This is a genomic window from Flavobacterium luteolum (assembly GCF_027111275.1).
GTDB classification, from domain to species: domain Bacteria; phylum Bacteroidota; class Bacteroidia; order Flavobacteriales; family Flavobacteriaceae; genus Flavobacterium; species Flavobacterium luteolum.
Map to the genome: position 1 here is coordinate 5,175,470 of NZ_CP114286.1, position 57,671 is coordinate 5,233,140.

The window sequence follows — 57,671 nt, forward strand, 5'->3', positions numbered from 1 at the left end:
AGAAACCAGTCTTTTTCCATACGTTTCCATTTTTAAAGCTGCTGCTGCATATTGCCATGCACCATATTCAGTATTATCTCCAATACCCAAATCAAAATACTGCCAAGTCGATGCAGCATTAGCTGTATAATCAGGATTGTTTACATAAAACACTCCATAAGGCGCATCAAATTTTAAATTGATTGTTTTAGTAGCTGTATCCAAAGTAGCTATTCCACCAGTAATTGCTGCATCTTTAAACGTAAGTGTAATAACAGCATCGTTTGTTGTATTGTGCGCAGTTGCTTTTCCTGTAAAAGAAAGCACTGTTTTAGTATTGCTTTCAAGAGTTAAAACTGCAGTTAAACCAGCTGGCACACCTGTAATCGTATAGTCAGTTCCTGCTGTAAAAGTGCCACTGCTTTTTGTAAATGTACCATTATTAGTACTTAAAGCAATTGTTGCCGTTGAAGTTATGCTTCCGTCGTTTGTTTCAGCTTCATACAATGTGTCAGCTGATAAAGTTGTAGCTGTTTTATCGGTCATTCCGGTATAAATTGGGGTATTTGGCTTAGTATTATAAGCATATTCCAAAATTGTATAACCGTCACCATCGGCGTTTACTTTTACTTTGAACCATCCATAACAAGTAAGACCATCCATTAAATAATCAAATCCTACATAACCAGTTTTTCCGTCCCATGTTGTATAACTGGCTGTTCTTAAATCCAACTGGTTTGGATATGCGCCGGGAGCAGTCATATTACTTGTCGGACCAACAGCAGTATTCGCATTTAAAAGCGAGATGTTTCTAGTGCCTGTTTCACAAACCAATCTTTTTGCATAGGTTTCAATTTTTAAAGCATTCGCAGCATAGCGCCATCCTCCAAATGCACGATCATCTCCTTTTGCAATCTCAAAATACTTCCAAGTCAATGATGACGAAACAGTTACGTCTGACATGTCTACAAAAAAGATTCCGTACGGATCTGAGAATTTAAAATTGAAGTATAAAGAAGTACAAGATAAATCAGTTGTTCCGCCTGTAAAGGCAGCAGGTAAAAAACTAATTCCACCCGATGCATTGTTACTTAATGCATGATTTGTTGCTTTTCCAGTTAATGTAACTGTGATTTGATTATTAGAGTTTACAGTAAGTACAGGTGTGATTCCTGCTGGAAAAGTATGAGTAAAATGAGTTCCTGCTGTTAAAGTTCCTGAAGAAACAGCAAAAGTTTTAGTTCCGTTTAGTTTGATTATTGATGAAGTATCAAAAGAACCATCATTTATAATTGCTTCTTTGAAAGTTACAGCCGATGCAGTAAGAGTGCTTCCTGTTGCATTAACACCGGTATCGATTAAGTTTTGTGCTTGCCAAAGCGATTTTCTAGCCGGATGTTCTAAAGCAGCCAGCATTCTGTCAATCTGACCTTGTGTGTACATTTTGTAACAGCCTTGTGCGCCATTATAGCCCATGTAGTTTTCAAAATTTACTTTATCTCCGCTACAATTTGTTCCTGGAGTACAACCTAAAGTATGATTTCCGTCTTCTGCAGGAGTATCTGCAACTTCATCAGTTCCGCTGCATCCTCCTTCAAAAGTATGAATCAGATTTAAAAAGTGACCAAATTCGTGAGTCAGTGTTGCAGAGAATTCTTTACTATATGAGTTATCGTATAAATAAGCCCCGTTAAAAACAACACGAGCCGTATTGTTTGCCGTCATGTCTGAACTTGGATACCAAGCCACACCTGAATTATTTGTCGCTCCGTCATTATACAAATCATTTTGAATATAGACATTCATATATTTTGTATTGTCCCAAGCATCAGCAGCGATCTGGTCATCGTAGCCTCCGCCATTTCCGTAGCCATTTTTTGTTGGATGAAAAACAACACCTGTTGTACAACCTCCGTTTGGATCTTTCTTAGCTAGTTTAAATTCTATATTTAAAGTTCCGCGTCGAGATTGAAAAAAAGGTTCAACAGTTTGGTAATCTGCGTTACGACCATTAAAATCATCGTTAAGCTGAGCCAAATGGTTGACGATTTTTTCGTATGTCACGGTTTTTCCTCCTTGCACGTCACCATAAATATGAAATACTACTGGAATTGTATAAGTAGTCACTGCGGCAGCTTTTGCCGTTGAAGTTTTGCGCTGTGCCGCAAAATTTTTACTAAAAACATCAAAGTTCTTTTTCTCTTGAAGTGCATGCGGATTATTCCGATACATTTTTTCATTTTCTTCGCTTGTTCGGCAAGGCAAACCTTGTGCGCTAATTTTCACTGAACTGAAAATCAGAAAGCAGATTAGTAATTTTAATTTCATTTGTTTAGGTTTTTTTAATTAGTAACAATCAAAATTACCGCACAAGCTTCTGTTTTTTTGATAGTATTTTATTCAGAATTAATACATAATTATCATATTTTTAACCATAAAAAAACACATATTAAAAAAATAAACATAATAAATCATTAAAAACAAATCTTACCTTACGGAATTAAAACATCAGTCTTCCCTTGCAAATACTAGACAAACAAAAAGCCAGCACTTAAAAAAGTGCTGGCTCAAAAAACAAATTAAACTAACTCAAAATTAAAATTTGTCCCAAAAAATCTTTGTTGTCATTAAATCTCCGCCAATTGCTGTTGAAGCTGCTTCATAATTAGCTGTATTTAACGTTTTATCAGATGTTGAATAAATATTTCTAACAGGAACTTTTCCGTCAGCTTCTTGTACTGCTGTTGGAGGCGCTACCAAAATTGGATAATCTAGTCTGCGATATTCCGTCCATGCTTCAAAACCACGATTGTAATAGGCGATCCAAAGCTGATAAGCAATTTTTTGCTTATCGGTTCCTGGTGCTGTAGCGAAAGCAACATCAGGGCGCGCTAAGTAAGTTTGAGCATTCGCATCAGAAACTTTCCAAAATTTCATGCTCGCTTCTATTCCTTTTGCATAATATGTAGCTGCATCTGCACCAACGCTAAAACCTCGGCTTGCCGCTTCTGCCAGTAAAAAACAAGTTTCGGTGTAATCGAATATGACTCCTGGATTTGTTTTTTCTCTTAATCTTTCACCCGTACTGCTATAATTGGCGTAAGTAACCTGTTGTGCATAAGGCGCACCTTTATACACCCCATTTATTTTTGATTTTGGATCAAAGAAAAAATCACGTCTTGGATCTTCTTTTCCATTTAATTCATTAACAAAAACTTCTGCAATGTTTATTTGATTCTCGCTTACTAAACTATTATATAGCGGATTCATATCTACATTTGAAGAAAAATACTGAAACAATGCAGTATCAGCTTCTTTGCTCATAACTCCTGAACTAAAAGCACTTTCTACCATTGCTTTTGCTTTTACTGCATCAACATCGGCAAGATGTAATCCCATTTTTAATTTTACGCTGTTGGCTAAAGTTTTCCATTTTGCCACATCTCCGTGAAAAATTAAATCGGCATTTCCAAAACTTTCATTTCCATCATTCAAAGCTGCAATAGCAACATCCAAACGAGCAGCTAAATCAAAATAAATGGTTTTAGCGTCATCATACTTAGGAAGCGGAAATTTTTTAATATCTAAAGCTTCAGAATAAGCTACATTCCCGAATAAATCTACTAGAGTTTGATAAGCCATTATAATTTGAACTTCTAAAATAGCGATCTGATTTTTCTTTACAGCTTCTTCAACAGGACCTAATACTTTTGTTTCCTGAATTTGTTTTTGTGCATTGGTCAAATCCTGCAATACATCTCTGTATAATGTTACAGCATGCGAACTCCCCAAGTTTCTTTTAGCCTGATTATAATTAGCTTCATCGGTATAAGTAGCCGTTGACCAATGTTGTGCATATGCTCTGAAATTATTTGAATTTACTGAAGCATTTGTTAGAAAATAAGCATAATTCACCTGCGCATTAGTCATCAATGCACTTGGCAGAGCAGTTTCATAAGCTTTTTCATTCTTGTTCATGTCATCTAAGTTATCACATGAAGCTACTGCACATAAAACAGCTCCTGCAAAAAATATTGTTTTTATAATTCTCATGTCTTTATTTTTTTAGAATTGAACTTTCATGGTAAAACTGTACTCTTTTGTTGTTGGCAATACTCCAGTTTGAAAGCCTTGTAAATTACCCGAAGACGCTCCTGCTTCAGGATCTGCATAAGGCAGGTTTTTGTGAATAATCCATAAATTGCTTCCGTTTACAGCAAAAACCATATTACTAATAAAGGTGTTTTCTATAAATCTTTTTGGCAGTTTATAGCTCAATCCAACTTCACGTAGTTTTACATATGATGCATCATAAACATATTCCTGCTGAGGCATAGAATTGTAGAAATAGTATCCGTCTGCTCCAGTTACGCTTACCGTTACATCATTTGGCGTACCATCTTGTTTTACACCCCCTAATAATACTCCACCACCGTCAGCAACTGGTTCACGTTGAGGAACTCCATTATGGTTTTTACTTACTGTACTTTCGTAAATTCCTGTTGCATGTCCGTATTGTTGATCTAGCGAATAAACGTCTCCGCCTTTTTTAACATCAATTAAGAAATTGAAAGAAATATTCTTGTACGTTAAAACGTTATTAAAACCACCAATCCAATCTGGAGCTACGTTACCAATTACAGCTCCTGCAGTTTGTAAGTATCTTCCGTTTGAACGAATTACTTTTTCTCCGTTTAAATAAGTGTATCCAGAACCAACTAGCTGTCCTACTGGTTTCCCTACTTCTGCCACATAATTTACCCCTTGGAATGATCCTAATGAAATCTGACTTGCTCCCCCTAAAGAGATTACCTCATTTTTATTTGTTGACCAGTTCACTGTAGCTTGCCATGAAAAATCTTTAGTTTTTATTGGAGTTGCGTTAACAGTTACCTCAAATCCTTTGTTCTGAACATTTCCAGCATTGATCCACGCTCTTGTATATCCTGTCTGTGTTGGAGTTTCTATAGAAAGAATCTGATTTGTTGTATTGGTTTTATAGTAAGAGAAATCGACCCCTAATCTGTTTTTGAAAAACTTAAGCTCAAGACCAGCTTCAACTCCTTTTGTCAACTCACTTTTCAAATCAGAATTACTTTTATCATTATCGGTAGAAAAACGAACTCCACCAGGTCCGAAATTGAAATTTTTAGGATAAAGTGTAGAAGTCACAGCAAATGGTGCATCGTTTCCTGTTTCTGCATAATTCAGACGCAATTTTCCAAATGACAGCCAATCTGCTTTAATATGATTACTGAAAATATAAGTCCCTGTAATCGATGGATACGAATAGGTATTATTGTCTTTTGGCAAAGTAGATGATTGATCTACTCTATAAGTTCCTTCAAGGAAATAGGTATCAAGGAAATTAAAACTTGCCATTCCGTAAACACTATTAGTTCCAAGAGTTATCTGTTGTTCTTCTGGACTTGTGATTCCGTCAATTGAATTGGTCAAGGCATAAATTCCCGGAACAACCAATCCTCCATTTGTTAACGCATAGATAGAATTGCTAACCGAACGTCTAGAGTTTCCTCCTAACATACCATTAAAACTGATTCCATCAGTAATACCTGTTTTGAAATTTAATGCTAAATCTAAATTGATTTCGCGGAAATTTTTATCATATCTAGAATATTGACCAAGACCGTTTGGTGTTCTTTTAGAACCTACAGCAATACGCTCTTCTTGCAATTGATGGTAAAAATCTACGGCACCACGCCCCATAATGTCAAACCAATTTGTAACTTCTGTTTTTACCACTACATTACCAAAGAAACGATCTCTTTTTAATGAGTTGTAATTATTATAACGTTGAAAATATGGGTTATCATGAAACTGAACTCTTAAATCGGTTGGACCGTATACATTCCATGTGGTATTTTTGCCTGTTAATTCGTAAGCCGCTCTAAGATCATTAAAATCTGCATTGGTTGTATACCATTGTCTAACACTGCTTAAATAGTTATTTCCTCCATCTCCATATCCTGTTTCGTTCATTCCAATAGCATCAGATGTCAAATAGTTTGCTGATGTAGAAATTCTCGTTTTTGGTGTAACTTTATAACTTCCAGAAAAATTAAAATTATCTTTTCTGTTATTGCTATTAGGAAGAATAGCTTGCTGCTGATTGTAATTGGTATAACCAAATCTAAAATCTCCTTGATCATTTGCAGCCGAAAAAGATATACTATTAATATACGTTAAGCTATTTTGATAAAAACTGTTTGGATCATTTTTAACAGCTGTATATGGAGTTGCCTTACCGTAAGTTGGTAATTCTGGATAAAACGAATTCCAGTTGTAAACTAGCAATGAAGGATCAAATTTTGGTCCCCAAGCCGCATCGTCGGTTGCTGTATAAGGATGAACCCCACTTCCTAAATCTACTGTACCGTAAAAATCACCATATCCTCCGCCGTATTGTTTTTGATACTCTGGCAAAGTCTTTTTGTCTACTACTCCAATATTAACTCCTGAGCTAAAATCAAATCCTAGTCCGCCTTTAGTTTTGCTTCCTTTTTTAAGCGTCACGATAACAACTCCATTTGACGCTCTTGATCCGTACAATGCTGTAGCTGCCGCGCCTTTTAAAACGTTCATCGTTTCAATATCATCCGGATTAATATCGGAAGCAGCATTTCCGTAATCGTAACCACCTTTGTTTCCTCCAGATTTTTGATCTGCTGTATTGGTATTGTCATTATTCAATATAATTCCATCAACTACCCATAATGCCTGATTATTTCCCGTTAACGAACTAGTACCACGAATTACGACATTGGTAGAACCTCCGATATTATTATTTCGTCTGATTTCTACACCAGCAATTTTACCTGAAATATTATTAGAAACGTTACCTGTATTTATTTTTGTCAGCTGATCTCCGTTTATTTCTTGTGTTGCATAACCAAGAGATTTTTTCTCTCTTTTAAGTCCCAATGCTGTAACTACAATTTCTTGCAATTGTGTAGATCCTGCGGTCATTTTTACGTTTATGCTGTTACCGCGTGCTGGAACTTCTTTAGTCTGCATTCCAATAAAGCTAAACACAAGAACCGCATTTGCATCAGCTTTTATTGAATATTTCCCATCAAAATCAGTCTGAGAACCTGTTTGAGTTCCTTTTACCAGTACTCCAACACCTGGCAATGGAACTCCATTCTCATCTGAAACAATTCCTGACACAACCCGTTCTTGGGCAAAAGTCAGTTTGGTCAACAGTACAAAAAAGAGTACTGCAATTTTTCTAAAATTAATCTTCAATTTCATAAAATGGTTTTATAATTAATGTGGCAAATATTTTGCTTTTTAGATAATTTTTCTGATAATATATTACCGAAAAACCTGCTTATATTACCCTATAAATGCCAATTTCGCAATTACACATTTACTATATTACCATTTAGAAAAAAATTCAAAATCAAATACTTAACTCAAAACCGAAAGAAATAAACACATAAAAAAAGGAGAATTTCAATTTGATGAAATTCTCCTCTCTTTTTATGATATGTAATTTTTTTTATTTTGCTCCCGGCGGGCAATTTTTTTCAATAAATCTGATAAAAGTATCTGTCAGATGTTTTTCTGTTCCTTCTCCTTCATCAATACTATGAGAACGATTTGGATATATCATTAAATCAAACATTTTATCGTATTTGATCAATTCATTAATTAAAACTTCTGCGTTTTTATAATGCACATTATCATCGCCCGTTCCGTGAATATATAGTAAATTTCCTTTCAGATTTTTTGCGTGAGTTACAGGTGAAGCCTGAATATATGCTGCTTGATTTTCGTCTGGCAATCCCATATAACGTTCTGTATAAATATTATCATAAAAATGCTGATCTGTTACTGCAGCAATGGCAACGCCTGTTTTGTAAATTTCTGGATACTGAAACATTAGATTTAAAGTTACAGCACCTCCACCGCTCCAGCCATGAATTGCTACACGATTAGAATCAATAAAGTTCCATTTTAAAACTTCTTTTGCCGCCATCGCCTGATCACGCGTATTGATAATTCCGATATTTTTATAAATTGATTTTCTCCATTGCGTTCCTTTCATCGCTGGAGTTCCTCTATTATCCATCGCAATTCCGATATATCCTTTTGGTATCAACTCGCTTATGAATCCATTAAAATATGGACTATCATTAGCCACTGTAGCCATTGGTTCTCCATAAACATAAAAGAAAACAGGATATTTTTTTGAGGGATCAAAGTCTAACGGTTTTGCCATTACTCCATCAATCTCTACTCCATCTGCTGTTTTCACTTTAAACTTCTCCATCGAATAATCTCGATTTGGAGCCGCAAAAACATCTGCTTCTTTTGGATAAATCTTTTGATGCCCCGACAAAGCAATCAATCTCTGGTTGTAGCCTCTTGAAATGCTAGAATTGGTGTGTCTTGCATAAGCTGCATCTGTAGAAAAAACATATCGGTTTGTACCATCAAAAATTGCTGGAGTTATTCTTTTTGTCTTTTTCGAACTTAAATTCGTTTCATACAAATAACGCTGAGTAGCATCTTCTGGACTTGCTATAAAATATATCGTTTTTGTTTTTTCGTTATAGGCTTTAAAATAAGCATCAAAATTAGTTTTAGTGATTAACTCTTTTGATTTTCCGTCAAGACTTATTTTATAAACATGCATCCATCCATCTGCGTCAGAGCTCCATAAAAAAGCTTTTCCGTTGTCTACAAACTGGCAAGGAAAAACATCATATTCACCAGCAGAAGTATCAAATACATCTATCCATGCTTTTGATTCTTCTTTATAAATCACTCTCGCCGCACCAGATTTTGCATTACAATCGTACATCGTAACCTGATTCTGGTTTCTATTTAGCTGAACGACCATAATAGACTCATTGCTCAGCCATTTCATTCTAACTAAATAATTATTATCTGGTTCACCTGGAATATCTAACCAATTGGTTTGAAGAGAATCAATATTTACTACTCCGATTTTTACAGAAGAAGGTTTATCTCCCGCTTTTGGATATTCTACAGGAATAATTGTCGGATACAACGAATCTGTATTATTAATCATGAAATGGAATTTGGTAGAAGTAGCATCTACTCTCCAAAAAGCAATACTTTTTCCGTCTGGACTCCATCTAAAACCGTCACGCGCTGCTAGTTCTTCTTCATAAACCCAATCAAAAGTTCCGTTAATAATTTTATCTGTGCCATCAGTTGTTACTGGTGTGATTTTTCCAGAATTCAGATTTTCAACATATATATTGTGTTTTGAAACATAGGCAACATTTTCATTATCGCTAGAAAATTTAGCAAACATTAAGGATGATGCGTCTAAGTTTTTGCCCAATTGTTTTCCTTTTCCTGTAGCCAAATCAAAATACCAATAATCTCCTCTGGTATTGTCTCTCCATACTTTCTTAGAATTTGTATAAACTAAAACTTTTGTTTTGGAGTCGTTCCAAACCAACTGCTCAATTTCGCCAGTAAATCCAGCAGCTGCTAATTGCGCTTTCGATAAAATAGTGTTTTGTTTATCTAGTTTATCAACATCATAAATGACTACATTACTGTCTTGATTCACCCAAAAAGAATGAGAATTTGGCAACCAATTTAGATTGTTAATATCAATCTTCTGTGCGAAAACAGAGGTGCATACGAACAGAAGAAACAACAAATACTTTTTCATCTTACTTTTTATTTTTAATTAAATTTTCAATTTCGGCGATTTCTATGGGCATGGCTTCACTCAGATTGATATTTCCATTTTCTGTTATCAGATAATCATTTTCCAAACGGCATCCTATTCCTTCTTCTCTAATATAAATTCCAGGTTCACAAGTAAGCACCATTCCTTTTTCAAAAGGTCTTGAATACAAACCAACATCATGAACATCTAATCCTAAGTGATGCGCAGTTCCATGCATGAAATATTTCTTGTAAGCCGGTTTTTCTGGATCTTGAGATTTAATTTCTTCTTCTGTAATAAGTCCCAGTTTTACCAATTCGGTTTCAATTAATTTTGCCATTTGAAGTTCATAATCTTTAGATAAAACTCCAGGCTTCAATAATTTTGAACCTTCTTTCAAACAATGTAAAACAGATTCGTAAACCTCTTTTTGTCTCGGACCAAAAGTTCCGTTAACCGGAATACATCTTGTGGTATCTGAATTATAGTTGGCATAACAGCTTCCAAAATCAACAAGAACCATTTCATTCTCTCTGCAAATATCATCGTTGGTGTTATAGTGCAATGAACAGGCATTAACGCCAGATGCCACAATTGATCTAAATGCTTGTCTCGTTCCTCCGTTTTTTACGGTGGCGTACAACAATTCGGCCTCTAATTCATATTCGTTTATATTAGGACGAATCGTATTCAAAATTCTATGAAAACCTTCAACGCTAAGTGCTGTAGCTTTTTTTATTAAATCAACTTCCTCGTTCGATTTAATTGGACGTAATTCGCGAGTTATTTTTGCCACACGATCGTATTGATGCAATGGATATTTTTCTTTACACCATTTTATCATTCGATCTTGTCTGGTTTCAATTTCGGCAGTTACTCTTTTGATATGCTCATTATGACCTAAGTAAATAATGTCAGCTTCAAAAGCAAAAAGCTGCAAAGTCTTTTCAAATTCGTGAAGCCATTTGATATTCTGGATTCCGGAAACAGCTGTTGCTTGTTCTTTAGTCAAAAAATTACCATCCCAAAGAAGTGTATGTTCATTTGCTTCTTTTACAAAAAGTATAACTCTGTTTTCTTCTTTAAAAGCATCTGGATAAAGCACCAGAATGGTTTCATCCTGATCAATTCCAGACAGATAAAACAAATCATTATTTTGTGCAAACCCCATAACATCATCAGCGTTATTAGGCATTACGTCGTTTGAAGTCAGAATAGCCAAACTATTTGGCAGCATTTTTTCGGTAAATCTTTTTCGGTTTTCAATAAACAAAGAAACCGGAATCGCATTGTATCTCATATTTTATATTTGGAATCTGTCAATAGCTACAGAAGTCGGTTTGCCAGAAATAATTTCTGTTATAATTTTTCCTGTTGCCGGTGCGAGACTTAATCCCATCATGGCATGTCCTGTTGCTAAGGTCAAATTTACAACTTTTTTGTCTCTGGCAATAATAGGCATTCCTGATGGCGTGCATGGTCTAAAGCCAAACCAAGTATCTTCAGTTTTAGGCATTTCTACTTCCATATCAGGATAGAAATCATTAATGCTGTTTATAATTCCCTGAAGTCGGTTTGCATTTATTTTGTTGTCTTTGGCGTGTGTTATTTCCATAGTTCCTCCAAATCTAATATCATTTGCCATTGGAGTTACAGCCACTTTTCCTTCACATAAAATAGATGGAATACTCGGTTTTTGGGATTTATCTTTTAATGTAAAACTGTATCCTTTACCTGGTAAAATAGAAATTGAGATATTTAGTTTTTTAGCCAAAAAAGGGCTCCAAGATCCTGATGCCAAGACCACTTCATCAGTTCTAAAAAGTCCTTTATCGGTAACAATTTTTTCAATTTTATTTCCTTCTAAAACAAAATCTCTTACGCTGGTTTGAGAATGGATTTCAACTTTTAAACGAGCCAATTCTTCTTTGATGAAAGACATAAATTTCTGCGGATACAAATGGGCATCACTTTTATAATGAACACCTCCAATTACATTGGTATTGGTTCCTTTCTCTAAAAGTGCAACTTCTGCTTTTGACAGATAATCTACTTCAAGTCCCAAACGTTCTGCTTCTTTTCCTTCGTGATGCATTTCTTCTCCTACTTTATCACTTTTGTAAAGCATTAAAAGTCCTTTTTCTTCATAGAAGAAAGAATTATTCTCTTTGGCAAAATCTTGATATAATTCTTTACTTAATAAAGAAAGATCTCGTAAAGCAGGCATTGCATTTTCTACATGGCGCACATTGGCATGTTTATAAAACTGCATTCCCCAGTTTATCAAATCTTTACTTAAACGTGGTTTTACATAAAACGGACTACGGCTGTCAAACATCCATTTTATTCCTTGAGCAATCATACCGGGTTGTGCCAGCGGAATAATGTGAGATGGTACAATCATTCCTGCGTTTCCGTACGAACAGCCATTGTTCATATCAGATTCATCAAATACGCTCACCTCATAACCTTCCTTTGCAAGATAATAGGCAGAACATAAGCCAATAATTCCACCGCCAATAACAGCAACTTTTTTCATAAATTTTATTTCGTTAAGAGTTCTTTGAACTGCTAATTATATTTTAAATCTGTTGGATGAAATTTTTTATTTAATTTAGAATCAATTGCCTCCATCTTATAGATAGAGATAATCAAAATTGTAAAAGATGGTTTTAGCTTAAACAACAACCATGTTAATTTGGCTAAAGCCCATCTTATTTACAATTTCTAAAATCCCTTAGTTAAAACTAGAGACTATTCAAAAAACAATAATTTAATTTAACCAACAGCTTAATTATATTATAAACTGATTTTTAAATAACCTGAAATCCAAATGCATACGGATCGTCGCTTTCATCAATTATAATATTATTGTATCCGTACACTTTTGCCCAGCCTTGAATGCTTGGAACAATAGCTGGAATATCTCCAATAGAAGTTTCTTCTACGACTTTACCAATAAACTTACTTCCAATATAACTTTCATGAATAAACTCTTCTCCTTTTTTCAATTTCCCTTTAGCATGCAATTGTGCCATTCTAGCCGATGTTCCAGTTCCGCATGGCGAACGATCGATTGCTTTGTCTCCATAAAAAACAGCATTTCTGCCAGATGATGTTGGATCTATAGGTGATCCTGTCCACAACATATGGGTTACGTCTCTAATGGTATTGTTTTCAGGATGAATAAAATAATCTGGGTATTTTTCATTAATCTTATTGCGAACTTCTTGACTGTATTGAATAATTTTACTTGCTGTAAAATCTTGAACACCCGAAAAATTCTTTTGCGGATCTACAATGGCGTAATAATTTCCTCCGTAAGCTACATCAAATACAATTTCGCCCAATTCTGGGCAATCAATAGTAAGACCTTCTGCAGCTAGATAGGATTTAACGTTGGTCAGACGTACCCAATCTACTTTTTTGCCTGTTTGCTGGTATTCGATGTGCACTAAACCTGCAGGCGCTTCCATTTTGATAATTCCAGGAACTTTTGGAGTCACCAAACCTTCTTCGACAGCAATTGTAATAGTTCCAATTGTTCCGTGTCCGCACATTGGCAGACATCCAGAAGTTTCTATAAACAGAATTCCAAAATCATTCTCAGGATTGCTTGGCGGATACAAAATACTGCCGCTCATCATATCATGTCCTCTTGGTTCAAACATTAAGCCTTTACGAATCCAGTCATATTCTTTTAAGAAATGCTGCCGTTTTTCGCTCATCGAATTACCTTGTAGATTTGGTCCGCCACCGGCAACAACCCGAACCGGATTCCCGCACGTATGAGCATCTACGCAAAAAAAAGTTTTCTTTACCATTTTATATTTGAGATAGTGTTAGTTTATTATTTACTGTACGAACAATTTGCAACGGATTCTCATTTTGTAATTCAGCTGGCAGTAAATGGTCTGGCCAATTCTGAAAACTTACTGGACGCACCCATCTGTAAACTGCGTCTATTCCAACTGCTGTGTAACGTGAATCTGAAGATGCTGGATAAGGTCCGCCATGAAGCATAGAAGCGCAAACTTCTACTCCAGTAGGCACACCATTATATATTAAGCGACCTACGCGATTCTGTAAAGCGTCAATTATTCCTTTGTGCGCGTCAATTTCATTCTCTTCACTAATGATTGTTCCTGTTAACTGTCCTTCCAACTTAGAAATTACTTCTATTAATTCAGTTTCATTTTCGCATTCAATTAAAATAGAAAATGGTCCAAAAACTTCATTATGCAATGTCGCATTTTTTAAAAATTCTTTTCCATCAACTTTCAAAACAGTTGAAACTCCATGATTTGGTAATGTCTCACCTTTAAATTGAGCTACTTTCGAAACCCCGTTCTGTTCTTCTATTTTTGCAATTCCGTTATTAAAATCAGCATAAATAGAAGGATGAAGCATGCAGCCTGGCGTAATTTTTTCGATTGCCTTATCTAGATTTTCTGTAAACTCATTTAGTTCTTCTCCTTTTAAAGCCAGCAGCAAACCTGGATTTGTGCAAAATTGTCCCGCTCCTAAAGTGATAGAACCTGCATAGGCTGTCGCCCATTTTTGGCTGTTTTTTTTCAATGCGTTAGGTAAAAGCACTACTGGATTTATACTTCCCATTTCGGCAAACACTGGAATTGGCTCTGGACGCTGTGCAGCTAAATCGCACAAAGCACGTCCGCCTTTAATGCTTCCCGTAAAACCTACTCCTTTTACCAATGGATGTTTTACCAAACTTGTTCCAAGCGTTCTTCCGTCACCAATAAGGTTAGAAAAAACACCTTCTGGCATATTGGTTTTCTGAGCTGCTTTAATAATTGCAGAAGCAACCATTTCGCCCGTTCCTATATGCATGGAATGGCTTTTTACAATAACAGGACAACCTGCAGCCAAAGCCGAAGCCGTATCTCCTCCGCTTGTAGAGAATGCAAAAGGAAAATTACTTGATCCAAAAACCACAATTGGTCCTAAAGGTGCTAACATTTTGCGTAAGTCTTCTTTTGGTGCAGGCTGTCTGTCGGTTATTGCAGTATCTATTGTGGCTTGTACCCAGCTTCCTTCTGTAAGCATATCGGCAAAAGCTTTTAACTGTCCGATTGTTCTTCCGCGTTCTCCTTCTGCTCTGCCTCTCGGATAACCCGATTCGGTGCAGTACTGAACTAAAAGATCGTCTCCTAATGCTAAAATTTCATCAGCAATAGCGTTCAAAAATTTAGCTTTTTCAATACCCGAATAATTTTTATAACTCTCAAATGCTTGATTGGCTAACGCAACTGCTTCCTCAATTTCATCTTGAGTTGCCTCAGTAAAAACCCATGGATTTTCTGTATTCAATAGCGGATTAAACGTTTTTAGTATTTTTGTACCACCTGCTTTTAGCTGGCTTCCTATATAATTTTTTCCTGTAATCATGTTTTTTTTCTTATAAATGAATTAAGAGCAATTTTAGTTTTCAGCTACGGTTTTAGTCTCAAGTTTCAGTCGCAGCCCCAGTAAACACAGCTACCGAAAACCCTGACTGTAAATGGAAACTGAAAAACTGAGACTGCGGCTGAAAGCTGAGAACCGAGACTGAAAACTAAAAAGCTAAGCCAATCTTTAATATGCTATTATAAATTTTTATAGTCTGGCAAAGTTGGTCTAGTACGTAGTCCTTCAGCAATAATTGCAAGAACTCTTTCTCTTTCTGCTCCTTGCAATGGTAATCTTGGTGCACGAACATATTCTGAACCAATTCCTGTCGCAACCTCTGCCAATTTGATATTCTGAACCAAGAATGCATTAATATCCAATTCTAATAAAGGCAAGAACCATCTGTAGATTTTCAACGCTTCATCAAATCTTCCTGCTTTTGCTAATTTGTAAATTGCCACTGTTTCTTCAGGAAAAGCACAAACCAATCCAGAAACCCATCCATCAGAACCCATAAATAGACTTTCTAATGCTAGTGTATCAACTCCTGATAATATTTTTAAACGATCTCCAAAACGGTTGATCATTCTAGTAACATTAGAAATATCTCTAGTTGATTCTTTTACTGCTTGAATGTTATCATATTTTAATAACTCTTCAAACATATCTAATGTCACTTCAATTTTATAGTCAATCGGATTGTTGTAAACCATAATAGGAAGTGAAGTATTTTTTGCCACTTCACTATAGAAAGTAACCGTTTCAAAATCAGATGCTTTGTAACGCATTGGAGGAAGCATCATCAATCCTTTTGCTCCATCTTGTTCAGCTTTATTGGCCGCTAAAATTGCATTTTTTGTAGACTGCTCTGCAATGTTCATAATTACGGGCACTTTATTTTCTGTTAGTGCAACAGTATGTTTTACTAATTCTCTTTTTTCTTCTTCTAAAAGTGTGCTGGCTTCACCTAAAGTGCCTCCTAAAATAATTCCTGAAACTCCAGCATTTAATTGTGCCTTCATATTAACTTCAAACATATTGAAGTCTAATTTGTCATCTGCAGTAAATTTTGTAGTTACCGCTGGCATAACGCCATTCCATTGAATACTCATAATTTTAATTTTTTATTAAGGCCAAAATTATCTAGAAACAATAGAGCGCACCCTTTAAAAATTACCACAAAACGATACTATATTACCCTCTATAACACCAAAACTTAAAAAACAGAACATTATAGCATCATTTTTTTATTCAAATGCAATATATTTGATTATAACTAACTAACCACTATATGAAAGTTTTCCCATTCAAAATTCCAAAATCTGGAGAAGATCCCCTTATATATCAAGAAGATATCGAAGTTTCATTTTATGATAAATTGCATCAGCATGAAGAAATTCAAATTAGTTTTATTGAAAAAGGAGAAGGAGCCGTTTTTGCCGGCGATACTATTTCGCAATACCGTGAAGGTGATATATTGGTAATTGGAAGTAATTTGCCACATGTGTTTAGAAGCGATATTCAGGAAAATGTAGTTTCAGTAATGCGTACTTTATTTTTTACCTTCAATTCGTTCGGAAAAGATTTTTTTGAGCTGTCTACTTTTAGAAATATCCATCCGATTTTAGAAAGCAGTAAAAACGGATTTATAATCCATAACGCACCAAAAAAGGTTGTCAAATATTTCAAGAAACTGAAAAAAGCCGATAGCTATACTCGTTTTATATTATTTCTAGATATTATGAAATGGCTTTCTACATCAGAAACTACTCCTCTTTCTAATTATTTGTATCAAAAGAAAATTACGGACAATGAAGGAAAAAGAATGCAGATTGTATTTGAATATGTCATGACCAATTTTCATAAAAACATCACATTAGATGAAATTGCTTCGATTGCGAGTATGACAAAAAATGCCTTTTGCCGGTATTTTAAGGTCCGGACCAACAAGTCATTTTTTCAATTTCTAATTGAAGTACGTATTGAGAGAGCCGCAAAGTTATTATCTAATAATGAAGAACTCTCTGTTTTGGAAATTGCCGAATTATGCGGGTTCAATAATATTTCCAATTTTAACCGAAAGTTTAAGGAATTAAAACAGCTTTCGCCTTTGCAATATAGAAAACTGAACTTGTAATATACTGCAGATATACTTTACGTAGACGCACTGCGGTGCGTCTCTACAGATATACGTGATATTTTAATTAAAACCTCGAAATTTCACCTAACAGATTGTCAATCCTATTCCGTTCCAATATTCCGTAGAGACGTACTGCAGTGCGTCTAACATATTGTGAATATTCGGTACGTAGATGCGTGTGTTTAATGCATTATGGATATACGTTGCGTAGACGCACTGCGGTGCGTCTCTACAAATTTACTTTGGGTTAAAAACAAATCAGCTGTTTAATCTCGTTGTTTTAAACGACATTAAACAGCTGTTTTGCTATATAAAAAATCTTTTTTTTATTTACCAGATACTGCTGTGATTTCAAGCACTACACTCGATTCAACTTTTGAAGAAGAAACTCTTAATCCTACATTCATTAAATAATCTCCTGTAAAAGATGCTCCAGATTCTTGTAGTGTTTGCTTTGCCTCAGGCATTAAATTAATTTCTTCTACTTTATACGTTTTATTGGAGTCTAAACCTTTAAAACGAACCAAATTATATTGCGGATCATAAAGCGGATGAAGCGTATACGAAAATAAAACGGCTTTGTTCTTTGATTCGTCAACATACATTAATACAGCACGACTGTCTTCGTAAGGAGAAACAATTCGGTACATATCGCCATGCCAGATTACAGGGCTTAATCTTTTATAATTGGCAACTGCATCCTGAGTATATTTTATTTCTTTTTCTTTCAGTTCTTTTACATTAATATCAAAACCTAATTTACCCATCATGGCAACGTCTGTTTTGAATTTAATAGACTGATTTCCCCATGATGTTACGTGATTACAAATCGTAAAAGCTGGAAAAAACTGCGAATATCCCCATTGAATAAATACTCTATTGTAAGGATCGGTATTATCACTAGCCCAAAATTCTGTGAAATATTTTAAGAAAGCATAATCTGTTCTTCCTCCGCCTCCTGCGCAAAGCATCATTGGTAAATGCGGATATTTGGTTTTAATTCGCTCCAAAACTTTATACAATCCTCTGGTATATTCGATAAATAAATGAGATTGCTGATTTTTTAAATAAGTAGAATACGCATTGGTCATCATTCGGTTGCAATCCCATTTAAAAAATGCTACACCTCCATTGGTCTGCATAATATCGTCCACCGTTTTAAACACAAAATCCTGCACTTTAGGATTCGATAAATCCAAAACCAATTGTGTTCTGTAATAACTCTCCTCTCTATTTGGCAATTTTAAAACCCAATCTGGATGTTTTTCATACAATTCGCTTTTCGGATTAACCATTTCGGGTTCAATCCAAATTCCGAATTTTACTCCAGTTTTCTCTGCCTGCTGCATTAAAAAGCCAAGACCATTTGGCAATTTTGTTTTTGTTGCCTGCCAATCTCCCAAACCTGATTTATCACCGCTTCTTGGGTATTTATTTCCAAACCATCCGTCGTCTAATAAAAACATATCAACGCCCAATGTTTTCGAATCTTCAAACATATCTGTCAATTTCTTTTCATCGAAATTAAAAAAGGTAGTTTCCCAATTGTTCAGTAAAGTCAAACGAGGTTTGTCGCCATCTTTCACACCATAGTTTTTTGCCCAAGAATGTAAATTCCTGCTCGCCTGCCCTTTTCCTTTATTTGAAAAAGTATAAATAAAAGAAGGAGTCGTAAAAACTTCGCCAGGCTGAAGACTATATTCTGAAGCAAACGGATTAATTCCAGAACTAATTCTTAACGAATTTTTATTATCAAGCTCAAAAGTAAATTTAAAATTTCCCGACCAAGCGATTGTTCCCGCAACAAGCTCGCCACTATCTTCTTTGGCTTTGTCGTTTAATGCTAAAAAGAAAACTGGCGTCTGGTACATATTGGTTCTTACTCCCAATTTAGAATCAATTACTTTGGCTCCACTGGTTAATTCGCTTTCTTGCATTCTAACTTCTTTAGCCCAATCGCCATGAAACTGAGTCAGCCAATATTTATCCGCATCAAAATGCAGCATAGACGAAGCATAGTTGTACAACGTTACCGGTTTCTTTTCGCGGTGTACAATTTCAGTCCATTGCTCAATAACATTCTCTTTATAGAAAGCTTTATAATGTAAAGTCACTTCTACATGATAAACTGGATCTTTCATTTTTATAATAGTTTCAGTAGTATTGCCATCTATTTTTGTTGTCTGATGTCTTACGTACACTAACTCCAAAGCAGGGTTTCCGTCATTATGTGTCATACGGATAGCAGATTCAAATAAATTATCGGTTCCGTACGTTGGATACGCTTGATGTCTTAAATTAAGCAACGGATTTCCGTCGTTTATAACAAATGTTCTCTCTGTCTCTTTAGAAAGTACATTATATGCCGAAACTTCCAGTTTTGCTCCTAAATAAGATTGATAAAGCAATCCGCTTTTTGCCACTTTTAAGATTAATGCGGTATTCTGGGTTTCAATAGCGATGGGATCATTTTGTGCATTAGTCTTCCAAAAGAGAGTGGTCAGAACTAATAGAAATAGTGCTTTTTTCATAAAAATTTTAATTAACAATAGTGAATATTCGTTTTTGAAGATTTCTAAAAAGAAGCCAAAAACAATCTTTTTCAGATTATAATTGAAATTCTATAGAAACTCCGTGCATCACATTTATCAATCAAACCACGAGAAAAAATTCATTTAATTATACCCATAGAGGAACATAGTTGGTATAATTCATAATAAAAATGGTTTTGAGCTCTGGTAGACCATTTTTAAATTATGAAGAAATGAAGTCCAAAAATAGCAAAATATAATTAAATCCAATTATTGCGTCTTACTGCGTTGCTTTTTCAATATTAAAAACAAAATATTTTAAAAATAGACTTTTGATAATTTTTATACATTTTTTTACCGATTATGATATTTTATTACCTAAAAAAGGTTCTTAATCGTAAAACAGGACAAAACATTTACAAGCTTAGTCCTACATATTAGCTTAAAATTACCGACTGGTATGGTTAAAAAAATAAAACTATTTAAAAAATTCAAAATTATTCCAAAAAGAAAATTCTGATACTATATTACCCACTTTTAAAAATTAAAACCATCATTCTATCACACCCATTCATTCCTCTTATTCAAAAAAAAGAATCTCCAAATAAACAAGAGTAAAATAATCTGCAAAAAACAAGAATATATAGCTATTTATTCAAATAACCTTGATTTATATTTTATGCATATATTACCCACTTTACTTTTAATATTATCGTAAATAAATCGTGTTTTTTACAAATATCGCAAAAAACTGGTAGGTACTGGTATGTGTTGACTTAGAAACATTTATACATTTGGATTTCACATTTATCTCTTTTTTCACAAACAATCTGCAGGAGCTCAAGGCATTTTGTTTCTCCAAAATGAAAAATAGATAAAAAACGGACCACGAGAGAATAAAGTACTAACCAACAAAAACCAACAAAACATGATTTTATTAACCAAACAAAAACCAACAAAAGATTGGCTCTCTTCTGAAAAATGGAAGATAACCAAACTAACATCAGGAGCCTTACTAGCACTTACTTTACAAACTTCTTTTGCAGCAGAGTTAAAAGAGAGTAAATTCTCTAATAAACTGACTACTAATTTAGCTCTGACAAACAGCAAAAGCACATCTTTTGCCATAGAAAAACTAATAAAGGGAAAAGTAACTGGCTCACAAGGAGAACCGCTTCCTGGTGTAAACATTCTGGTAAAAGGAACAAAAATTACAGCTGTAACAGACTTTGACGGTAATTTTACTATTGAAGTTCCAGACTCCAACAGCATTCTTGTTTTTTCTTATACAGGATTTTTAACAAAAGAAGTTCGTGCAGACGACGCAGTAAGCATTCAGCTTGTAGAGCAGAATCAAACCTTAAATGAAGTTGTTGTCGTTGGGTATGGAACGCAGAAAAAAGCTTCTACAACGGGAGCAATTGCATCGATTAAAGGAGGTGTTTTAACTCAAAATGCATCTGCAAACGTATCTAACGGAATTGCCGGACGTATGTCTGGAGTAATCGCCAGTAACCGTTCTGGAAGACCTGGTGATGACAGCTCTACTCTTTTAATTAGAGGTTTTAACTCATTTGGAGGAGGGACAAGTCCGCTTGTAGTTGTGGATGGTATTCCTGATCGTGATTTGAACAGGATAAACCCTGATGATATTGAATCTGTAACGGTTCTAAAAGATGCATCGGCAGCTATTTATGGAGTTCGTTCTGCAAATGGAGTTATTCTGGTAACTACCAAAAGAGGAAAAGTTGGTGCTCCAACAATCAAAGTTGACGGATCTTATGGTATTCAGCAGTTAACCAGAATGAGCGAAAGAGTTAATTCTTGGGAATACATGACGTATTACAACGAACTGAATGCTCATAAAGGAACAACACTTCCTTATACTCAGGCAGAAATTGACAAATACAAAGCTGGAAACGATCCAAATTACACCAGTACAGACTGGATGAAGCAGGTTTATAGAAAAGATGCTCCACAAGCTAACCTTTCACTTTCTGTAAATGGTGGTAATGAACAGGTTAAATATTTCTTTTCTGGACAATACTTAAATCAGGAAAGTAACCTTAGATACAGTGACGAGAGATACAGACAATTCAATTTAAGATCAAATATTGATGTTAATATCACTTCGAACTTTAAGGTTAACTTAGACATTGCTACTCGTAAAGAAGATAGAAATTATCCTGCGGTAAGCATTGGAAGTATCATGCACGAGACGGTTAGTATGTATCCTTTTATTCCTGCATATTGGAAAAATGGTTATCCATCATCTGGTATCACAAATGGTAGAAACCCAATTTTAATGTCTTCACCAGCGGCAGGCTATGATCACGTGGTAAACTTAATTGTAAATCCAAAAATTGGATTTGAATTAAAATTGCCAAGAATAACTGAGGGATTATCACTTAGCGGATATGCAGCATTTGACTATAATGTTCGCAGTGAAAAGAAATTCACAAAACCGTGGGATGCTTATTCTTACGACAAAACCAATGACAGTTACAATAACGTAAAAAACAGCACGAGCATAACAAGCGTAATGCAAGAAGAGCGAATTGCGAATCAAAACACGTATTTCGTAAAATTAGCCTACGATCGTAAATTCAACAAACACGCCGTAAATGCTTTTGTCGGATATGAGCAGACTACAATGGACAAAACGCAAACGTATGCTTACAGAAGAGATTTATTGAGCGATCAATTGGATCAGATTTTTACTGGAAGTACTAAAGGACAAAATGCTACAGGCGGCGCATATCAAGACGGACGTGAAAGTTTCCTTGGAAGGGTTGCTTACAATTTTGATGATAAATATTTTGCCGAAGTTTCTGCCCGTTATAACGGATCATTCAACTTCCCTTCTTCTACTCGTTGGGGTATGTTCCCTGCTATTAGTGCTGGTTGGAAAATCTCTGAAGAGCCTTTCTTCAAAAATAACATCAAATTAATTGACCAGCTTAAAATAAGAGCTTCTTGGGGAAGAATGGGTAATGACGATTTAAGAGAGACTATTAATGGAGTGGATTATCTTAACCAATATCTTTTCTTAACAAGATATCAGCTAACAACAGATCAGCAGCTTTATAGCTATTTTGGATCAGATTATACGTTGAACAATAGTATTTATCTTTCTTCTACTCCGAACCCAAATATTACATGGGAAATTCAAGATTCTAAAAACATTGGTTTTGATTTCGGATTCTTTGGAAATAAATTAACGGCAACTTTTGACTATTTCAGCAATAAAAGATCTGACATTTTAGCAGCAAGAAATGCGTCTGTGCCTTTGTACACAGGATTATCTCTTCCAAAAGAAAACATTGGAAAAACGGTAAACAGAGGTACTGACTGGTCTGTGAATTATGCCGATCATATCAATAGTTTTAAATATAGTGTTGGTTTTAACTTTACTTACGCACAAAGTGAAGTATTGTTTCGCGATGAAGCAGAAAATATTCCAGCTTGGCAAAAATCGACTGGAAGAGCTATCGATTCTTGGTTAGTATACCAAACAAACGGAATTTATCGCACTCAGGCAGAAGTAGACAATTCCCCTCATTTTGAAGGAGCAAAACCAGGTGATCTTTGGGTAAAAGATACTGACGGCGATGGAAACATCACTTCTAATGATAAAGTAAGAATTCCAGAATCTGCAACACCAAAAATTGCTTATGGAATTCCTATGAGAGCTGAATACAAAGGTTTTTCTATAGATATGCTTTGGACAGGACAGGCAAAAGCAAAACAAGTAATACTTCCGCAAGCTCAAGGAGCTATTGTAGCGCCTCCAAGATGGTTGTACGACGACAGATACACAGCAGATAATCCAAATTCTAAATACCCTGTTGCATTCAATGATTCTGATCCGAGAAACAATATTGAAGCGGACTTTTGGCTAAAAGACGCGTCATTCTTCAGATTAAAATCTTTAGAAGTTTCCTATACATTACCAGAAAAAGTCTTGTCTAGATTCGGAATATTAAATACGAGGTTTTATGCTGGAGGAACTAATTTGTTTTCTATTGACCACATGAAACAATACAATTTAGACCCTGAAACAAATAATAAAACTGGCGTAATTTATCCACAAACCCGTATCTACAGAATCGGTGTAAGCATTGAATTATAACAAGGTAAAAAGATCAAGACATGAAAAATTATAAAATCAATAAACTATTTAATATAAAAAAGAAAGTAGTAATTGCGGCTGCTCTTTTTATTGCTATTGCTGCGGTAACATCCTGTAGCGAAGATCCATTAGACAAAGCTCCTTTGGATTCTTACACAGATGAAAATGTGTGGAATGACTTAAAACTTACAGAGGCTTTCGTTAATAATCTTTATACAGTATTGCCAAGCACCCAGCACAACTGGAACGACAAAACAAATCGAAGCTGGATCTTGTCTACTGCATGCGATGAAGCCTTTAATAATTTTAACGATTATGATGTGTGGAATCTTAATTCGGGAGCATTAACGCCTGACAACGCAGGAGATTTCAATACTTGGAAACCTACTTATGCTACTATTCAAAATTGCAATATCTTTTTGTCTCGAATTGATAACGTACCTGGAGATGAAGCTTGGAGAAACAGATTAAAAGGCGAAGTGCTTTTCTTAAGAGCTTATGCATACTTCAAATTAACTAGTGATTACGGTGGGGTTCCTCTGGTTACTAAACCTTTTGAGTTAAATAGTGATTTTAAAGTAGACCGCAGTTCTTATGATCAATGCGTTGACTTTATTGTGGGAGAATTGGACAAAGCGGCGGAATTACTTCCTTTAGCAGCTACAGATCTTGGAAGAGTTACAAAAGGGGCTGCACTTGCTATCAAATCAAGAACATTGCTTTATGCAGCAAGTCCGCAATGGAATCCTTCTAATGATCTGGCAAAATGGAAAAAAGCATCAGATGCTGCAAAAGCGGTTATGGATTTAAATATATATTCGCTTTACGATAAAAAGTATGAAGATCTTTTTACTACCAACAATTCAGAAGTTATTTTCTCTCGTTTGTCTAGTAAAGATCCACAATGGAGCGCATTTAATGGTGTAGAAATGTTTAATTCTCCGAGCGGTTTTCACGGATGGGCCAATTTTGCGCCAAGCCAAAGTCATATTGATGCTTACGGAACAGCTGACGGAAAAGATATTACAGATCCAACATCTGGTTACGATCCTCAAAAACCTTATGTAAACAGAGATCCGCGTTTTTATAAAAATATTGTTTATGATGGACGTGCTTACGGAAAACCTGAATTCTTTCAAGATCGTTACGATGCAGGAAGTTCAAATAAAGCCGAATTTTACGAAGGAGGTTTAGATTCTCCTCAAGGTTGGGATACTTGGAATGCTAGTAAAACTCGTTATACTTTCCGTAAATATTGCGATACAACGTACAATTACAATAATGAAACGCAAACTAATAAAGCTTGGATTATTTCTCGTTTAGGAGAAATTTATTTGAACTATGCTGAATCAGAATTTAAATTGGGACATGAAGGAACTGCAATTCAATATCTTAATTTATTAAGACAGCGTGCCGGAATAACAAATCCGTTAACTGGTTTAACAGGAACAGCTTTAGAGAATAAAATTCGTAACGAAAGACAAGTTGAATTATGTCTTGAAGGATTCCGCTATTATGACGTACGTCGTTGGAAAATAGCCGAAGAAACCGAAAACAAACCATTAATGGGAGTAATTATTACTAAAAACAGTGACGGATCTAAAACTTACACCTACTCCAAAGTTCAGGAAAGGATCTTTAAACCACAACATTATCTGCTTCCTATTCCAAGAGATGAAATTAACAGAACAGGTTTACCCCAGAACCCAGGTTATAATTAACTATAACCAATTAAGCAAACCCATCTAAGGGCGATGGGTTTGCTTTTAAAATGTATCAAAGCAAATCATATTACAAAGAGCATTTCTGAGGTCAACAATTTACCAGTGTAACATATATCATTATATGTAAAACACAAAAGCAACACTACAACACTGCACAACAATGGCGAAAATCGTAAAATAATAACTACTTTTCGCTAAAAACAACCCGTCCAAAGTACTACTAATACAATGGATCACAATTTAAAAACAAATGCTATGAAGATATCTTCTAGAAAAAAACTTAAATCTATCTTATTTGTCCTTATTGCATTCTGCTTTATTACAAATACAGGATTTTCACAAAACGACCAACGTTGGCAAATTAATACTGATGGTTCTATTTCTTGGCAAATAAACAACACAATTCCACATGATGATCATATCGAAATGAGCGGTAAGAGAATCTCTTGCGTTCTGAGATATGGCGTCGCAGCGGATGGTTCATTTCATGCTACACGCAGTTTGGTTTGGCCAATGCTGAGAACCATTCCGAATAATACCCATGCAAGTTTAACACGTCAATTTGCGCAGGATGCTTTTGACCTTGTTACCGTAAATTACAAACCAATTCCAGCAGAAAAAACAATCTCGCTGACTCTTAACGGAACATTATTAGTTAAAAGCAAAACCGACAAACTTGAACTTACAAGACAGTTTTTTCCTTCTACGGCTTTATCGGTTTATAATGAAATTTATACCCTTAAAAACAGTTCTGATAAAAACTGTATCGTAGAAATTCCAAAATCGAATGCGGTTTATACCACAGATCCTACAAAAGGAACTGAAGGCAGTTACACTATACATGCTGATCTTATTAATAATGGAAGTTTTAATCTTAAACCAAATGAAACTGTCAGCTTTTTTGTTATCTATTCAGGAGTTAAAACAAACGAAACAGTTCCTGCCGTAAATGCTGAAGATGAAAAAAACAAACGTTTAGAATTGATCAGTGAAATCTGGAGCAAATTGATTCTGGAAACGCCAGATCAGGTTTTGAATACTGAATTTGCTTTCGCGAAAATCAGAGCGTCAGAAAGTATTTTTGAAACCAAAGGAGGTCCAATGCACGGTCCAGGTGGAGAATCGTATTACGCAGCCATTTGGGCAAATGATCAAGCTGAATATATTGGTCCATTTTTCCCTTATTTAGGATATGAATATGGAAATCAAGCATCTTTAAATGCTTACCTTCAATTTGCAAAATTCATGAACAAAGATTATAAAGCGATTCCGAGTTCTATTGTTGCTGAAGGAACAGATATTTGGGCTGGTGCAGGAGATCGCGGAGATGGCGCGATGATTGCGTACGGAGCTGCTCGTTATGCACTTTCTAGAGGAAATGCAGATGAAGCAAAACAATTGTGGCCATTAATTGAATGGTGCTTAGAATATTGCCACAGCAAAATAAATGCTGACGGCGTAGTCGCTTCCGATTCTGATGAACTTGAAGGGCGTCTTCCTGCAGGAAAAGCCAATCTTAATACTTCTTCTTTGTATTATGATGCTTTAAATTCTGCTGTTTACCTAGGTAAGGTTTTAGGGAAAAACGAAACACAGCTGAAAGCATATAAAGCCGAAGCTGAAAAATTAAGAACAGCTATCGAAAAATATTTTGGAGCTAAAGTTGAAGGCTTTGAAACCTACAAATACTATAAAGAAAATGATGTCTTAAGAGCTTGGATCTGTACGCCACTTACCATGGGCATTTATGATCGAAAAGACGGAACTATAAACGCATTATTTTCTCCTAGATTATGGACAAAAGATGGTCTTGCAAGTGTCGCTGGAGATAAAATATTCTGGGATCGCTCTACTTTGTATGCTTTAAGAGGAGTTCTTGCTGCTGGCGAAACAGATAAAGCGCTTGATTTCTTGCATTACTATTCTGATCGACGCTTATTGGGAGATCACGTTCCGTATCCTGTAGAAGCATATCCAGAAGGCGATCAGCGTCATCTTTCGGCTGAAAGCGGTTTGTATTGCCGAATCTTTACAGAAGGATTATTCGGTATTCGTCCTACAGGTTTGCGTAGTTTTGATCTTACACCTCGTCTTCCAAAATCTTGGAATACTATGAAATTAAAACAGATTCATGCCTTTGAACACGATTTCAATATTACAGTTGAAAGAGCTGGCAAAAACCTAAAATTAAAAATAACCGATGGGAAAAAGCTAGCAATCAATAAAGTTATTAAAGATGGAACTACGATAAATATTAATTTATAATTTTTTTTTTGAATTATTGTTTTTTGATGCAAACCTCCAAAATATACTTGGAGGTTTGTTTTTTTTATAGTTTTTTAAGCAGATTAGTTTAGATATAAAGTATATCTGTAGAGACGCACCGCAGTGTGTCTACGTCCAGTATATCTACAACAGGAAAATCTTTGAGGACAAGCGCACGTGAGACGCACTGCAGTGCGCCTCTACAGGATATTGGGCCGATAATAATTTCCGCATTTTGAATTCAAAAAAATCAAAATATATTTTTAAAACAAAGCATATCTGTAGAGACGCACCGCATTGCGTCTACACAACGAATATTCACAACGATATTTATTTCAAAGCCTCAAATAATATTTCAACCGGATGCTGTGCTTTTCTTCCTGTACCATCAGCAATTTGATGCCTACAACTTGTTCCTGAAGCAGAAATTAATGTGGCGCTTTCTTCTGCCCTAATTGTCGGAAACAAAACCAGTTCTCCAATTTTCATCGAAATATCATAATGCTCTTTTTCATAGCCAAACGAACCTGCCATACCGCAACACCCACTTGGAATATTTAAAACAGTATAATTCTTTGGCAATGAAAGTATCTTCTTAAGTGGAACTAAAGACGATAAGCTTTTCTGAAAGCAATGTCCATGCATTCGCACTCTTTCTGTTTCGTCTGTAAAACTATTAGATGTAATACGTCCTAAATCCAACTCTTTAGCCAAAAATTCTTCAATCAGAAAAGTTCTAGTTCCCGCTTTTTTTGCTTTCTCTTTTAAATCTGCACGGCACAAATCAGGATATTCGTCACGAAATGATAGTATTGCCGAAGGTTCAATTCCGATCAAAATGCCATCGTTTGGAATTTCACTTTCAAAATCTCTAATATTCTGTTCTGCAATCTCTCGTGCTTCTTTCAGCATTCCTTTAGAGAGATAGGTTCTTCCGCTGATTCCAATTTTAGGAACTAAAACTTTATAACCTAATCTATTCAAAAGTTTTACCGCTGTCTGCCCTATTTCTACATCATAATAATTTAGGAATTCGTCATTATACAAATACAATTTTCCATTCGCAAAATCTCCAATTTGGCTGTAGCTTTTTATCCATTTTGCAAACGTAATTTTATGCATTAAAGGCAATTGTCTTTCTACGGCAAAACCAGTCCTTTTTTTAATCCAATTTCCAATAATTCCCTTAGCAGATAAATTATACAGCCATGGAGCTGAGGCAAACAGCTGATTTATTTTTGGCGTATTTCCAATTAGTTTCGATCTAAATTTTACTCCGTTTTTATCATGATATTGTTGCAATGTTTCGGCCTTCAGTTTTGCCATATCCACATTAGAAGGACATTCAGATTTACAGCCTTTACAGCTTAAACATAAATCCAAAACCTCCAACAGATTTTCATCATCAAAACGATTTGTTTTTGTAGAATTTGTTATGGTTTCTCTGAGCATATTGGCACGCGCTCTCGTAGTGTGTTTTTCGTCTCGAGTAGCCATATAACTTGGGCACATCGTACCGCCGCTTTTTTCTGTTTTTCTGCAATCACCAGAACCGTTGCACATTTCTGCTGCACGAAGGATTCCGTTATGTTCCGAAAAATCAAAATAAGTTTCGGGCATTGGTGTCTCCTGCCCTGCTGTATATCGCAGACTTGTATCCATAGGAGGCGTATTCACAATTTTCCCAGGATTAAAAACACCCCACGGATCCCAAACTTTTTTTATCTGAACAAATAACTCATAAATTTCATCTCCCAACATTAGCGGAATAAACTCTCCTCTAAGTCTTCCATCTCCATGTTCTCCACTCAACGAGCCTTTGTATTTTTTTACCAAATGGGCAATATCGGTTGCGATGGTTCTAAAAAGTATTGTTCCTTCTTCGGTTTTCAAATCTATAATGGGGCGTAAATGCAATTCGCCCGTAGCCGCATGCGCATAATGCACACAGTTTAGATTTCTCTCTTTTAAGATTGCATTAAAATCTGCTATAAAATCAGGCAAATCATTCACATCCACAGCGGTATCTTCAATCACTGCAACTGCTTTTGCATCTCCAGGAATATTAGATAACAAACCTAATCCTGCTTTTCTTAATGCCCAGACTTTATTGGTGTCTTCGCCATAAACAATCGGGAAATGATAACCAAGGTTTTTAGAACGCATCAAAACTTCCATTTCTCTTGCAATGCTGTCAATTTCTTCTTGCGAATCCCTCAAAAATTCGACTGCTAAAATAGCTTGAGGATCACCTTTTACAAAAAAACGATTCTTGCTTTGTTCAATATTTTCTTTGGTGCATTCCAGAATATAATGATCTATTAATTCTACACTATCCGGATTAAATTTCAGTGCTTCAATATTGGCTTTTAAAGATTCATGAATACTTTCAAAATGAACACAAACCAAAGCCGAATAAGGTTTTAAGGCATCAACCAAATTTAGTTTGATTGCTGTAGAAAAAAACAAAGTTCCCTCAGATCCCGCAATTAGTTTACAGAAATTGAACTTTTCAGCAGAATCATCAAATGGACTGCTATCTGCCAATAAATCTAAAGCATATCCTGTATTTCTTCTTGGAATTGATTTCTTAGGAAAATTGGCTTCAAATAAATTTTGGTTATGTTCAGATGATAGTATTTCTTTAGCTTGCAGATAAATTGCTTGTTCCAGTTCGCTTACAACATTAATTCCGTTGCATTTATCTTCAAATTCGGCATTAGTCAAAGAACCAAAAACAACTTCGTTTCCATCTGCTAAAAACCCTTGTATTTCGAGTACATGTTCACGGGTTGATCCGTACACAACAGATCTTGCTCCGCAGGCATTATTTCCTACCATTCCGCCAATCATACAGCGGTTACTGGTAGAAGTTTCCGGCCCAAAAAAAAGCTGATACGGTTTTAAATGAAGATTCAGCTCATCGCGAATAACTCCTGGCTCTACCCAAACCGATTTTTCATCCTGATTTACCGAAATAATTTTGGTAAATTCTTGCGAAATATCAACCACAATTCCGTTTCCAACGACTTGCCCCGCAAGTGAAGTTCCGGCGGCACGAGGAATGATACTGCTGTTGTTTTCTTTTGCAAAAGCAATAATTTTTTGGATATCTTCTTTAGTTTTCGGAACAGCTACAGCCAAAGGCATTTCTTTGTAAGCGCTTGCATCTGTTGCGTACAGCAGACGCATGGTATGATCGTAAAATAATTTTCCTTCTAATTGCTTTTCTAAATTGGCAAGTTTATTATCACTCATTTTTTTACTTTATTGTATACAAATCCACTTCTACCAAAAATGATAAAAGAGAAAAGCTGTCGCTAATTTTGGTTTGCTTAAATCGTTGTGTAGAACTAATGAAAGCTTCCGTCTATTGCAACGGAAGACTTTTTATTTTAATGGAAAGGTTTTATAATTCGCTTAATGCAATATCTAGCAACTCAACCATTTCATCAGCATTTTGTTTATTAAATGGCATTGGCGGTTTTATTTTTAAAACATTATGCAGAGGTCCGTCTGTACTTAACAAATAACCTTTGGCTTTCAGTTTTTCGACTACAATATCAATCTCAGGAATCGCAGGTTCCATGGTAATTCTGTCTTTTACCATTTCTGCACCAATAAACAAACCATGCCCGCGAACATCACTAATGATAGGATATTTAGCCATTAAACCTTTTAATCCGTTCATCAAATAATTACCTGTTTCCAAAGCATGCTGCTGCATTTCTTCCTCCTGAATTACATCTAAAACAGCCAATCCAGTAGCCATAGAAACAGGATTCCCGCCAAAAGTATTGAAGTATTCCAAACCATTATTGAAAGATTCAGCAATCTCCTCTGTTACTATAACAGCTGCAAGTGGATGCCCGTTTCCAATTGGTTTTCCTAAGACAACAATATCTGGCACTACATTTTGCAATTCGAATCCCCAGAAATGATCTCCAATTCTTCCAAATCCAACCTGAACTTCATCTGCAATGCAAACTCCTCCTGCTGCGCGAACGTAGTCGTAAACTGTTTTTAAATAATTCTCTGGCAACGGAATCTGACCTCCAACTCCCAATAAAGTTTCACAGATAAAAACTGCTGGCGCTTTATCTTCTTTCTTTAAATTTTCGATAATTCGCTGTACATCTTCAGCATATTTTTCTCCTGCTGCTGCATCTCCATATTTATAAGGACCACGATATAAATCTGGATTAATTGCTTTATGAATCCACGGCATTTGGCCAGAACCTCCCTTGCTGTCAAATTTATACGGACTCATTTCCATGGCTACAGTCGAAGTTCCGTGATAAGCGTGATCCAATACAATAATATCTTTTTGTTTAGTAAAATGACGGCTCATGCGAATGGCCAGATCATTGGCCTCACTTCCAGAATTTACAAAATAACAAACACTTAATTTCTTAGGTAAAGTTGCTGTCAGCTTTTCTGCATAATCGGTTATGGCATCATTTAAGTATCTGGTATTGGTGTTTAAAGTCGCTATTTGACGCTGCATTTTTCTTACTACAACTGGATGGCAATGTCCAACATGTGAAGGATTATTTACGCAATCGACAAAAGTTCTTCCCTTGTCATCGTATAAATATTGCAAAGCTCCTTTTACAATTTTTAATTTGTCTTTATAGCCAATACTTAGATTTCGTCCTATTTTCTGTTTTCTAATTTCAAGAAGTTCCGAATAATCGTCATTATTGATTAGTCCTTCAAAACCACAAGTTTTTCTAAATTCATCTTGTGCTTTTATAGGGTTTATTTTTATCAGTTTGTACAGCAAATCCCAAGCTGGTTTTTCAGTGACAAAATGATGTTCATTGTCACTATCCAACGATGCATTATAAGCAGATTGTGTCACACTGATGCAAAGTCTTCCTGCAATGAGATAATACAATAGATCTAATTCTTGTTCGGTAAGAGCATACGAATTATGATATCCTTTGACAATTTCTGTTGCTACAGCCAACGGATCTTCTTCATCAAGCATCGCATAAACACAAGCAATCGCTAGATTGTTGATTAAAGCGGTATATACCATGTCTCCAAAATCGATCAATCCGCTAATGCGATTGTCTTTTACCAAAACATTGTAATCGTTGGCGTCATTATGTATATAAGCATGTCTCAGTCGGTGCAACTGCGGTAATACTTCTGTATCAAACTGCAATAAAAAATAACCCGCTATACGTCTTCTTTCGTGATTTAGAATATACTTTAGATTATCACCTGCTTCGCTTGCACGGCTAATATCCCAAGTATAATTGCGATGCATTGCCGGATGAGAAAAATTCGCCAGCTCAGCATCCATATTGCCTAAAAACGAACCTAAATTGTAATGCAGTTGACTATTTTTATTCTTTTCATCTACCCAAAAAGTCCCTTCTAAAAAGTTGAGAATTCGAATATAATAGATTTGCGAATCTGTTACAATCTGAGTCAGCTCCTCTCCTTTTGTATTCAGGCAGAAATGCTGAAAACAATCAGAAATATCACTTTTGGCAAGATGTCTCATGATGGCAGCCTGCGCTTCTAAAAATGGAAATGAATGGCTCTCATTTGATACTTTTAGAATGTACTTTTCATTCTTATCATCAGATAAAAGAAAATTCAATTCATCATATCCATTTAATGCTTTTACGGTTACATTTAAACCGTAATGTTCTTTTACTAAATCCTGAATAACTGTTTCTGAAAAAGTCATTGTATTCTATTAAATTGTTTTTTCTTTTTTTTTAGCCACGAATTACACCAATTTTCACTAATTTTTTTAAATGTTTTCTCTTAATTCGTGTAAATTCGTGCAATTCGTGGCAAACTTTATTCTATTCTATTTCCAAATAACAGCCTGAGCTGGTTCTAATGGATTTTTTCCAACTAATATTTTACTTCCAGTAGGAATTGGCAGATTTATGGTTTCATTGGTATAATTTACACCAACAAAGAAACCATTACGCCATTCTACATAAACCCCTTTTGGTAAATCTTGAATAGCAACTTTTGCACGTTCGTATACCGTTCTTACCACTTGTCTTTCCAAATTTCCATCTTTACTTTCAGCTCCAATATACGTAACGGTTCCTTTTCCTAATTTTCTCGTAATCGCAGCCGCTTTGCCTTTGTAGAACTGATCCGCATAAGAAGCTAAAACTTCCGTTCCTTGTTTCGGATTTAAAACATCAGCCCAAACATTCCACTTATAGGTATTGTTTCCAGCATTTATAATTCCGTTTACATCTTCAACCAACATATCAAAAAACTCAACATCTGCACCGATTAAAGGTACAATTGGTCCGCTCCAATTTGCTTCGAAGAAATGACCATTTTTATCTTTCTGTCCTGTACGGCATGAAAGAATTAAATTTCCGCCATTTTCAACATATTTCGTCCATTTGTCTACCAGTTTTTGATCAACTAATTGATACGCTGGCGCAACGATAAATGGATAAGCAGAAAAATCGCTTTCTTCTGTAATAAAATCCATTGGCGCACCCGTTGATTTTACTGCTGAAGTATAGGTATTTCTATGTCTCCAAGTACTCCAGAATTCGGTTTGTTTCTGATTTTCTAAATCCCACAGATTCTCGTGGCTCCATAAAAATCCAGTCTTTCTTTTTGCTATTTCTTGCGGAATAACTGCTTTTGGATTGTACTCTTTACGAAGCAGTTTCATGTCTTCGATTGATTGAACAAACTCTTTTCCTCCAGTAGTTAAAGTCACGCCATCAGTTCCAACAATTCCGTCATGATACATTTCGCTGCTTCCAAGCGGATGTCTATATCTGTACGTACAAGTAAAAGAACAGCCTCCACCAAAAGCCTGAGAAATCCACATGTGGACTGTTCCTGGCAATAACTGCGGATTAATGCTTGCCCAGTTTACTTGTCCCGGCTGCATTTCCATTACACCTGTAACCCCATTTATAGATCTGTAATAATCATTGGCTTCCGAAATTTTATTAGGATGTCCCATTCTGAAATTTTGTCCACCTAATTGATTTCTTCCGCTTACAGGATACATAGTATAAGTTGCAAAATCCATTTTATCTGTTCTTCTTGGGTCAGCGCCGTAAACTACATTGGTATAATTTGTAGTAATCCATTGTTTCGGATCGATATATTTTCGAAGCACTTCTGCCTGTAAATTCAAATATTCTGCTTGAGAATCTGCTGTAAATCTTTTAAAATCTAGAATAGCATGCGGACTTAATTTATCTTCAAAATAAATCTCTGCATTTGGAATCGCAATCTGTTCAAAATTATTGTATCTGATGCTCCAAAAACTCGTAACCCATTCCGTATTTAATTTTTCGATTGTTCCATACTTCGCTTTTAACCATTTCTGAAATCCTTTTTGTGCCGATGGACTAAAGTCATCTGGAGCGCCCGGTTCGTTATCCACTTGCCAGCCAATCACATTTTTATTATTGCCGTATCTTTTTCCTAATTCGGTAACAATTTTAGCTACAAATTCTCTGTATTTCTCATTAGACACAGATTGATTAGCTCTGTTACCATGTTCTCTGCGTCTTCCGCTTGCATCTACCAGATAGATTTCAGGATATTTTTCTCCCATCCATGCTGGTGGCGTTGGCGTTGGTGTGCACATGATTACTTTCAAACCTTGTTTTTCGGCAATTGCCAATGCATCATCTAGCCATTTAAAATCATATTTTCCTTCTTCTGGTTCCATAAAAGTCCACGCAAACTCCGCAAAGTGTGTAAACTCAAAACCTAGTTTTTTAATATTTTTTAAATCACGTTCCCATTGTTCTCGTGGCCATTGCTCTGGATAATAGTATACTCCAATCTGCATTAAATCAGGTTTGGAAAAAAATCGCTGAGGATCTTTATTTTCTGTAGTTGTGCTTTTCTTACTTTGGGCTAAAACTGGCGTCAAATTACAGCCTACAATAAATAAGCCTGCTGCTATTATTTTTGTGAAAGATATATTGTGGTTAAACATAGTTAGTTGTTGTTGTATTCGTTATTAAATTGAATAATTAAATTCAAATTATTTATCCTCTAAAAGTAGCATTAAATAATGCGAAGCCGACCAGCTGAAGTTAAACGCTTCTAATCCTTTTCCGTTTAAGGGCTGATAATTTTCTCTTATGGTAGTGCCTTTATCCAAAGCACCTTCTGCATTATGCATCAGTTTATGCGCCAGTTCGTTTGCTTCTTTTGTGTAACCGTATTTTTCTAATCCGTTGATGCCAAAATAACTTTGGTCAAGCCAAATTGGCCCTCTCCAATATCCGTTATTAGGCTTAAACTTTGGATGATTTGCCGCCAATGTTGGCAAAGGCACAAAAGTGTTCAGACTAGCTGGATCAATCATATTGTTTTTTGCTGATTTGGCTTGTTCTGCAGTAGCAACTTCTGCCCAAATCGGACAATATCCTTCGCATCCCATTGCTTTTATCAATGTTTTGCCGTCAATTGTCGTGTCATAAAACCAGCCTGTCGCTTCATCCCAAAATTGCTTTTGAATTTTCAGTTTTAATGCATCACTTTCGTCTTTCCATTTTTTCGCTTCATCACTTAATTTTAAAATGGTCGCCATTTTATTCAGATAATTTTTCTCAGCAAATAGAAACGAATTTAAATCAACGCTTTCCTGATCTAACGAATACGCTTTTTCGCCATTTTTCAGGATTTTGCTATCATCAAAACGAACAGCATTATCCATTCCGCTTTCCCATTTTGCAGCGATCACAGTTCCATCTGTCGAACCAAATTCGCATAAACCATCCTGATCGTGATCACGCTCTTTGTACCACCAATTATGATATAATTTAAGCTTTGGATAAAACTCTTTTATGAAATCAGCATCTTTCGTTTTTTCATAAATCTTCCAGATTGCCCAAGCTGCAAGTGGTGCTTTTGTATTTCTGTAATTGTTTTCTTCAAGAAGATTATTTCTGTAAATACAATCTGGAATAAAACCATTTGGATCTTGATAATCGAACAAAGCGCGCATTTGATTTTTAGCTAATTCGGTATCATAATTGGCTACTGCAACGGCATGTTTCCAACTGTCCCAAGCCCAAAAACCGTGAAACCATTCGTAATTATAACTCGGAAAAAGACCTCCATGTTTTAATCCTTCTGCTGCAATTCTTGTGTTGTTTTGTAAAGTCAGCACCAATTTTGCTGCAAAATCTGAATAGATCTGATCTTTGTAAATGTTTTTCTTTTTGGCAATTAACTCTGCCAATAGTTTTTCTTTTTCTTTTTGTGTGTTGTTTAATAGCGTAGCAAATACCGTTTTTTGTATCGTTTCATTTTCTGTTTTCCAAGAATACTGTGGAAAAATAAAACTTTGCGAAACAATAATTTCTTTGGTTTCATTTGGTTTTAAAACCAATTTTTCTGTCTGTGCTTTGAATCCTTGTTTGGTAATTTCAAATTCAGGATTTGATTTTAAAAACTGAATGTATCCTACAGCAGTACTTTTTGTAGAAACGATTTTTAAAGTGTTTTTTTCATTAGACAATTGCAAATCCTCTAAAAAAAGAGACGCATTATACGAAGGAAAAATAGTGATTGATTTTGTGCTTTTGTTTGTAATACTTGTTTTTTGTAAAGCCGAATGGCCTGATAAAAACACCAATTGCTGTTTTACTTCTAATTTCTCATTCTTAAACTGCTGTTCTAAATGGCTGTTGAAGCTGTTTTGTGAAACCAATGAACTTTTCCAGTTGATTACTTCCTGTTTATTTTCGTCTTTTAGCTCAAGCGAAACAAATGATGGACTTAACCAAACTCCGTTTTGTTCTGTCATCAAAAAAGGCCCTGAAAATCCTGCTTGAACATTTGAACCTTCTAAAAATCCAAATGCAAACCAAGCTCCTTTATCTGAGAATGCTAATGGTTTTCTATCAGTTGCGTTTGCTGGATTTCCTTTATAATTAATGCTATTTTTAGCAGATTCTAAGTTTGGAAAGCTTTTTTGAGACCAACCTGATTGTATTAGAAAGAGTGATGAAAGAATAAAAAGTATTTTCTTTTTGCTCATGTTGTGTCATTTTTTGTGTTGTGTTGTTATATAGCAATAGGTCAGCCCATTTTACTGAGCAGACCAATATCTTTAGATAAAAAGAATAGCCAAGAAATATAGGCTATTCTTTTTAAATATTTAAATCATTTTGAGAGAATTAATTCGTTTGCAATTCTGTCAATGGAATTGGGTAAAAGTTATTCTTTGCTGCGTCGAAACCTGTGCGTCCAACTGCATCAAGAGCTTGTTTTGTTTTTCCCCAACGGCGTAAATCGTAAAAACGGAAATTTTCAAGAGGGAATTCTAAAATTCTTTCGTGCTCGATTTGCGCTTTTACCTCAGCACCACTTGTTCCTGTCATTGCAGGCATATCTGCTCTAGCGCGAACTTTATTGATATACGGAATCGCTTCTGCTGGACGACCCAATTCATTTAAAGCTTCTGCCTGCATCAACAATACATTTGAATATCGCATTAAAGGAATATTAATTGCTGTAAATTCCTGATCCATTTTTTCCTGTGTGCTTGGAATAAATTTACGATATACTGGTTTGTCTGTATCTCCAAATTTATCATCGTATGTTGTTCCTAATACTAATGGATTATTAGCATCATTAAAATATGGATCTTTGAAGAAAATTGTGCTGTAAAAACGTGAATCATAGTTTCCTGTTGTCGCAACTTTTCCTTCTTTTTTGAATTCATTTACAAGCATTGGACTTGGAAGAATTTCGTCCCATCCGCCAAGCTCAGCCGCTGCCATCCAGTAGTGAAGTGCATTGCGGTAGAATGCTCCGTTTGCTGTAGTTTCTGAAAACTGAAGTTCAAAAATCGATTCTTTAGTATTTTTCATTGTTCCGTCAAACATAGAAACATAATCTTTTACCAGCTCATATCCTTGCACTTTGCTAAATGCCGTAAGCGCTTCATTTAGGAAAGCTTGTTTTTGGGCTGTTTCTTCATAAGATCTTGTCAAATATGCAAATCCTAAATAACTATTTGCTGCACCGCTTGTTGCACGTCCTGTTTTATCTGCAGATTGTTTTGCAGGCAAAACAGCTGCTACAGCTTTAAATTCGCTTGTAATAAAATCCCAAGCTTCTGCACGGCTTGACAACGGAATGTTTAGATCGCTTTCTTTTGTAACATATTTATTTCTGATATAGATTTGATCCCAATTTAGAATCAATTTCATGTGGTAATATGCACGTAAAAAACGAGCCTCTGCCTCAATTTGCTTGCGATCTTCATCGCTAATTTTTGCTGCAGGAACTTGTGGCAATTTATCAATAACCTGATTGGCATTACTAATTCCTCTATAGTTAATTCTCCAATAACTAGTAAACTGGCTGTTTCCGTTTGTGTAGGTAAAAGTAGAAAGTTCAACCCAGTTTTGGTAGTTCAATGCATCGCTTCCTAATTCGTTTATGTCTTCACGATATGCTTCAACTGGCCATTTTACTTCGGCGAAAGCCCATTCGTCAACAGCGCATTCTAATTGTGAATACGTGGACGCCAAAGCCGATTCGGCATCTGCTTTATTTCTCCAGAAATTATCTGATGTAAGCTGATCTGGAGATTGTTGATCCAAATAGTCATCACAGCTTGTAAAAGTGAATAAACCTATAGTGGATAATATTAAAAATATCTTTTTCATGATAATGTCGTATTAAGTAGAATTAAAATATATACTGAACTCCAGAAACAAATGATCTTGTAAATGGATAAACAAAACGGTCTACACCTGTGTCAATTACTTTGTCACGTGAAAATTCTGGATCAATTCCCGAATAATTGGTGATTGTAAACAAGTTTTCGACGCTTACATAAAATCTCAGTTTGTCGATTTTTGCTTTACCTAACATTTTGTTTGGAATAGTATATCCAAATTGCAACTGACGCATTCTGATAAAATCGCCACTTTCAAGAAAACGATCCGATTCACGGCTGTTTCCGTTTGGATCCTGCAATACGGCACGCGGAATATTACTGTGATTTTCTGGTGTCCATGAGTTTAATGTAGAAGCCAACATATTGGTTCCTGCATTCATAGACTCATAAAAATATCTGTTTCCGTTGTATAATTTATTACCCCATCCGCTTCCTATCAAAGCAGAAAAATCAAATCCTTTATAACTAGCTCCTAAACTAAGGTTTACTTCTAGTTTTGGTAGTCCTGTTCCTGCATAAGCTTTATCATTTTCATCAATAACGCCATCTCCATTCAAATCTTTAAAGCGAATATCTCCAGGCTGTGCATTTGGCTGCAATAAAACACCATTTTTATTGTGAGCTGCTACTTCTTCAGCAGATTGGAAAATACCATCTGTTTTGTATAAATAGAATCCACTAATTGGGCTTCCTACACGAGCTTGAGTTGGAAAGTGCTCATCTCCGTATTTTAATCCTTCTCCATAAATAGTCTGTCCGTCATTAGCCAGTTCTTCTACTTTGTTTTTAAGCGTGGTAAGGTTTAATCCTGCGTTGTATTTAAACTCATTAACCTGATCGCGGTAATTTACTTCAAATTCAAATCCGCTGTTGCTAATTTTACCTACGTTAAGAACTGGATCATCAATTCCTGCAGATGGAGCCAGTTTTTTTGTAATCAACAAATTGTCTGTTACATTATGATAGTAGTTCATCGAACCGCTAATTTTTCCTTTTAAAAGCGTATAATCGATACCAATATTTTTAGAATCTGTAGTTTCCCATTGCAGGTTTCTATTTTCTAATGCTGTTGCAATACTACCAGGCCAAGGATTGCTTCCTATACCCTGAACATAACCGTTGCCTAAAAAATTTCCTGTTTTGATCAATGTATTTGCAGAATAATATCCTAAAGCAGCTTCGTTACCCAATTGTCCCCAGCTTGCACGCAATTTTAAAGTAGAAAGAATCATATCTTTTGGGAAGAAATCTTCTTGTTCGATTTTCCATCCTAAAGCAATAGAAGGGAAAGTTCCCCAACGGCTGTCTTCTCCAAATTTAGAAGAACCATCTTTTCTAACTGTCACTTGCAATAAGTAACGATCATTATATGAATAATTTAACCTGCTAAAAAAAGATACTCTGTTGTATTGGAATTTTGAACCATCAGCAGAATAAGTACCTCCTCTTCCTGCGCCAATGGTTTCAAAACCAGGATCAAGGAATCCAGAAGGACGATCGATAGAAACCAACTGTCCGTTTTCTACAGTATAATCAGTTGTTTTTCCTTCAACACTAACCTGATTCCAGTTTGAAGCCTGGCTGTTAAACGTATTACCCAACATTAAACCAAAAACATGTTTTCCGAAGGTTTTATCGATTGTGATAATATTATCTAATATCTGCTCATTCCAAGTTGTTCTCAACTCTGTCTGCATTGGATAAAGATGCACTTCTTTTGGATTTGCAATATACGGCGGAAAGTGTGCAGTCTGCTGATTATTCTTTACACGGTAAGAATAAGCCAGTTTGTATTTTAACCATGGAGCAATGTTTGCAGTTGCAGCAATATTTGCCGTTATGTCCTGTCCGATGTCATTGCTTTTTCTAAAATGCTCTTCGGCAACTGGATTTGTTCCTGCTGGTAAACCATTTTTATTCGCTAGTCCGTAACCGTATTCCTCATTTTCATCATAAACAGGAACCAAAGGAGCCATCGTATATACTTCTTTTAGCTGAAAATTTGGCAATGCATTTTGCGTTCCCATGTACGCCATTTTTGCATCGATATCAAAAATTGATTTTTTAAAACTAACTCTCGCACTACCCGTTTGCTGACCAAATTCGTTATCTATTACAATACCTTTTTGCTTCACAAAATTACCATAAAGAGCAAATTTAAAATCTCCCTGTCTTCCCTGAATTCCTAAACCATAGTTTTGTGTAAAACCAGAACGGAAAACTTCGTCCTGCCAATCTGTATTTACATCTGATGGTGCTGTAATATAAGCTGGAAGCGGTTTTGGTGAAGTTGCATATTTATTGTACTCATCATACATTCTTTTATTGACAGTACAATAACCGTCAGCATCTAACATATCTAATGTTTTTGATGGATTTGTAATGCTTAAAAAAGAACTGAAATCTACTTTTACGCCTTCTTTTTGTCCATTTTTAGTCGTTACGATAATTACACCATTTGCAGCGACAGATCCGTAAATTGCAGCTGCGGCACCGTCTTTAAGAACCTCCATCGATTCTATATTAGTTGGGTTTATGGTATTAATAGATCCCTGAAAACCGTCAATGATATAAAGTGGTTCTGTTGCTCCGAAAGTATTTACACCACGAATTTTCACGCTTACTGAAGCACCTGCAACACCACCACTTTTTTGCACATTTACTCCGGCAACTAATCCTTGAAGAGCTTCTGATGGACTTGTTGTCGCACGAGTTTCAAGGCTTTCTTTTTTTACTGTAGAAATAGCTCCTGTAACATTACTTTTCTTTTGAGTTCCATAACCAATAATAACTACTTCATTCAATTTATTGGTTTCTTCCTGCATAGATACATTAAGCTCCGAACGATTGTTTATACTCTCACTTATGGATATAAATCCTACATAAGAAAAAACAATAATCGGATTCTCCAACGTCGATGGATACACTAAGGTGTAATTTCCATCAATATCTGTCCCAGCATTGTATTTAGAATCTTTAATCGAAATACTTACCCCAGGCAGCGTATTATTTTTGTCATCCGTCACTTTTCCTGAAATTGTTTTTTGTGCTTGTGCAAAACTGATGTTTGGCAGCCACAAGCATAACAGCAGAGGAATAAAATAAATTACCCTAATTAGTTTTCTGTTCATGTTGGTAATGGTTTTAGTTAGTAAATTTTTAGGTTTCTTTTTTTTAATTTTTAATATTTAGTTTTTGTATTGCATGTATATACATCTTGTTTGACAATGCTTTAAAACATTACCAAACAAAATGCAGTATTCTAATTGATGTTTTTTGCTAAGCTTTAGCTAACCTAAATAGGTTCTACAAGTCAAATTTTATTCCTTGAGCCAACGGAAGACTTGTAGTATAGTTGATTGTATTGGTTTGCCTTCTCATGTAAATTTTCCAGGCATCAGATCCAGATTCCCGGCCACCACCAGTTTCTTTCTCACCGCCAAAAGCCCCACCAATTTCAGCTCCAGAGGTTCCAATATTTACATTTGCAATACCGCAATCAGAGCCTGTTACAGATAAAAATAATTCGGCTTCTCTTAAATTATTGGTCATAATTGCAGAAGACAATCCTTGCATTACACCATTTTGTATTTCAATTGCCGCTTCAACAGTGCCCGAATATTTTAATAAGTATAAGACAGGAGCAAAAGTTTCGTGCTGTACAATTTCAAAAGAATTATCAGCCTCTGCAATTGCAGGTTTTACGTAACAGCCGCTTTCATATCCATCACCAGAAAGCACTCCACCTTCAACCAGAATTTTACCTCCTTGCTCTACCACTTTTTTCAAAGCATCATTATACAATTCAACTGCCTGCTTGTCTATAAGAGGTCCAACATGATTTTTTTCGTCTAAAGGATTCCCGATACGCAATTGTCCATAGGCAGAAATCAGAGCTTCTTTAACTTTTTCATAAATGCTTTCATGAATGATTAAACGGCGTGTAGAAGTACATCTTTGTCCTGCTGTACCAACAGCACCAAAAACGGCACCAATAACGGTCATCTTAATATCTGCATCTGGCGTTACAATAATGGCGTTGTTGCCACCTAATTCCAATAATGATTTTCCAAAACGTCCTGCAACTACCTGCGCTACAATTTTACCCATTCGCGTAGAACCAGTAGCCGAGATTAACGGAATTCGTTTATCGTTAGTTAGCAATTCACCAATTTTATAGTCTCCTGTAATCAAGCACGAAATTCCTTCAGGCAAATTGTTCTCTTTTATAACCTCTGCCATTATATTTTGACAAGCAACTGCACAAAGAGGTGTTTTTTCTGAAGGTTTCCATACACAAACATCACCACAAACCCAAGCTAGAGCGGTATTCCAAGCCCAAACAGCCACTGGAAAATTAAACGCTGAAATGATTCCCACAACTCCTAGAGAATGGTACTGCTCATACATTCTGTGTCCTGGTCTTTCTGAATGCATTGTTAATCCGTGCAGCTGACGCGAAAGTCCAACCGCAAAATCACAGATATCTATCATTTCCTGTACTTCGCCATAACCTTCCTGCAAAGATTTACCCATTTCATAAGAAACCAGTTTACCTAAAGCTTCTTTATTTTTGCGCAATTTTTCTCCAAATTGTCGCACTATTTCTCCACGCTGCGGAGCCGGCATTAATCTAAATTGTTTAAAAGCAGCTGTTGCCGCTTCCATCGCTTTTTCATAATCTGCAGCAGTAGATGTCTTTATTTTTGCAATCAATTTTCCATCTACAGGCGAATAGCTTTCTAAGATTTCTCCACTAGAAAAATTATTCAATCCTGTTGAAGTTCCTTCATTAATGTCCTGTATGTTTAATTCTTTTAAAGCTTCTTTTATTGTAATTTCTAATTCTTCGATTGCCATTATGAACTTTTTAATTGTGCTTTTTGTATTAAATGAATGTTAGAGCGTTTTTTGAAGCTTTACATCGGTGCTTTCAAATATCTTATCTGCAGATGATGCCACAAATCCTTGATACAATTCTCCGTTTGACATTGGATAACGCAATGCAAATTCATAATAACATGACGGCACTTTTAATGTTCCTTCTTCAAAATCAATATTGTACAAATCTGCTAAAGTGCTTGATTGTTCCAATAACTGTTCTGGAGTTCCTTTAATTTTTCCTCCAGATGCGTTTAATTCCCATCCATTAGATTCTAAGAAATTATTCAATTCTTCTAAGGTTTTAAATCCCTTTAAAGCATTGGTATTGATTGTAAAGTGATTGGCTCTAAATCCATAAACATACATCCAAGCTGCATATTCAGACTCTTCCAATAATAATTTATAAACCGCTTGTGAATTTCCATTCCAAACAGATCCGCTTAAAACCAATTCTGGATTATTAAAGACACTTTGATCGCAGTTGTTTAATAAATTCTCTACTGTAGTCTGCAAGTCAGTAGAACACTTTTCCAATTCAAGTTCAGAAATAAAAATTCTTGGTGCATCTTTATCAGTTGCGTGCTCATAATGTTTAGCAAAGAGTTTTTTTGTTTCAAAATGATACTCTCCTTTTGCCTCATAACCCACATTTAGGAATGGTTTCTCTAATACTTCGATATTCACACGCTTATCATTGAAAGTACGAATTGCGATATGATCGTTTTTAATTTCTTCTCCCTTGTCTTCTAGAAGTTCATGAATTTTTAATGCTGACGGAGTAATTTCAACATATTGCTCCCATAGCTTTGTAAGTAATTGATCTTTATTCATTTTGTAGTTATGTTAAAATAGTGTTATTATGACACAAATCTATACATATAACTGTTATAATAACAGTATAACAACACGATTATTTATAATTAGACATTTGTTATGTTATTTTTTGTAATTTTGACACTTTAAAAACCGTTTTTAACAGAAGAATTGTCAAAATAATAGAATCATCAATTAAAAACTACTTATGGCAAAGGTCAAGAAGAATGAAAATACTGACTATTTAGATAGAGAAATCATACAAAAACTTAGCGAGAATGCAAGAATACCATTTTCTGATCTGGCTAAAGAATTAAATATTTCTAATTCGCTGGTACATCTAAGGGTTAAAAAACTCCAAGACGCAGGAATAATTAATAGCTTTTCTGTAAAATTAAATCCGAAAGAGCTTGGTTTTGAAACTATTACCTATACAGGAATTGTTACGAAAGAGGCTCACTTTTCTTACTCAATCGCCGAAAAGCTAAAAGCAATTCCCGAAGTGATTGAGTGTCATTGGGTATCGGGAAAATATGCTTTGTTCATAAAAATTGTCGCTGCAAATAATGAAGAGCTTCGTAAAATTTTATACGAACAAGTGCATCAGATTGAAGGCGTTGGAAGCACCGATTCGTTTTTCTCCTTTGGTTCTGCTTTTGAGAAAAATCTGCCAGTATAACTACAAATTCCAGCATAATGATCTAGAACTATCTGATGTAGATAAATGTAAACTTACTCTAGTTTATAATATTAATCAGATATTCTTCCCAAGTCTGTTTACCACTATTATTTTCTGGGCACAGATTTATTCCTGTAGTAAATAATCTATGGCGAATATCTTCTGGCTCTTTTAATGCGAGATTTTTATTGCTCTGAATTACTTCAAAGTAAATTTGAATCATTTCTTCTAAATGAAGCATCTTTGGACCTCCAAAATCTCGCATTAAACCTTTTGGAGATTCGAATGTAAGAGAGGCTAATAATGCAGCGACTTCTTGTACAGCTACAGATTGGAACCTCAGCCCAGATGGAATTGTCATTACATCAGATTCTACACTTTGACTCTCTAATGCCTTTATCATAGTAAGCACAAAATCATGAAATTGTGTAGTTCTAAGGATTGTAAAAGGAATGCCACTATTTGCGATACTATTTTCAACTTCCAATTTTCCTTGGTAATAAGGATAATCGCTTTTATCAATTCCGACAATAGAAATATAAATGAAATGTTTGATTGAATTACTATCTAATGCTTGCAGTAATTTTTTTGTGCCTTCTATATCAGTTTGCTGAAAGTCTCTAGGATTACTTGCACAGTGAATAACGATTTCTGCTCCAGCTGCTGCTTCTTTCAAACCAAAATTTTTAAACAAATCTCCTGTAAAAAACTCTAAGTTATTTTGAACACAATTATTTGCTTGAGTTGTTAATACAGCTGTTTTGAAACCTTTTTCTAATAATATATCAACAATATATTTTCCTAGATGTCCATTTCCGCCAGTAACTAATATCTTATTCATTCGGTTTGTAATTAGAATACTATATTAGAAAAAAAACCTCGTAACCTCAAAATTTTTTAGGTATAAGTAGACCATTATGCCGATTCTTTTAAGAAAGAATAAATTGGCTCAATCTTAAAGACGTTAAATCTAGAATTAGTAACCGGACTACTCAAAATATAAAAAGTGGTACATTTTGATGATACAGCAAAACGATACTTTTGGCTAAAAATCATTAAAGCATATCAAAATAAATGAACACGCAAATAAGACACGACTGGAAAAAAGAAGAAATTCAAGCTATTTACGATCAGCCTTTATTAGAATTGGTTTATCAGGCTGCAACCGTACATCGCGAGTTTCATAAACCTTCAGAAATACAGGTTTGTACGTTGCTTTCTGTAAAAACAGGCGGTTGTCCAGAAGATTGTTCGTATTGCGGACAAGCAGCACGTTATCATACAGACATTAAAGTTCAAGCACTTCTTCCGACAGAAAAAGTATTAGAACATGCGCAAAAAGCAAAAGACGGCGGTTCTTCTCGTTTTTGTATGGCGGCCGCTTGGCGCGAAGTGCGTGACAACAAAGATTTTGATCGTGTTATCGAAATGGTAAAAGGTGTAAACGATCTTGGTTTGGAAGTTTGCTGTACTTTGGGAATGCTTACAGAAGAGCAAGCCATTCGTCTTCAAGAAGCGGGTCTTTATGCTTATAATCATAATTTGGATACTTCTGAAAGTTATTACGATGAAATAATCAGCACTCGTAAGTTTGACCAACGTTTGGATACTATTAATAATGTGAGAAAAGCAGGAATCACAGTTTGTTCGGGCGGAATTATTGGCCTTGGAGAATCTAATGCCGATAGAGTTTCTATGCTGTTAACTTTAGCAACAATGCCTGTTCATCCTGAATCTGTTCCTGTAAATGCCTTGGCCAGAGTAAAAGGAACTCCGCTAGAAAACAATCCGAAAGTGCCTATTTGGGATATGGTTCGAATGATAGCTACAGCGCGTATTGTGATGCCTGCTTCTATTGTTCGTTTAAGCGCCGGACGTATCGAAATGACCGAAGAAGAACAAGCTTGGTGTTTTATGGCTGGTGCCAATTCTATTTTTACTGGGGAACGCGAAACTTTATTGGTAACGCCAAATCCAGGATTATCAGAAGATATGCAGATGTTTCAAAATCTTGGGCTTAAGCCTTTGGTTAAAGAAAATAAAAGTGCTTGTTCTGTGATTTAAAAAGTAGCTATAATATCTGACAAAAAAAATATTTTATAGGATATTTTTCTATCTTTGAAATTCATCAAAATGGCTTTATCTTTGAGCCAATAGAAAAATAAAACGCAATATGGAACAGAAAATTCATCAGGGAAGAAACATAAAACGCTTCAGAGAAATGCTTAACATTAAGCAAGAAGCATTGGCTTATGATCTTGGAGAAGACTGGAGCCAGAAGAAGATTTCTATGCTGGAACAAAAAGATACAATTGAAGAGAGTCTGCTTAGACAAATCTCAGCTATATTAAAAATTCCTGTTGAAGCTTTTCAAAATTTTGATGAGGAACAAGCTATAAATATTATTTCAAATACTTTTGGAGATAATGCATGTGTCGGAAATCCTAATTCTACATTCAATTTCAATCCTATTGGAGAATTAAAAAAAATTCATGAAGAGAAAATTGCTTTGTTTGAACGTATGCTAAAAGAGAAAGACGAAATGATGGCTAGGCTTGAGAAATTAATCGGCAAATAAGATTTATTACAATATTACTTCATTAAAAGAGAGACTCCAAAGTCTCTCTTTTTTATGTCTTTATATAAAAAAAACTAATCAAGATTACAATTTCTAAGACAAAAAATTGCACAAAGCCAGTCCCGAAAGCTTTCGGGATTGCGCAGCTTTTCATTAGGAACTCTTTGGAGAGCGGGAATAGAATGTAATCTGATTTTTAGGTATTTGTTTCTTTAATTTTGAAATAGCATTTTTCGCAAACAATTTTAAATTTGCCTTCTTCCCAGCATTTTTCTGCCCCCCCTACTCTGCAAAGTGTTCTCCTCATTAACGCTGCGCAAATGTCTCCGACTTTGCGCTTTTTATACAACAGCCCATTAAACCGCTCACTTCTAAAAGTATCTGACTTTATTATAAAATTACTAATAAAGATTATCTCGAAAAATAGACTTTAAATTTAAAATATCGACAATTGGATTATCTGCTTTTTCAATACTTAGCAATCCTTTATCATTAATATAATTGCTTGCGCTAGAATAAACATATTCTGATGCTCGATTCACATAGCCTGCTCTTACAGGATTTAAATGTATATAATCCAGTTTAGAGCACATAAATTTATTGCTGTAAATTTCTTCCGCGTGATTTCCATACTGCCAAAATTGATAAAGTTTATTTCTGGTATGTTTTTCTGCAGCAAGTTTAAATCTTTCCAGCATCCACTCTCTTCTGCTTTCTGGACTATTTTTTATTTTGTCTAGGATAGTTTTTGCTGTAAACTTTTTAAAATCTCTTATTAAATCTGAAAGCTTTCCGTCTTCCGACTGCACAATCATATGAATGTGATTGCTCATTATGACATAACCATACAAAATCATTCCTTTATTTTTAATACAGTAATCTAAGCATTCAATTATAACATCCCTATAACTCTGTCGTGTAAAAACATCGATCCAGTCTACAATTGTTGGCGTGATAAAATGCGGCAGTTTTTGATCTCTTATTACATAGCCTTCTTTCATTTTTTTCTTTTTGGGCAAAAATATAAGATTAAACTTATTATTTATGATTATGCAAAAGAAAAAAGTCGGGAGACTTTTGTCACGTTTACAATTTCTAAGGAAAAAAAAATTGCGCATAGTCAGAGACATTTGCGCAGCTTTTCAGTTGAACTCTTCGGAGAGCGGGGGACGATTTATAACGAGTGTAGTTTTTTCTTTCTCATAATTAACCAAAGCATAGCAAAGTAAGATTATAGCTTTATATCTAGTTTCTTTCATTGTCTGCTTAGCATCTTGTTTGGCTTTTCGGGTGGCTACCAAAAAATCAAAAGAAGCTTTAAGAATCCCACCGAATCCAACTAAACCTACTACTGATATTATTTGCTCTGCTGTCATAAAATTTTAGTTTTTGAATCATACTAATATAGCTATTTGCATGTAAAAAAGCCACTCCGTTTAAGGAATGGCTTTTGCGACAATTAATCTATAAAATTCCACGATTTTCTATTATAGCTTTCACTTTTTTATCATCAGATAAATCCCAGTACCACCATTTATTCTCATCGTTCTTTTCAATTTCAAATCTTCTGCTATAAGATATTTTGAACAAATGCAAAAGCAGAATAAACGATTTATTAATCTCGTTTTCTGGCAAATCTAAAAGTTTCTTTAAATTATGATTTGCAACACCTTTTTGAAGTAAAATACATGGTGTGTAAGTTTTTTTTAGATTACTTTCTTTAATTGCATTTTCAATATCTTCTTCTTTAGGTTTTGATTGCATTATTAAAAAAAGAATATCGTTCAAAAATTCTTTTTTCTCATTTAAAGTTAGTAAACTAAATATATTCGACAAATCATTTATTTCAACTAAATTTTGTCCAAATTTATTTACTTGAATCTCATTTAATAATTCCATTTCTATATTTATTTACGAGGTAATACTGTTATATGTGGCAATTCCGTTCTCACTGCACCTGTAAAAATATCAATATTTCTAGCCATATTATCAATAGTTGATTTTGCACCTGGCAAAGAATTTTTAATTTTACTCCAATTTTTACTATTTAAGCCTCCTTCTATTACATAATCCCCCTGCTCCGCAAAGTCTTCTCCTCATTAACGCTGCGCAAATGTCTCTGACTTTGCGCTTTTTTATGCAAAAGTTCATTAAACCGTTCATTTCTAAAAGTCTCTGACTTTATTATAAAATTACTAATAAAGATTATCTCGAAAAATAGACTTTAAATTTAAAACATCGACAATTGAATTATCTGCTTTTTCAATACTTAGCAATCCTTTATCATTAATATAATTGCTTGCGCTAGAATAAACATATTCTGATGCTCGATTCACATAGCCTGCTCTTACAGGATTTAAATGTATATAATCCAGTTTAGACCACATAAATTTATTGCTGTAAATTTCTTCTGCGTGATTTCCGTACTGCCAAAATTGATAAAGTTTATTTCTGGTATGTTTTTCTGCAGCAAGTTTAAATCTTTCCAGCATCCACTCTCTTCTGCTTTCTGGACTATTTTGTATTTTGTCTAGGATAGTTTTTGCTGTAAACTTTTTAAAATCTCTTACTAAATCCGAAAGCTTTCCATCTTCCGACTGCACAATCATATGAATGTGATTGCTCATTATGACATAACCATACAAAATCATTCCTTTATTTTTAATGCAGTAATCTAAGCATTCAATTATAACATTCTTATAACGCTGACGTGTAAAAACATCGATCCAGTCTACAATTGTTGGCGTGATAAAATGCGGCAGTTTTTGATCTCTAATTACATAACCTTCTTTCATTTCCTTTTTAGTTTAAAAGTAATACTTTTCTTTCTTATTTAATCTTTAAGGAACAATCGTAAAAAGTCGGAGACTTTTATCGCGTTTATAAGTTCTAAGACAAAAAAATTGCGCAAAGTCAGAGACATTTGCGCAGCTTTTCATTAGGAACTCTTCGGAGAGCGGGGTTTCGTACTTTAAAACTAAATCTAATACAAGTTAAAGTCATTTATTCATTTTGATTTTTATGTCTTCTGCTCATTTCAAATCTTTATCTCTAATTTTATGCAACAAAAAACAGAAAAACCAATGCTAAAAGAAGCCCTTCAACCATTAATAGATAATTCCACAGTTATTTTAATTATGGGTACAATGGCTGGCGAACAATCTATTGCCAAACAAGAATACTATGCAAACAAAGGCAACCTTTTCTGGAAAATTTTGTTTGGTATTTTTGATGAAGAATTCAGCGCTTCTTATGAAGATCGAAAAGCGCTGGTCAAAAAATACAATATTGGACTTTGGAATGTTCTTAAAAGCTGTAAAAGAGAAGGAAGCAGCGACGCTAAAATAACAGAAGAAACTCTTAACGATTTTGAGAGTTTACACAAACAGTTTCCAAATATAAAACATGTCTTTTTTGAAAGCAAAGCTGCAGCAAAATACTTTCACAAGCATACTATACCGCAAGAAGGAATAACTTATACAACGCTGCCCTCCACAAGTGGGTTAAATGCAGGTTTAACTAAAGCAGAAAAAATGGAACAATGGAAAGCCGTATCTCAAATAGCGCTTTCTAAACATGAGGGTTAATTACAAAATAATTTCAGGCAGAATTATCTGTTTCGCATAATATAAAAAAGTATTTCTTCCTCTAATTCTCTTGACAGATTCTCAAACTTCATTCGGCGTCTGAAATTTTTTTCGCTCCTATCCTTGTATAACTCTGTTTTAGCCGTGCTTACGCAATAAGCGTCGCACATTACTTTAAATTTTTGGTCGAGTATATACAATTCTTTCATTGAATCAAAGTATGCTGCAAACTTAACATTATACAATTCGTCAGGAATAGCGGCCATAGGTTGGATTGTATTTAGATTAATACTTTATTTTACCTTATAAGTTCATATACACATACTCAATTATAAGTAACTGTATATATTTCAATTCATTTCTCTGCATATAGAAAAACTGCTTTGAAATAAATAATACTTAAAATTAAAATGAAAAACTTTAATCCTCCTGCCTGAGGCTCTGGAAATGGTTTCAGATTATAATCTGAAACCAGAAATAGTAAAATGAACCTTGAACCGTTAAAATGAAACAATGATAAATCACGTGTTTTTAACATCATACACATAAATCTGTACCTCATCGTCATTGGCTAGAATTCTGCGGTCGACAGCACATTGTTGTCCGATATCTGATTTAAAAGATTCCATCATGACTTCTATAGATTCAAAATATAAATTAGCCACAAGATACACATCTGAATGTCCTGTAAGCGATAAGACAGATCCATTGCTTACTTCATATTTTATAATTCCAGGAAGTTTTTTTGCCAACGGAATATGCACTTCATAATAATGCTTTTCAAAAAAAGCAGTGTCTTTTGGAGTTTTGTAAATTACTGTCATTTTTGCCATAATACTGTTTTATTATATTGATTAGATAATACTTAAAGTAAAATTAAAAGCAAATGCTGAACTTTATAATATGAAAACTAGACATTCTTAGAGGTGTATTTGGACAATGACTTTTAGTATCTTTATATAAAAATATCATGAAACAACTTATCATTATAGTTCCTGAAGGAGACAATAATCTTTCGAGTATTTCTGGCGCATACGAAATCTTTACAAAAGCAAATGCTTTTAATAGAGCAAATGGCAAAAAAGAATTATTCCATATTCAGCTTGCTGGAATTTCTGAGAAAGTAGAATTCAATCAGGGAATTTTTACTGTGAAACCTCATCTAAATATTTCGCAGGTTAGTAAAACCGATTTGATCATCATTCCGTCATTAAACCACAATTATAATCTCGCTCTTGAACATAATGAAGAATTAGTGCTGTGGCTAAAAAAACAGTATAGAAAAGGTGCCGAAATCGCGACTATTTGCACAGGAGCTTTCATGCTCGCCGCATCGGGACTACTTGACGGAAAAAGCTGTTCTACGCACTGGTCTGTTAAGGAAAATTTCAGTAAGATGTTTCCAAAAATAAATCTTAGAATTGACGAACTAATTACAGACGAAAATGGAATTTACACCAATGGTGGTGCTTATTCTTTTTTGAATCTGATGATTTATCTTATTGAAAAATATTACGGTAGGGCTACAGCAATTTATTGCGCAAAAGTATTTCAGATCGAAATGAATCGAAGTACACAATCGCAATTTATTATTTTCTCAGGTCAGAAAAAGCATGAAGATGAAATGGTACTGCATGCGCAATCTTTTATAGAGCAAAATCTGGGAGAAAAATTATCAATGAGTGATCTTTCTAACAGGTTTAACGTAAGCAGAAGGAATTTTGACCGAAGATTTATAAGAGCCACAGGAAATACTCCGAGCGAATATCAGCAAAGGGTAAAAATCGAAGCGGCTAAAAAAGCCTTTGAATCAGACCGAAAAACGGTAAATGAAGTGATGTACGAAGTGGGTTATTCTGACATAAAAGCTTTTCGCGATGCATTTAAAAAAATTACGGGAATTGCACCTGTAGAATACAAAAAGAAATACCATAAAGGCGCGGCCTAAATCTCATTATTGCACTTTAGATCGAGCGAAAGTAGATTTTTAAAATAATTTAGATAGTCTTAATTTCTTAACTCTTTTGCTTCGTTGTCTTTCTATTCCTCTATCAAAACAAAAAATTGATTTATCTCCATACAGTTTGTACTTTTGCGATTATGAATGATAATTTTATAAATGAATACTTTGGTATAGGAATACAAAATGGTAAAACACCAGAAAACTTAGGTGTTTTGTGGAGATCGGCTCAAAACTTAGGAGCTACTTTTATATTTACCATAGGAAATCGATATGCTAAACAAGCTTGTGATACGCACGATGCTGTAAAAGCAATTCCGTATTTTCATTACGATACTTTTGAAGCCTTTTTTGAAAACTTACCTAAAGGAGCAAGATTAGTTGGAGTTGAATTATCTGAAAATGCTTCCGACTTAGAAACTTTTGAACACCCGAGACGCTGCGTTTATATTTTGGGTGCAGAAGATCACGGTTTATCAAAAAAAGTAATGGAAAAGTGCCATCATTTGGTGAAATTCAAATCAGAAAAAAGTTTGAATGTGGCCGTAGCAGGAACCATTGTGATGTACGATAGAAATTTGTCTAAGCCGCGTTCTTAAAAAAGCTACTGAATATTTAATTCATATCTCGACAAAGCAGTTACAACTGCTTTAAATTCACATAAAAATAAAAAGGAGCAAAAGATAAACTTTTGCTCCTGCTTAAAAAGCATTTTCACAAAGCCAATAAGATCTATTTTACAATACTCCTTCTCGGTTTCTTTTACGGCAAATTGCCGTTAATGCTTTTACTTAATAGACATTTCAATTTCAAAATATCTATTTTCAACTAACTTAAACTAACCTATTATAAAAAATACTAATAGCCAGGATTCTGATAGGCTGCTTTTTCTTCAGGCGTCATCTGCATCCCGTCGAGCTGGCTTGTTGGTATTGGACGAAGGTAATTCTCAGGAGCAATTGTTCTTGTAAACACCTTAACGCTATGATCTTTCCAATCATTTGGATTAGTAGCTCCCGCAATTGAAAATGAATTTCCGTACTGGGTCCATTTTTGCGTGCGTACGAGATCATACCATCTATAGCCTTCTCCAAAATATTCACGAGAACGTTCTGCCAGAATATAGTCAATATCAATAATTAAAGGAGTAGCAGCCGTCATCGCAGCACTGTTATCCTGTGTTTTAACTTTATTCCCATTATTATCAAAAGTCCATTTTCCTGCACGAGCACGAATAACATTAATCAAATCTCTTGCTGTTTTACCTCCTTGCACTGCAGCCCCTTTAACAGCGGCTTCTGCAGCTACAAAATACAACTCAGAGAATTTAGCTATTGGAAACGGACGCGTACTACTTCCGTTAGGAGAACCTAAACCTGTTCCGTTATCTGTACGATATGGTCCTAATTTCCAATTTCCTGGATAACATATTCTAGAGATCACGCTAGGCTCAATTACAAAGTCTGCTCTTCCAGGAAGCACACCTGCTCCAATTGAACTGTTAAATACAGAATTAGAATAATCAATACCTGGAGTATCATTATTTAAAAAGGTAAGAACTGGATCTCCGTTTGAAATAGGAAGATAATTGGCATTATACAATACTGGCGAAGTAATTCCTGCTTTCGCCCAGTTTCCGCGATATACTGTGGTGAAAGTTCCGTCATATCTAGAATCATTTGTTTTATCGGCAAATGTCTTTTTAAACACTTCAATAGGAGGCGCAAGCATCGTCCAAGGTCTTCCTAAATGCTGTTCTGCTTCACGCTGCACAGAACTTACCGCAGCCCAGCCGGTACTGCTTGAAGAACTTCTTACACCAGTATAGTTAAACTGTCCAAACCATCCAGCAAAATAATCTGTGCTAAAACCTCCGCCACTATAACCGATGTCACCTCCGTTATAAAGAGAACTGGTTTCTGTATGATCTGCATACAGCAGCATTTCTTTATTGCGGTCATTTTTACCAACACTTACTTCGTAAAAAGAAGACACTAATCCGAAAGGTCCAGGATTGTTTATTGCTTCTACTGCAACGTTATAAGCTTGCTGATAATACCAAGCGGCATCATGCCCATCTAAATCTTTGCGGTCTGCTAAAGGATAAGTAGGGATATTATTCGGATTTTCTAGCCACCATGCAAATGTTAGATATGCTTTGGCAAGATAAAAACGTGCAGCTGTTTTAGTAAGACCTCCAGTCACACGTCCTGTTACTGGCAAGTCTTCAACCGCTTGTTTTAAATCTGGAAATATCGCTTTGCTATACACTTCTGGAACTGTATTTCGCACAGAAGTTCTTACTGTAGAAGAATTAAATCTCAATTCTCCTGCTCCCAAATCTAATGGCACACCGCCAAAAGTCTGTACTAATAAGAAGTAGTCAAAAGCTCTAAAAAATCTTGCTTCAGCAATCAGAGCGGGAGAAATGGTTCCAATTTTGGAAGCGTTTTCAATTACACCACTTGCCGTATTGATATTAGGAAAAGTATTCCCCCAGACTATACCAGTATTACTTGTTTGGGCATTAATTACTCCTACTCCAGAGAAGTCAAGATTTTTAACATTCCCATCTGAGTTTTGTCCCCATGTAGATTCATCGGTTGCAATCTGTCCTGTATTTAAAAAATAACCGCTACCATACATATATCTCAAATGGCCGTACATTGATGTTATTCCTCCCATTACTCCTTCTGGAGTAGAAAAATAATCTGGGGTAAAAATAGCTCTAGGATTTTCTTCTAATATATTATCTGAACATCCTGCCAGAAAAATTGAAGCAAATGCTGTTATAATATATTTTTTTACTTGAATATGTTTCATTGCTGTTTTCTGTTTAAAAAATTATACTAAGTCCCAAAATCAGATTGCGTGACTGAGGCGTATTATAACCTACAGTTAACAAACGGCTTAAGTTTCCTGAATAGGCAACAGCCATATTTGAAGCGTCGTTTGCATAAGAATTAGTTTCAGGATCTAATCCAGATACTTTATGATATGGAGAATAAATTACCCATGGATTCTGAATAGTGCAGTAAAGTTTCAGCTTTTCCATTCCGGCGCTTTTAATCCATTGCTTATTGAGACTATAACCAAGAGTAATAGTTTTTAACTTAACAAATGATCCGTCAAAATACCCTAAAGTAGAACCGTATTTAGGATTATTACTTTCTGTAGGGCCTCCTGGTTTTGGAAACTGAGCATCAGTATTCTCAGGTGTCCAGTAATCTACATCAATTTGTCCACGTCTTCCGTCATTGATATTTAAATAACCGTTAGAACCGTAAAGTGTACTGTTTAAAATACCTCCGCTCTGGAAAAGTCCTACAACGCTTATATCAAAATTTTTATAGGCCACTCTTGTATTAAAACCACCTTGAAAATCTGGATCTGCATTTAACACCTGTCTGTCTTCTGCTCCAATCAATCTCTTAGGCGTTCCATCAGCATTATAATCTCCAGTATAAGCAACTCTTACCATCCCAGCTTGACCTGCAGGTCCTTCATATTGTTTTGCCTCAGCATCGGTCTGCCAGAGTCCTATTTTTTTGTAATCATATATTACATTAAGCGGTTTTCCAACAAACCACCAGTTATTCTGATCTTCTGTCATGCCCGAAGCAAGAGACACCAA

Annotated in this window: 36 protein-coding genes (2 of these 36 running past the window's edge); 10 read left to right on the forward strand and 26 right to left on the reverse strand. The window is 35.2% G+C overall.

Annotated features, from left to right (window positions below; translation table 11 throughout):
- The 9 genes from OZP10_RS22120 to OZP10_RS22160 form a co-directional block, all read right to left on the reverse strand.
- Positions 1-2,307: the 5' portion of a M43 family zinc metalloprotease gene (locus OZP10_RS22120; RefSeq protein ID WP_281632820.1), read on the reverse strand. Its footprint begins 1,542 nt before the window's first position; 2,307 of the gene's 3,849 nt are visible here — the first part of the coding sequence; the start codon lies at positions 2,305-2,307; its stop codon lies beyond the left edge, outside the window.
- 267 nt (positions 2,308-2,574) lie between these two features.
- Positions 2,575-4,032 (reverse strand): SusD/RagB family nutrient-binding outer membrane lipoprotein, encoded by a 1,458-nt coding sequence (locus OZP10_RS22125; RefSeq protein ID WP_281632821.1) that lies wholly within the window; start codon positions 4,030-4,032, stop codon positions 2,575-2,577.
- A 12-nt stretch (positions 4,033-4,044) separates the two neighbouring features.
- A complete protein-coding gene (locus tag OZP10_RS22130; protein ID WP_281632822.1) occupies positions 4,045-7,251 on the reverse strand; it encodes a SusC/RagA family TonB-linked outer membrane protein in 3,207 nt (1,068 codons plus the stop codon).
- A 250-nt stretch (positions 7,252-7,501) separates the two neighbouring features.
- Complete coding sequence (locus OZP10_RS22135; protein WP_281632823.1) at positions 7,502-9,658, reverse strand: S9 family peptidase; 2,157 nt, start codon at positions 9,656-9,658, stop codon at positions 7,502-7,504.
- 1 nt (position 9,659) lies between these two features.
- A complete protein-coding gene (locus tag OZP10_RS22140; protein WP_281632824.1) occupies positions 9,660-10,958 on the reverse strand; it encodes an aminopeptidase P family protein in 1,299 nt (432 codons plus the stop codon).
- 3 nt (positions 10,959-10,961) lie between these two features.
- On the reverse strand, positions 10,962-12,197 hold the full coding sequence (locus tag OZP10_RS22145; RefSeq protein WP_281632825.1) for an NAD(P)/FAD-dependent oxidoreductase: 1,236 nt from the start codon (positions 12,195-12,197) through the stop codon (positions 10,962-10,964).
- Between the two features lie 274 nt (positions 12,198-12,471).
- Positions 12,472-13,482, reverse strand: coding sequence for a 4-hydroxyproline epimerase (locus OZP10_RS22150; protein ID WP_281632826.1), 1,011 nt, complete (start codon positions 13,480-13,482; stop codon positions 12,472-12,474).
- A gap of 1 nt (position 13,483) precedes the next feature.
- Positions 13,484-15,067 carry an aldehyde dehydrogenase (NADP(+)) gene (locus OZP10_RS22155; RefSeq protein WP_281632827.1) on the reverse strand — a complete coding sequence of 528 codons (1,584 nt, stop codon included), beginning with the start codon at positions 15,065-15,067 and terminating at the stop codon, positions 13,484-13,486.
- Between the two features lie 197 nt (positions 15,068-15,264).
- A complete protein-coding gene (locus tag OZP10_RS22160) occupies positions 15,265-16,179 on the reverse strand; it encodes a dihydrodipicolinate synthase family protein (RefSeq protein ID WP_281632828.1) in 915 nt (304 codons plus the stop codon).
- 179 nt (positions 16,180-16,358) lie between these two features.
- On the opposite strand from OZP10_RS22160, the gene OZP10_RS22165 reads away from it, so the two are divergent.
- Positions 16,359-17,204 carry an AraC family transcriptional regulator gene (locus OZP10_RS22165; RefSeq protein ID WP_281632829.1) on the forward strand — a complete coding sequence of 282 codons (846 nt, stop codon included), beginning with the start codon at positions 16,359-16,361 and terminating at the stop codon, positions 17,202-17,204.
- Positions 17,205-17,533: 329 nt separating this feature from the next.
- Here the strand turns inward: OZP10_RS22165 and OZP10_RS22170 are convergent, their stop codons facing one another.
- The gene (locus tag OZP10_RS22170) at positions 17,534-19,738 is read right to left on the reverse strand and encodes an alpha-galactosidase (RefSeq protein ID WP_281632830.1); all 2,205 of its coding nucleotides are present in this window, start codon (positions 19,736-19,738) and stop codon (positions 17,534-17,536) included.
- Between the two features lie 928 nt (positions 19,739-20,666).
- Here OZP10_RS22170 and OZP10_RS22175 point away from each other — a divergent pair.
- The 3 genes from OZP10_RS22175 (at position 20,667) to OZP10_RS22185 (ending at position 27,859) form a co-directional block, all read left to right on the forward strand.
- On the forward strand, positions 20,667-23,870 hold the full coding sequence (locus OZP10_RS22175; protein WP_281632831.1) for a SusC/RagA family TonB-linked outer membrane protein: 3,204 nt from the start codon (positions 20,667-20,669) through the stop codon (positions 23,868-23,870).
- A gap of 20 nt (positions 23,871-23,890) precedes the next feature.
- Complete coding sequence (locus tag OZP10_RS22180) at positions 23,891-25,591, forward strand: RagB/SusD family nutrient uptake outer membrane protein (protein ID WP_281632832.1); 1,701 nt, start codon at positions 23,891-23,893, stop codon at positions 25,589-25,591.
- Between the two features lie 258 nt (positions 25,592-25,849).
- Complete coding sequence (locus tag OZP10_RS22185; protein WP_281632833.1) at positions 25,850-27,859, forward strand: hypothetical protein; 2,010 nt, start codon at positions 25,850-25,852, stop codon at positions 27,857-27,859.
- A 330-nt stretch (positions 27,860-28,189) separates the two neighbouring features.
- Here the strand turns inward: OZP10_RS22185 and OZP10_RS22190 are convergent, their stop codons facing one another.
- From OZP10_RS22190 to OZP10_RS22225, 8 genes are all read right to left on the reverse strand, one after another.
- Positions 28,190-31,117: an FAD-binding and (Fe-S)-binding domain-containing protein gene (locus OZP10_RS22190; protein WP_281632834.1), complete on the reverse strand. Its 2,928-nt coding sequence runs from the start codon at positions 31,115-31,117 to the stop codon at positions 28,190-28,192.
- Between the two features lie 151 nt (positions 31,118-31,268).
- Positions 31,269-33,566: an aminotransferase class III-fold pyridoxal phosphate-dependent enzyme gene (locus tag OZP10_RS22195; RefSeq protein WP_281632835.1), complete on the reverse strand. Its 2,298-nt coding sequence runs from the start codon at positions 33,564-33,566 to the stop codon at positions 31,269-31,271.
- Between the two features lie 126 nt (positions 33,567-33,692).
- On the reverse strand, positions 33,693-35,828 hold the full coding sequence (locus tag OZP10_RS22200; RefSeq protein ID WP_281632836.1) for a beta-galactosidase: 2,136 nt from the start codon (positions 35,826-35,828) through the stop codon (positions 33,693-33,695).
- A 48-nt stretch (positions 35,829-35,876) separates the two neighbouring features.
- Entirely contained in the window at positions 35,877-37,883 is a 2,007-nt protein-coding gene (locus OZP10_RS22205; RefSeq protein WP_281632837.1) for an MGH1-like glycoside hydrolase domain-containing protein, read from the reverse strand.
- 139 nt (positions 37,884-38,022) lie between these two features.
- Positions 38,023-39,522 carry a RagB/SusD family nutrient uptake outer membrane protein gene (locus tag OZP10_RS22210; protein ID WP_281632838.1) on the reverse strand — a complete coding sequence of 500 codons (1,500 nt, stop codon included), beginning with the start codon at positions 39,520-39,522 and terminating at the stop codon, positions 38,023-38,025.
- Positions 39,523-39,544: 22 nt separating this feature from the next.
- Positions 39,545-42,667: a SusC/RagA family TonB-linked outer membrane protein gene (locus OZP10_RS22215; RefSeq protein WP_281632839.1), complete on the reverse strand. Its 3,123-nt coding sequence runs from the start codon at positions 42,665-42,667 to the stop codon at positions 39,545-39,547.
- 175 nt (positions 42,668-42,842) lie between these two features.
- Positions 42,843-44,396, reverse strand: coding sequence for an L-piperidine-6-carboxylate dehydrogenase (gene amaB / locus OZP10_RS22220; RefSeq protein WP_281632840.1), 1,554 nt, complete (start codon positions 44,394-44,396; stop codon positions 42,843-42,845).
- A 39-nt stretch (positions 44,397-44,435) separates the two neighbouring features.
- Positions 44,436-45,251, reverse strand: a complete 816-nt coding sequence (locus OZP10_RS22225) for a DUF1338 domain-containing protein (protein ID WP_281632841.1) — start codon at positions 45,249-45,251, stop codon at positions 44,436-44,438.
- Between the two features lie 190 nt (positions 45,252-45,441).
- Here OZP10_RS22225 and OZP10_RS22230 point away from each other — a divergent pair, with 190 nt between their 5' ends.
- Positions 45,442-45,912 carry an Lrp/AsnC family transcriptional regulator gene (locus OZP10_RS22230; RefSeq protein WP_281632842.1) on the forward strand — a complete coding sequence of 157 codons (471 nt, stop codon included), beginning with the start codon at positions 45,442-45,444 and terminating at the stop codon, positions 45,910-45,912.
- A 58-nt stretch (positions 45,913-45,970) separates the two neighbouring features.
- Here OZP10_RS22230 and OZP10_RS22235 read toward each other — a convergent pair whose 3' ends face one another.
- On the reverse strand, positions 45,971-46,753 hold the full coding sequence (locus tag OZP10_RS22235; RefSeq protein ID WP_281632843.1) for an SDR family oxidoreductase: 783 nt from the start codon (positions 46,751-46,753) through the stop codon (positions 45,971-45,973).
- A 233-nt stretch (positions 46,754-46,986) separates the two neighbouring features.
- Here OZP10_RS22235 and bioB point away from each other — a divergent pair, with 233 nt between their 5' ends.
- Together bioB and OZP10_RS22245 are read left to right on the forward strand one after the other, a co-directional pair.
- Positions 46,987-47,976, forward strand: a complete 990-nt coding sequence (gene bioB / locus OZP10_RS22240; protein ID WP_281632844.1) for a biotin synthase BioB — start codon at positions 46,987-46,989, stop codon at positions 47,974-47,976.
- 109 nt (positions 47,977-48,085) lie between these two features.
- Positions 48,086-48,490: a helix-turn-helix transcriptional regulator gene (locus tag OZP10_RS22245; RefSeq protein ID WP_281632845.1), complete on the forward strand. Its 405-nt coding sequence runs from the start codon at positions 48,086-48,088 to the stop codon at positions 48,488-48,490.
- A 401-nt stretch (positions 48,491-48,891) separates the two neighbouring features.
- Here OZP10_RS22245 and OZP10_RS22250 read toward each other — a convergent pair whose 3' ends face one another.
- The 4 genes from OZP10_RS22250 to OZP10_RS22265 all read right to left on the reverse strand — a co-directional run bounded on the left by OZP10_RS22250 (position 48,892) and on the right by OZP10_RS22265 (position 51,285).
- Positions 48,892-49,491 carry an REP-associated tyrosine transposase gene (locus tag OZP10_RS22250; RefSeq protein ID WP_281632846.1) on the reverse strand — a complete coding sequence of 200 codons (600 nt, stop codon included), beginning with the start codon at positions 49,489-49,491 and terminating at the stop codon, positions 48,892-48,894.
- Between the two features lie 141 nt (positions 49,492-49,632).
- Positions 49,633-49,866 (reverse strand): hypothetical protein, encoded by a 234-nt coding sequence (locus tag OZP10_RS22255; protein ID WP_281632847.1) that lies wholly within the window; start codon positions 49,864-49,866, stop codon positions 49,633-49,635.
- Between the two features lie 88 nt (positions 49,867-49,954).
- Positions 49,955-50,389 (reverse strand): DUF5958 family protein, encoded by a 435-nt coding sequence (locus OZP10_RS22260; RefSeq protein ID WP_281632848.1) that lies wholly within the window; start codon positions 50,387-50,389, stop codon positions 49,955-49,957.
- 296 nt (positions 50,390-50,685) lie between these two features.
- Positions 50,686-51,285, reverse strand: a complete 600-nt coding sequence (locus OZP10_RS22265) for an REP-associated tyrosine transposase (RefSeq protein WP_281632849.1) — start codon at positions 51,283-51,285, stop codon at positions 50,686-50,688.
- Positions 51,286-51,549: 264 nt separating this feature from the next.
- Between OZP10_RS22265 and OZP10_RS22270 the strand changes: the two genes are divergently transcribed.
- Positions 51,550-52,077, forward strand: coding sequence for a DNA-deoxyinosine glycosylase (locus tag OZP10_RS22270; protein ID WP_281632850.1), 528 nt, complete (start codon positions 51,550-51,552; stop codon positions 52,075-52,077).
- Between the two features lie 521 nt (positions 52,078-52,598).
- Here the strand turns inward: OZP10_RS22270 and OZP10_RS22275 are convergent.
- Complete coding sequence (locus tag OZP10_RS22275; RefSeq protein WP_281632851.1) at positions 52,599-52,910, reverse strand: EthD family reductase; 312 nt, start codon at positions 52,908-52,910, stop codon at positions 52,599-52,601.
- A 137-nt stretch (positions 52,911-53,047) separates the two neighbouring features.
- Between OZP10_RS22275 and OZP10_RS22280 the strand changes: the two genes are divergently transcribed.
- Together OZP10_RS22280 and OZP10_RS22285 are read left to right on the forward strand one after the other, a co-directional pair.
- Positions 53,048-54,025, forward strand: coding sequence for a GlxA family transcriptional regulator (locus OZP10_RS22280; protein ID WP_281632852.1), 978 nt, complete (start codon positions 53,048-53,050; stop codon positions 54,023-54,025).
- 152 nt (positions 54,026-54,177) lie between these two features.
- Positions 54,178-54,636, forward strand: a complete 459-nt coding sequence (locus OZP10_RS22285; protein WP_281632853.1) for an RNA methyltransferase — start codon at positions 54,178-54,180, stop codon at positions 54,634-54,636.
- Between the two features lie 259 nt (positions 54,637-54,895).
- On the opposite strand, the gene OZP10_RS22290 is transcribed toward OZP10_RS22285, so the two are convergent.
- Positions 54,896-56,860, reverse strand: coding sequence for a RagB/SusD family nutrient uptake outer membrane protein (locus OZP10_RS22290; protein WP_281632854.1), 1,965 nt, complete (start codon positions 56,858-56,860; stop codon positions 54,896-54,898).
- 13 nt (positions 56,861-56,873) lie between these two features.
- Positions 56,874-57,671: the final stretch of a SusC/RagA family TonB-linked outer membrane protein gene (locus tag OZP10_RS22295; protein ID WP_281632855.1), read on the reverse strand. The gene runs 2,289 nt beyond the window's last position; the window shows 798 of its 3,087 coding nt (coding positions 2,290-3,087); its start codon lies beyond the right edge, outside the window; the stop codon is at positions 56,874-56,876.

Excerpts from the sequence above, each read along its gene's own strand:
- OZP10_RS22265 (WP_281632849.1), bottom strand. The coding sequence starts at position 51,285 with ATGAAAGAAGGTTATGTAATTAGAGATCAAAAACTGCCGCATTTTATC.
- OZP10_RS22270 (WP_281632850.1), top strand. The coding sequence starts at position 51,550 with ATGCAACAAAAAACAGAAAAACCAATGCTAAAAGAAGCCCTTCAACCA.
- OZP10_RS22210 (WP_281632838.1), bottom strand. The coding sequence starts at position 39,522 with ATGAAAAAGATATTTTTAATATTATCCACTATAGGTTTATTCACTTTT.
- OZP10_RS22195 (WP_281632835.1), bottom strand. The coding sequence starts at position 33,566 with ATGACTTTTTCAGAAACAGTTATTCAGGATTTAGTAAAAGAACATTAC.
- OZP10_RS22140 (WP_281632824.1), bottom strand. The coding sequence starts at position 10,958 with ATGAGATACAATGCGATTCCGGTTTCTTTGTTTATTGAAAACCGAAAA.
- OZP10_RS22205 (WP_281632837.1), bottom strand. The coding sequence starts at position 37,883 with ATGAGCAAAAAGAAAATACTTTTTATTCTTTCATCACTCTTTCTAATA.
- OZP10_RS22130 (WP_281632822.1), bottom strand. The coding sequence starts at position 7,251 with ATGAAATTGAAGATTAATTTTAGAAAAATTGCAGTACTCTTTTTTGTA.
- OZP10_RS22175 (WP_281632831.1), top strand. The coding sequence starts at position 20,667 with ATGATTTTATTAACCAAACAAAAACCAACAAAAGATTGGCTCTCTTCT.
- bioB (WP_281632844.1), top strand. The coding sequence starts at position 46,987 with ATGAACACGCAAATAAGACACGACTGGAAAAAAGAAGAAATTCAAGCT.
- OZP10_RS22260 (WP_281632848.1), bottom strand. The coding sequence starts at position 50,389 with ATGGAATTATTAAATGAGATTCAAGTAAATAAATTTGGACAAAATTTA.
- OZP10_RS22245 (WP_281632845.1), top strand. The coding sequence starts at position 48,086 with ATGGAACAGAAAATTCATCAGGGAAGAAACATAAAACGCTTCAGAGAA.
- OZP10_RS22230 (WP_281632842.1), top strand. The coding sequence starts at position 45,442 with ATGGCAAAGGTCAAGAAGAATGAAAATACTGACTATTTAGATAGAGAA.
- OZP10_RS22125 (WP_281632821.1), bottom strand. The coding sequence starts at position 4,032 with ATGAGAATTATAAAAACAATATTTTTTGCAGGAGCTGTTTTATGTGCA.
- OZP10_RS22255 (WP_281632847.1), bottom strand. The coding sequence starts at position 49,866 with ATGACAGCAGAGCAAATAATATCAGTAGTAGGTTTAGTTGGATTCGGT.
- OZP10_RS22165 (WP_281632829.1), top strand. The coding sequence starts at position 16,359 with ATGAAAGTTTTCCCATTCAAAATTCCAAAATCTGGAGAAGATCCCCTT.
- OZP10_RS22170 (WP_281632830.1), bottom strand. The coding sequence starts at position 19,738 with ATGAAAAAAGCACTATTTCTATTAGTTCTGACCACTCTCTTTTGGAAG.
- OZP10_RS22285 (WP_281632853.1), top strand. The coding sequence starts at position 54,178 with ATGAATGATAATTTTATAAATGAATACTTTGGTATAGGAATACAAAAT.
- OZP10_RS22145 (WP_281632825.1), bottom strand. The coding sequence starts at position 12,197 with ATGAAAAAAGTTGCTGTTATTGGCGGTGGAATTATTGGCTTATGTTCT.
- OZP10_RS22275 (WP_281632851.1), bottom strand. The coding sequence starts at position 52,910 with ATGGCAAAAATGACAGTAATTTACAAAACTCCAAAAGACACTGCTTTT.
- amaB (WP_281632840.1), bottom strand. The coding sequence starts at position 44,396 with ATGGCAATCGAAGAATTAGAAATTACAATAAAAGAAGCTTTAAAAGAA.
- OZP10_RS22250 (WP_281632846.1), bottom strand. The coding sequence starts at position 49,491 with ATGAAAGAAGGCTATGTAATAAGAGATCAAAAACTGCCGCATTTTATC.
- OZP10_RS22135 (WP_281632823.1), bottom strand. The coding sequence starts at position 9,658 with ATGAAAAAGTATTTGTTGTTTCTTCTGTTCGTATGCACCTCTGTTTTC.
- OZP10_RS22225 (WP_281632841.1), bottom strand. The coding sequence starts at position 45,251 with ATGAATAAAGATCAATTACTTACAAAGCTATGGGAGCAATATGTTGAA.
- OZP10_RS22185 (WP_281632833.1), top strand. The coding sequence starts at position 25,850 with ATGAAGATATCTTCTAGAAAAAAACTTAAATCTATCTTATTTGTCCTT.
- OZP10_RS22150 (WP_281632826.1), bottom strand. The coding sequence starts at position 13,482 with ATGGTAAAGAAAACTTTTTTTTGCGTAGATGCTCATACGTGCGGGAAT.
- OZP10_RS22215 (WP_281632839.1), bottom strand. The coding sequence starts at position 42,667 with ATGAACAGAAAACTAATTAGGGTAATTTATTTTATTCCTCTGCTGTTA.
- OZP10_RS22180 (WP_281632832.1), top strand. The coding sequence starts at position 23,891 with ATGAAAAATTATAAAATCAATAAACTATTTAATATAAAAAAGAAAGTA.
- OZP10_RS22160 (WP_281632828.1), bottom strand. The coding sequence starts at position 16,179 with ATGAGTATTCAATGGAATGGCGTTATGCCAGCGGTAACTACAAAATTT.
- OZP10_RS22155 (WP_281632827.1), bottom strand. The coding sequence starts at position 15,067 with ATGATTACAGGAAAAAATTATATAGGAAGCCAGCTAAAAGCAGGTGGT.
- OZP10_RS22190 (WP_281632834.1), bottom strand. The coding sequence starts at position 31,117 with ATGAGTGATAATAAACTTGCCAATTTAGAAAAGCAATTAGAAGGAAAA.
- OZP10_RS22200 (WP_281632836.1), bottom strand. The coding sequence starts at position 35,828 with ATGTTTAACCACAATATATCTTTCACAAAAATAATAGCAGCAGGCTTA.
- OZP10_RS22235 (WP_281632843.1), bottom strand. The coding sequence starts at position 46,753 with ATGAATAAGATATTAGTTACTGGCGGAAATGGACATCTAGGAAAATAT.
- OZP10_RS22280 (WP_281632852.1), top strand. The coding sequence starts at position 53,048 with ATGAAACAACTTATCATTATAGTTCCTGAAGGAGACAATAATCTTTCG.
- OZP10_RS22290 (WP_281632854.1), bottom strand. The coding sequence starts at position 56,860 with ATGAAACATATTCAAGTAAAAAAATATATTATAACAGCATTTGCTTCA.